This is a genomic window from Flavobacterium sp. KY-23415 (assembly GCF_055384985.1).
The window spans coordinates 1,960,830-2,018,500 of record NZ_AP044001.1; the positions used below are offsets into that span (position 1 = coordinate 1,960,830).

Genomic DNA, 57,671 nt, shown 5'->3' on the forward strand with positions numbered 1-57,671 from the left:
TATAATTTTGGTTCGACTATTGATCCTTCAACTAATGGAAGAGTTAGTTCTAATATTCAATATGATAACTTCTATTTGAACGCTCAAATGAATTTGCTAGATTTTAATAAAATAGCCAATATTCAAAGAGATAAAATAAATATCGAGATCGCAAAAGCAGAAAAAGAAGTAATAGAAAATGAATATAAACTTCAAATATTAGAAAGCTATTATCAAGCATTATTCACGCAAGAATTATTAGAAATTCAAAAACAACAAGTAGAAAACTCAAAAAACAATCTAGAAAGAATACGAAAGGAAGTAAGTTTAGGAAGTAAACCTAAAAGCGATTTATACGATATTCAGTTTCTTTTTGCAAAGGAAGAAAAACAAATGATAGAAACGGAACAATTATATACCATACAAAAAACCGAATTATTTCAGTTAATTAATTTCACCAATCTTTCAATGGAAAAAATAATTTTAGACAAGAATATTATAAAAACTGAATATGAAACTAATTTAGAGGACATCAATAACCCCAAAATAGCAGTTGCAAAGCTAAACTATGATAAAAACAACAGAGAAATTAAAGTGCAAAGAGGTTTAGCACTACCCACGCTTTCAGCATTTTATCAAATATCATCATTCTATTATAAACCATTAAACCAACAAGGCGTAATGGTAGAATCGTTTAATAATCAAATAGGAAACAATAAGAACCAACAAATTGGCCTACAATTAAACGTTCCTATCTTCAATGGGTTTAAAAATAATAAAAGAGTAAGCGTTGCTAAGTTAGAAAGTGAAAAATCGAATTTATTGATAACTCAAGAAACTCAAAAAGTGAAACAACAAATTGAAATAGAGAGGAATAATTTAAGCAATTTTTACCAACTGCAAGAAAAATTAAGTAAGGTTGAAGATTTTGCAAATCAATCTTTTAACACAACCCAAGCGAAATTTGCGTCAGGAAAAGCAGATGCATTCAGTTATGCATCTTCCAAAAATAATTTGCTTTCATCAGTATATGATGTCCTAAAAAACCAATTACAAATTCAATTTACTCAATTAAAAATGAATCTCATACAGTTCAATGAGCTCTAAAAACAAATAATAAGTTTTTTCTATTCCTTTATTTAAAAACTTTAAACCGAGAAACTTTTAAACTTTTAAACTTCTGCCTATCTTTGCAATTCATATTCAGTTTAAATAAAAGTTGTTCTTAATAGCTTTTAAACTTTAAACTTTAATTATAAAATATAATGAAGTTAGATAGAAAAGAAATACTTAGTGCTTTAGAAACAATTACAGTTGCAGGAGAAGGTAAAAATATGGTAGAAAGTGGTGCAATTAAAAATGTAATCACTTTTGGAGATGAAGTAGTTGTAGATGTGGTTTTAGCTACACCAGCCTTACATATTAAGAAAAGAGCTGAAGTAGATATTATGAAAGTAATACACGATAAGGTGTATGAAAAAGCGAAAATAAAAGTAAATATAAAAGTAGAAGCACCAGCAAAAGAAGATAATCCTAACCTTATTAAAGGGAAACAAATTCCAGGAATAAGCAATATTATTGCCGTTTCTTCTGGAAAAGGAGGTGTCGGAAAATCTACAATTACTGCAAATTTAGCAGTATCATTATCTAATATGGGCTTTAAGGTAGGAGTTCTAGATGCCGATATTTATGGACCTTCTATGCCAATAATGTTTGATGTTGAAAACGCCAAACCTACTTCGGTTGAGATTGAAGGTAAATCAAAAATGCAACCAGTACTAAGTTATGGTGTAGAAATTCTTTCAATTGGGTTTTTTACAAAACCAGATCAAGCAGTTATTTGGAGAGGACCGATGGCAGCAAAAGCATTAAATCAAATGATTTTTGATGCCAACTGGGGAGAAATTGATTTTATGTTGATCGATTTACCACCAGGAACTGGAGATATTCATTTGTCAATCATGCAATCTTTACCAATAACAGGAGCAGTTGTTGTGAGTACTCCTCAAGCAGTTGCATTAGCAGACGCTAAGAAAGGAGTTTCTATGTTTGCAAATGAAAGTATTAATGTGCCTGTTTTAGGGATCATTGAGAATATGTCTTATTTTACACCAGAAGAACTTCCTAACAATAAATATTATATCTTTGGTAAAGAAGGAGCAAAAAATCTAGCAGAAGATTTGAGTGTACCATTTTTAGGAGAAATACCTTTGGTTCAAAGCATCAGAGAAGCAGGAGATTATGGAAGACCAGCAGCAATGCAAACAGGTTCTCCTTTAGAAACAGCATTTGAAGAATTAGCTAGAAACGTAGTTAGGGAAACAGTTAGTCGCAACGAAACGTTACCTGCAACTGAAGCAATTAAAATAACTACAATGGCAGGTTGTGCTGCTGTTAAAGGAAAATAAGATGAACAAAGAAGAAATTTTAGTAAATATTGAAAAAGCCTTAGATGAAATAAGACCTTTTTTAAATTCTGACGGTGGAGATATTTCACTTGTTGAGGTAATAGATGATAAGCACGTAAAAGTTCGTTTAGAGGGAGCATGTACAAGTTGTAGTTTAAGTGTTAGCACAATGAAAGCGGGTGTAGAAACGACCATAAAAAAATATGTTCCACAAATTGAAACAGTTGAAAATATTGCCTAAAAAATCAATATGATAAAAGTCATGTGTAAAGCTAAAAAAACTTTGCAATTTTATGACCGTAATACTTCGAACTTATAAAAAATGATTGAAACTGATATATTAATAATTGGTGCAGGTCCTACTGGCCTTTTCACAGTTTTTGAAGCTGGATTGTTAAAATTAAAATGTCATATAATTGATGCGCTACCACAACCTGGTGGTCAATTGGCTGAATTATATCCAAAAAAACCTATTTTCGACATTCCAGGTTATCCTGAAGTGTTGGCAGGAGACTTAGTAACTAATTTAATGGAACAAATTAAACAATTTGAACCTGGTTTTACCCTTGGTGAAACAGCAGAAACCATTAATAAATTAGAAGACGGAACTTTTATTGTTACCACTAGAGAAGGAACCGAACATAAAGCAAAAGCTATTGCAATTGCAGGCGGATTGGGCACATTTGAACCTAGAAAACCTTTGTTAAAAGATATTGAGTTTTATGAAAAAGAAGATAGAGGTGTCGATTATTTCGTAAAAGATCCAGAAAAATATCGTGATAAAAACATTGTAATTGCTGGTGGTGGAGATTCTGCTTTAGATTGGAGTGTTTTCTTGGCAAATGTAGCAAAATCAGTTACATTAGTGCACAGAAGAAATGAGTTTAGAGGAGCACTAGATTCTGTAGAGAAAGTACAAGAGTTAAAATCGGAAGGAAAAATAAAATTAATTACTCCTGCAGAAGTAGTTGGTTTTAAAGGAAGTGAGCGTATAGAATCGTTAGATATTGAAATTAATGGTGCTCGAATGAATGTAGCAACCGATTATTTTATTCCGCTTTTCGGATTAACACCAAAATTAGGACCAATTGCAAATTGGGGACTTGAGATTGAAAAAAACGCAATTAAAGTTAATAATGCTTTAGATTATCAAACAAACATTGAAGGAATTTATGCTATTGGAGATGTTAATATCTATCCAGGTAAATTAAAATTAATCCTTTGTGGTTTTCACGAAGCTACTTTAATGTGTCAGAGTGTATATAATAAATTGAATCCTGGGAAAAGGTATGTTTTAAAATATACAACAGTTTCAGGTGTTGATGGTTTTGATGGAACACGAAAAGAAGCAGAAAAAGCAGTTGTTAAAGCAATAGATTAGTTTACTTAAAGATTTTATAGATTTGTCAACTTTTAAAAAGTTGACAAATCTAAATTAGAAATAATATGCCACAAGATATTACCATCAAAATAACAGATAGGAACGGAGTTTTACATGAGGTACAAGCTCCAACCGATATGAACATGAATGTAATGGAGCTTATTCGTTCCTATGAATTAGCAGAAGAAGGAACTATTGGTGTGTGTGGGGGAATGGCAATGTGTGCTTCTTGTCAATGTTACCTTTTAAACGATGTTTTAAAAACGGAACGCAATGATGACGAAGAAGCAATGCTTTCTGAGGCTTATCATGTCAAAGAGAATAGTAGGTTAGGTTGTCAAATTCATCTTACAGAAGATTTAGACGGACTAGAAATAGAAATAGCACCAGAGCAATAAAATTTTTGTAACTTTTTTAAGGAATGTACGTATAAGAAATATACAAACATGATAAATGCTACAAAAAGAGTCTGTTTTAGGGTTACATATTTTACAAACACTTCAATCTAGGAACGAAGAACGATTATTAAATTATACAGCTTGTATTCATTTTATTAATGGATTATTGTTAGAGTATAATCTTGAAAAGGTTGGCGAGTCTCACTTTGTTTTTGACAATAATAGTTATACTACGGCTATCTGTTTAAAAGAATCTCATATTTGTATTCATACTTGGCCAGAGATTAATAGGATAACTATGGATGTTTATCTTTGTAATTATTCTGGTGATAACACAGAAAAAGTACGTGCTATTTCAAAACAAATGGTAACTTTCTTTGAAGCTTCTATTGTTTCATCAAACGAAATTTTTAGATAGTATGGAAGTAGTTTGTACCAATTGTAATACTAAAGTAACCACTGATTTTAACCTTATTTATAAATACTATACTTGTTTTTCATGTCATAGTAATTATAAGTTCGATAATGGAGTAAATAGTTTCTTCGATAAGCAATCTAATACAGCGTTTCCTTTGCTTATAAAAATTGGTGCAAAAGGTGTTTTTAATGAAGAAGAGTTTACTGTTGTTAGCTATACGATAAGAAAAAATAAGAATAATGAGATTTGGTTTGAATATCACTTAATATCACCTTCAAATAAAAGACTTTTTCTAATTGAAGACAAAGGGCATTGGATTCTTGAAAAAGAGATAGATAGCAAAGAAATTACTAAAAGTGCTAGCTTGACTTATAAAGGTATTGAGTATAGAAAATATGAAACAGGACATTCTTTTGATTCCTATCGTTGTGGATTTTTCAATCATAGGTTTGAATCTAGAGCATGTACTTATCAAGAATATATAAACCCTCCTTTTTGTCTATCAATTGAACATGATGATAAAAAAACATATTATCATGGAGAGCATATAAGTAGAGACAGAGTTAAAAAAATATTTGATATAGATAATTTAAGAACAAGAGAAGGAATAGGAATGGTGCAACCTTTCTATTATAATTTAACTCATGTTTACACCCTTTTTATAATTGCTATTTTAATAATAACAGGATTGCATATTTTCTTTTATTCACAAAGCAAAGAACAGTTAGTTTATGAAGAAAATTTTAATCTAAATGAAGTTAATAACAAAGAGCTTTATACAGATGTTTTTCAATTAAAAGGACCAATAGCTCCTTTAAGTATCGATATCGTTTCGGAGGTAGATAATTCTTGGATAACAACCGATTTTGCATTAATAAATCAAGAAACAGAAGAAACAGTATATTTTACTAAAGATTTAGAATATTATCATGGTTATTCTGAAGGAGAGAATTGGACAGAAGGAAGTAATAATGATGAATTTAATATTTGTGGAGTTAGTGAAGGTTCCTACAAGATTATGATTTTACCAAATAAAGATGAAACAGATGGTAAAAATAGTTTTCTGCACCTAAGGATATACTGGGGAAAACCAGATAATTGGAATTTATATGTCACTATTTTTATTTTCTTTGCAATTGGAGCTTTGTTATATTTTATTAAAAATAGTTTTGAAAGCCGAAGATGGGAAGATAGTTACTATTCACCTTATAAAAAAGAGTAGATGGATACCTTAAAACAATATCTTTTTAATAATAAATTGCCCGTCGTTTTGGCAATGTTTGTAATTGCAATCTATTTATTTTCTACAATGTCAGGAAATAGGATATGCAATTGTGAAAAAACTGAAAAAGAGAAACGAACACGTTCAAGTAGAGTCTATAATTCAAATAGTTATAATCATAAATAATTTTAAAAATGGGAGAATTCTTTTTTAAACCAGTAATTGCTTCAGTCATATATTCTTTGCTTGGCTTCATTATTTTGTTATTGTGTTATTTTGTAATTGAAAAAATTACACCAGAAAAATCATGGAAAGAGATTGTAGAAAATAAAAACACAGCCTTAGCGATTGTTTTGGGAGCTTTTATTTTAGGGATTTCTTTTATCATTGGAATGGCAATTCATGGTTAAAATAAAATACGAATATCTTTTTCTTGTAACAATTTTTATAATATCTACTTGTGGATTAATCTATGAATTAATTGCAGGGACATTGGCTAGTTATTTGTTAGGCGATTCGGTCACACAGTTTTCATTGATAATAGGTATTTACTTATTTTCTATGGGAATTGGCTCCTATGTCTCAAAATTTTTTAATAGTAATAATCTCATCAGTCGATTTGTAGAAATAGAAATTCTAATTGGACTAATTGGTGGATTGAGTGCTCCGCTACTTTTTTTGATTTTTAATAAAGTAGATTTTTTTGAATTCTATTTGTACTTGATTGTTTTTATAATTGGATGTTTAGTAGGTTTAGAAATACCTATTTTAATGATTATTCTTAAAGATAAATTTAAGTTTAGCACATTAGTTTCTAATGTTTTTACATTCGATTATATTGGTGCTTTGTTAGCCTCAATTTTGTTTCCTGTATTTTTTATTCCTTATTTAGGACTTATTGAGACCTCCATTGTTTTTGGAATTGTAAACATTGGAACAGGTTTGTTAATGTGTTTTATTTTGCAAAAAGAAATAAAAAATGCTAGATTTCTTAAAGTAAAAGGTTTTTTTTCATTGAGTTTTTTAATAGTGACCTTGTTTTTTTCCTCCAAAATATTATCGTTTTCAGAGAAGAGTCTGTATGGTGAAAATATTGTTTTTTCAACAACAACAAAGCATCAAAGAATTGTGCTAACACATGAACGAAAAAATTTCAATCTCTACTTGAACAACAATCTTCAATTTAGCACATTCGATGAATATCGTTATCATGAAATGCTAGTGCATCCAGCAATGTCATTCGCAGAAAAAGTTGATAATGTATTAATTTTAGGAGGTGGAGACGGATTAGCTGCAAGAGAGATTTTAAAATACAGTGAAGTCAAAACAATAACATTAGTTGATTTAGATGCTGAAATGACTAACTTATTTAAAGAAAATAATTTGTTTACAAAGATGAATGCTAATGCTTTGCAAAACAAAAAAGTTGAAATTATTAACCAAGACGCATTTGTTTGGGTAAATAAAAATGAGAAGAAAAAATATGACGTAGTAATTGTTGATTTCCCAGATCCATCAAATTTTAGTCTGGGTAAATTATATACGACAAGTTTTTATAATAGTTTAAGAGCAATTTTAAGTCAGAAAGCAATTGTTGTTGTGCAATCTACGTCTCCCTTTTTTGCTCCAAAATCTTTTTGGTGTGTTAATAAAACCATTCAATCCGAATTTAAAAATGTTCATCCTTACCATGTTTATTTACCTTCATTTGGGGAATGGGGGTTTTGTTTAACAACCAATTTCAGCTTTGATAAAAAAGTGTATAGAAGAATAGAGAATTTAAAATTCTATGACTATTTGTTTGAGAAACATACACAGTTTTCAAAAGACATGATAACTACAGATGTTGAAGTGAATAAGTTGAATAATCAAAAGTTGGTTGCTTATTTTAATAAAGAATGGGGAAGTTATTAAGTATTATAATCCTCTAATGGGCAAGGTCCTTCTAAAAAATCTTTTACAATCTGAAGTGTTCCATCTTCTTTAGTATCAATAAACCATTTAATAAGTGCAATTGTACCATTAACAATTTCAATTCCCGTAATGCTTCTTGGGTGCACACAACTTCCATCGTTAAAATAATGTAAAGCATTTTCTATTGGGCTAGGAAAACGAGGTCTATGAGTATGGCCTGTAATGGTGATTTTATTATTGTTATTAGCAATCCATTCTTTTATGTTTTTTTCAACTTTTATTAGTTCAATATAATTCTTTGCAGGGCTTGTAGGGTCTTTTATGCCCCAGACTTGTAAAGGTTTCCAAAGTACTCTAACTAGAAAACGATTAATTTTCCAACCTACATAGTTCATAAAATCGGCTTGGTGTCCATGAGTTAAAAATAGTTCTTGGTCATGGTTGTTCTTGTTAATTAAAACTAAGGCTTCGTGGTATTTTATATTTGGAAATAACGACACCTTTTCTCCTTTTCTTTGATCGAAATAATGGGTTAAATTTTTCTTTATAATGTTTTCATTGCGATACACCATGTCATGATTGCCATATATCATATGTAATCGTTTGGAGTTGAAAAATTGTTGAAGCAGGAGGTAAACATTTTTATTAGCTTCAAAAATATCTTTAAAAAAAATGTTTTCCCATAATTCATCTCCATCACCAAGTTCAATATATGTAAAGCCTTCTTTATAATAGTGATTTAGTGCATGAAAATAAATGTTTCTATTATTGGCAAAATCATCTGCAAAACTACTGTCCCCGCGATGGCAATCGCTAAATAAAATGAACTTGTCTTCATTGGTGAAAGATATTCTTTTAGCTTCATTGTATGCTTTGGTTAATCGATTTTGAGAAGACATAATGGTCAAAATAGGTGTAATGATCTATTTTCAAAAATACATTATTTTCTTTATAAAAACTAAAAGCTCTAAATGGTAAATTTTATTCAGAGCTTTTAGTTTTTGTTAATTAATTATTTTTTAGCCACCTGTTGAGAGTAGTCATGATTTTTTCTTGGTCTTGTTTCGAAAAATGTTTGATTCGTGTGCTATGCGTTCCTGTTGGAAAAACCATCTTGAGGGCATCTACATTTTTCTTTGGAGTTGGAGCACAAGCCCCCCAAGTATCATAACCACCATAAATATAAAGAATTTTATCTCCTTTAGTTTCTACAAATTCTCTTACTTCTTTAATGTATTCAGGATTGTAAGTTAAATCGATTTCTTTTGGAGCAAATCGTGTGTTGGACGTGCTTTTTACTACTTGTAATAAATCTTTAACAGGTGTAAAATCAAAACCATAATAACCAAGTTCTCTTGTATGTTGATAATAAGATGGTAATAAATCATAATATGTTTTGTCACTATAAAAACTGATTCCTACAATCTTATTCATATAATCAAATAATTCTTTTGCTGAAGCATTTTTATTTGGAATTTCATCACACTTTCCAGACCATTGCCAAAAAGAAAAGGAGAACTCTAAAGCGGCATATTCTAGTGCTTCAGGAATCGGAACTTCATTGAAAGTCATTTTTTGTTCACTTGCATATTTTTCTATTTCTGAAATAATAGCCTCTCTATTTAATAATAATGCTCTTTGAAATTGCGTTACTTTTTTTCTGCATTTTTTTGTGCCAACAGAATTAATGTGATTTGTGGTTCTACTATCTTCTTGAGTGTTAATTAGCGGAGCTACATAAGGAATTGCTATAGCAACATCATTCGGATATTTAGATTTATAGATTAAAGTAGTTTCACCACCTTTGCTAATTCCAGTAGAAATCCATTTGCCTTTATATAGTTTTTTTAGCTGATTGGATATATAATGATAATCTTCCATAGCTTGGTCATTGGTCAAGAATTCCCAAGGAATAGGATTAGGTCTAGACTTTCCATAAAAACGATATTCAACAATAACTTGATTTGCATTTAAAAGAGTACTTACTTCATTTTTTACATAACGAGCTGCATAACCTTCGGTTTCAATAACCATGGGTTTGTTATAGTCTAAATGAGATAAAAAAATATGATGTTCAAATGTTCCATTATTAGGATTGGAATGATCTAGTAATTGGTTAATTGTAATTTCAAATGATGTAGTATAACCTTCGAGGTTGTCAATCGCGGTAATTGTTGCACTTGGAAATAACTGTTCAAGGCTAGATTTTAGCTTTTCATTTTCTGCGGTTTGTCCAAACGTAATTGTAGTAAATGCCAATAATAGGGCAATAAATAAGGATTGTAAAATTTTCATTTTGTTATTGAGTTAATTTATTCTTCATCGGGTACTTGTTCTTTTCTGTAGGACACTGGAGAAGCTCCTTTTATTTCTTTAAATTTTCTATTGAAGTTAGAGATATTATTAAAACCAGATAGTTCAGCAATTTCAATAACAGGTAGCTCTTTTTGTTTAACAAGTAGTTTTGCTGCTTTTTCAATTCTTAATTCTATCAAAAATTGAAAAAAAGTCTTGTTCGTTCGGGTTTTAAAATACCTGCAAAAAGCATTTTTAGACATATTTGCTAAACTAGATATTTCATCTAAAGAGATATTCTTTCCATAATTATTCATTACATATTCAAAGACTATTTGCATTCTTTTTCCTTCTATATCTGTCATGTTTTTGTTATATCTGAAATTAGATAATGGCTGTTTTCTAGATTTAGAAAGAAGTTTTATTATTTTAAAGAAAATAATAAATCGATTGTAATTGTCTTCTTTTGCAAATTTTAAAATGAGTTTTTTTATCTTGGTTGCATTAGTATTTATTTTACAACCGTTTTTCATTTCTTCAAACAATGGCTTAATTAATTTAAATTCAGATAAATTAAAGAAAGATTCTCCAAAAGATTCTGGTGTAAAAAAAATAGAATGTACTAAACTATAAGGGTTTTCATCAGGGTTTCGAGGTTCGCTTTTTAACACATGTGGTAAGTAGCTCCCCAATATTAATATATCACCGTCTTTATATTCGGAAATTGTATCCCCTACTATAATGGTACCTTCTCCACGTTCAATATAGCTAATTTGAATTTCTTCATGTTGGTGAAGTTTATCATATAGAATGATTTCTTCATCTCTTTGATAAATAAGAGTCTCTTCTTTTGTTTTAGGAATTTTAAATGGAAATACTTTCATATTGAAAAAAATCTATTCAAATATAAAAGAATAATTAAATATTCATCAATAAATATGCTTTATGAGCCAAAATAGGGTAATATAGTATCAGTTTGGGTTAATATAATCAAAGTGAGGCTGTTTTAATCAGGATATATTTGCATAAAACAAATCATATGAACGTTAAATGGAAAGGGGTAATGCCAGCAGTTACCACAAAATTTACAGAGAAAGATCAATTAGATTTTGAAATGTTTCAAGTAAATATTAATGCACAATTAGAAGCTGGAGTAGAAGGCATTATTCTTGGTGGAACACTTGGAGAAGCTAGTACACTTTTGGAAAATGAAAAAAGGGAACTTGTTAAAGAAACGGTTCGAATGGTAAATGGGAAAGTTCCTGTAATCATGAATATTGCAGAGCAAACCACTCGTGGAGCCATTGAAGCAGCTAACAAAGCAGAACAAGATGGTGCAAAAGGCTTGATGATGCTTCCTCCAATGAGATACAAGGCAACAGATTATGAAACAGTTGTTTATTTTTCTGAGGTAGCGAAAAACACATCATTACCAATTATGGTATATAACAACCCAGTTGATTATAAAATTGAGGTAACCTTAGATATGTTTGAAGAATTATTAAAATTTGATAACATTCAGGCAGTTAAAGAATCTACAAGGGACATATCAAACGTTACAAGAATAAAGAATCGTTTCGGAGATAGATTAAAAATCTTATCAGGTGTAGATACTTTAGCTTTGGAAAGTATTTTAATGGGTTCTGATGGATGGGTTGCAGGATTAGTTGATGCTTTTCCAGCAGAAACTGTTGCGATATATAAATTAGCTAAAGCAGGAAGAATAGAGGAAGCATTAAAAATATATAGATGGTTTTTGCCATTATTAGAATTAGATATTAATGCACAATTAGTACAAAATATAAAATTAGCAGAAGTAGCGACGGGTATTGGTACAGAATATGTTAGAGCTCCTAGATTACAGTTAATGGGTGCTGAAAGAGAGAGAGTTTTAAACATAATTAATGAAGGATTAAAAAATAGACCAAAACTACCTGATTATAAAAATTTGTAGGTTCACATTAAGTATTATAGTTTGTTTATTAAATAGCTTTCCTGCAGGACTTTTATACTTGTAGGTTTGCTATTTATGTTTTTAAAAAATAATAAAATGATTGTAGGAAAAAGTTATATAGGAAGTCAATTAATAGCTGAAGGAGATAAAAAAGTAAAATCATTTAACCCAGAATTAAATGAATACAATCCATGGGTATTTACAGAAGCAACCGAAGAAGAAATTGAAAAAGCAGTTGTTTTGGCAGAGGAAGCTTTCAAAATATACAGGGAATATTCAGGACAACAAAAGGCAACTTTTTTAAATGCGATAGCTGATGAAATAGTAGCTTTAGGAGATCAGTTATTAGAAGTTTATACAAAGGAATCTGGTTTGCCAAAAGGCAGAGCGGAAGGAGAGAGAGGAAGAACAATCGGGCAATTGAGAGCTTTTGCTACAATGCTAGAAGAGGGTAGCTGGGTTGAAGCAGTTATTGATACTGCACAACCAGAAAGACAACCTTTGCCAAGAGTAGATTTGAGAAAAATGAATGTGCCACTTGGTCCAGTTGTTGTTTTTGGATCAAGTAATTTTCCATTTGCATTTTCAACGGCTGGTGGAGATACAGCATCAGCATTAGCAGCAGGCTGTCCAGTAATTGTTAAAAGCCATTCAATGCATAATGGAACAGGAGAAATGGTTGCTTCTGCTGTTATTAAGGCAGCAAAAAAAACTAATATGCCAGAAGGTGTGTTTTCTAATTTAATAGGTAATGGTAGAACGCTAGGTACAGCTTTGGTAAAGCACCCAAAAGTGAAAGCTGTTGGTTTTACAGGTAGTATTAGTGGAGGAAGAGCTCTTTTTAATCTAGCGGCTCAAAGACCAGAACCAATTCCTGTTTTTGCAGAAATGGGTAGTATAAATCCTGTTGTAATTTTGCCAAAAGCAGCTGAATTGAGTAATGAAAAATGGGCTAAAGCTTATGCAAGTTCCATAACAATGGGTACAGGACAGTTTTGTACAAATCCTGGTTTGATTATTGGAATGAAAAGTGATGGGTTGAAACATTTTTCAGAAGAATTATCTCATGAGATAAAAAAAATTAACCCGACATGTATGTTACATAGTTCTATTAAAACAAATTTTGATGAAGGTAAAAAGTTATTATCGTCTCAACCAAATGTAGAAGTTGTAGCAGAATATAATAATGAAATAAGACCTAATTATGCTGCACAAACAGTTTTAACTGTATCAGGGAAAGTGTTTTTAGAAAATAAGACTTTAAGAGAAGAAGTGTTCGGCCCTTTCTCAATCATTGTTCAATGTGAAAATGAAGAAGAATTACTTTCAGTAATAAGAGGACTTGATGGGCAATTAACAGGAACAATTTTGAGTGAGAATAATGAAATTACTCAATATACAAATATAATATCAGAATTGCAGAATAGAGTAGGAAGGCTTATTTTTAATGGAGTTCCAACTGGAGTAGAAGTTTGCCCTGCGATGTTGCATGGTGGTCCTTATCCAGCTTCGTCAGATTCAAGATTTACAGCAGTGGGGATTAATGCTGTTAAACGTTGGGTACGCCCCGTAAGTTATCAAGACTGGCCTAATGAATTATTACCAAAAGAACTTCAAAACGAAAATCAATTAGGTATTTCTAGAATGGTTAACAATATAATTACAAATTCATCTATAGAATAATGGCTAAAAAAACATTTTTTTGCGTAGATGCTCACACATGTGGAAATCCGGTTCGTGTAGTGGCTGGAGGAGGTCCAAATTTAATTGGGGATAACATGAGTGAAAAAAGGCAGCATTTTTTGAAGGAGTATGATTGGATTAGAAAAGGATTAATGTTTGAACCGAGGGGGCACGACATGATGAGTGGAAGTATTTTATATCCGCCAAGTAATCCTGAAAATGACTTTGGTATTCTTTTTATAGAAACATCAGGATGTTTGCCAATGTGTGGTCATGGTACAATTGGTACAATTACGATTGCTATTGAAGAAGGATTAATTATTCCAAAGATTCCTGGTAAAATTAAGATGGAAGCACCAGCAGGTTTAGTTCAAATTGAATATAAACAAGAAGGAAATAAAGTGGAATGGGTAAAATTAACTAATGTTAAGTCCTACTTAGCAGCGGAAAATTTAACAATTGATTGTCCAGAATTAGGAGAAATAATTTTTGATGTAGCCTATGGAGGAAATTATTATGCTATCGTAGATCCACAGAAGAATTTTGCTGGCATTCAAGATTTTACAGCAAGTAAAATTATACAGTATAGTCAAGAAGTTCGTAAAAGAATCAATGAAAAATATCCTGATTTTTTTATACATCCCGAGAATGATACAATTAGAGATGTCAGTCATATGCTTTGGACAGGAACTCCTCTAGATGCAACTTCTTCTGGAAGAAATGCAGTTTTCTATGGAGATAAAGCAATAGATCGCTCTCCTTGTGGAACAGGGACTTCTGCAAGAATGGCTCAATTGTATGCAAAAGGAAAATTGAAACAAAATGAAAATTTCATACACGAAAGCTACATTGGAAGCAAATTTGTTGGGAAAGTAGAAGAAGTAACAAAACTAGGTGACTTTGATGCTATAATTCCAAGTATTCAAGGATGGGCAAAAGTCTATGGGTATAATACAATTATTATTGATGATAAGGATGATCCTTATGCATATGGATTTCAGGTAATATAAAAATGAAGAAAGTAAGTATTATTGGAGGAGGAATTATTGGACTATGTTCTGCTTATTATTTATCCAAAGAAGGTTTTTCTGTTACACTTTTTGATAGTTCCGATTTGACGGATGGTTGTTCTCATGGAAATGCAGGAATGATAGTCCCCTCTCATGTTATCCCTTTAGCACAACCGGGTATGATAAAGCAAGGAATAAAATGGATGTTCGACAATAAAAGTCCTTTTTATGTGAAACCAAGATTGGATAAAGATTTGATGCAATGGGGGTGGAAGTTTTATAAACATGCAAATAAAAGACATGTTGAAAATGCAATGCCTGCATTAAGAGACTTGTCTTTATTGAGTAAGGATTTGTATAGAGAACTAAATAAAATTAGTGATTCTTTTCTATATGAAGAAAAAGGGCTGTTAATGTTATACAAAAGTGAGAAGGTTGGCGAAGAAGTTGTTTATGAAGGGGAATTGGCAGAAAATCTAGGTCTTAAAGTCGATTTTTTGTCGAAAGCTGAATTGTCTCGTCTTGAAAAAGGAACAAAAGTTGACGCTATTGGTGCTGTTCATTATAAAAGTGACGCTCATTTGCAACCACAAAAATTAATAGCTTTTTTAATAGATGAAGTTATAAAGTTAGGTGGTGAAATCAAGAAAAATAGTAGCGTAAATGATTTGGTAATTACAAATGGGAAAGTTTCAGAAATAATTACATCTCAAGGAAATTTCATGACTGATGAGGTTGTGGTGGCTACAGGAGCTTGGAGTCCTGAAATAGCTAAAAAAATTGGGACTAATTTGTCATTATTGCCAGGAAAAGGATACAGTTTCACGCTTTTTAATGAAAAAGAAAAACCTTCTATCCCGTCTATTTTATGTGAAGGAAAAGTTGCGGTAACACCTATGGGAGATGCTATTCGGTATGGTGGAACAATGGAAATCACGCATACAAATGATATCAAGATAAAACAAAATCGATTACAAGGAATTGTAAATACAGTAAATCAATTCTATCCTAATTTAAATATAAAAAATCCAAAAGAAGAGGATGTTTGGTATGGTTTTAGACCTTGCACACCTTCAGGTATGCCAATTATAGCAAGAGATAAAAATATTAAAAATATAGTTTTTGCCACTGGGCATGCTATGATGGGGCTTAGTTTGGCTCCAGCAACTGGTAAAATAGTTGCAGAGATTATTTCTGAGAAACCTTTGTCGGTCTCGACAAAAATGTTTCAATTTGTTTAGTATGTAAAAACCGGTTGTGAAAACAGCCGGTTTTTCAATATTAAAATAAATTATACAAGTTCTTTTTTTAGTATGTTTTCCTCAATTGCATTCCAAAGACCAACTCTTTTTTGAAGTGCTAAAATAGAAACTTGTTCCACTTCTTGCCATTTTTTAGCATCATCTTCGCATAATTCTTCTATCATTTTCATGGCCATTGGCCCGTGTTCATCTGCATCAAGTTCAATATGACGCTCAAAATAATAAATTAATTTTGATAGATCTATTTCAGGAAGATTTTGTTCAAATTTATTTAAAATAGCAGTAAACATCTCAGGAATTAAATCTTCTCGCCCAAATGTAAACGCTGCTGCAATTTGATGAGGACGACCTTCCTCAATAATCCTAAATGTAAAATCTAAAAACTCTTTTATATTTTCATGGAGATTACTTTGTTTAATGCTTACAAAAATATTTCTTGTACTCACTACATCTTCTAAAAAGGTTTTCATTATAGAAGTATTAGCTCCGCAAGCGTCCATTGCTTCTAGGTAGAGTTCATAGTGGCTTTTTCTATTTCCTTCTTGGTCAATGTCAGTTTCTTCTGCCACCACAATCTCATTGATTAAATAGCGGATTTCTGGATTTCCAATAGGAAGCCATGGTGTAGTTGTGCAAGTTAATTTATTTTGTAATGCTTTTAGAAGTGACATAAAGTCCCATACTGCAAAAACATGACTTTCAAGAAAACTATGCAGGTCTTCAATGTTTTTTATTTTATTATATAAAGAATGTTTTAATAGTTGTTCTCTATACGGTTGAATGCTACGGTTAATAGTTTGGGTATCCATAATTTTACATTTTAATATATTATACAAATGCTATTTAAGTCATAGATTGCAAATAATGTTCCAAAATTAAAAATGCTTCACTAAAAAGCGAAGCATTTTATATAAAATTTATTTATTGTTTAATTACTTAAATGCAGGAAAACCAGTAATGTCCATTCCAGTTATTAATAAATGAATGTCATGCGTTCCTTCATAAGTAACAACAGATTCTAAATTCATCATATGTCTCATGATGGAATATTCTCCAGTAATCCCCATTCCTCCAAGCATTTGGCGAGCATCTCTAGCAATAGTTAATGCCATATCAACATTGTTTCTTTTTGCCATAGAAATTTGTGCTGAAGTAGCTCTACCTTCATTTCTTAGTACTCCTAATCTCCACGTTAATAATTGTGCTTTTGTGATTTCTGTGATCATTTCAGCTAATTTCTTTTGTTGCAATTGAGTAGCTCCAATTGGTTTGTCAAATTGAATGCGCTCTTTCGAGTATCTTAAAGCAGTATCATAGCAATCCATAGCTGCTCCAATTGCTCCCCAAGCAATACCATATCTTGCAGAATCTAAGCATCCTAGTGGAGCACCAAGACCAGATTTATTTGGTAATAAATTTTCCTTTGGTACTTTAACATTGTCGAAAATTAATTCACCAGTAGCAGAAGCACGGAGTGACCATTTATTATGTGTCTCTGGAGTAGAAAAACCTTCCATACCTCTTTCAACAATTAGGCCATGAATTCTTCCTTCTTCATTTTTAGCCCAAACAACTGCAATATCTGCAAAAGGAGCATTAGAAATCCACATTTTAGCACCATTTAAAAGATAGTGATCTCCCATGTCTTTATAATTGGTAGTCATTCCACCTGGATTTGAACCGTGATCTGGTTCTGTTAAACCAAAGCAACCAATAAATTCTCCAGTTGCAAGTTTTGGTAAATATTTCATACGTTGCTCTTCGTTTCCATATTTCCAAATAGGATACATTACTAATGAAGACTGTACAGAAGAAGTAGAGCGAACTCCAGAATCTCCTCTTTCTATTTCTTGCATGATTAAGCCATACGAAATTTGATCCAAACCAGCACCGCCATATTCTACAGGGATATATGGTCCAAAACCTCCAATTTCACCCAAACCTTTCACTATTTGTTTTGGGAATTCGGCTTTTTGAGCATATTCTTCAATAATTGGAGATACTTCTTTTTTAACCCATGCGCGTGCAGCGTCACGAACTAATTTATGTTCATCAGACAGTAAGTCGTCTAAAAGGTAATAATCAGGTGATTGAAATAAATCTGGTTTCATAATTATGTCGTTGGTAGCAAAGTTGTTGAACGATGCATTTGGTTATATATTTAAAACAAAAGTAATTAAAGATTTTTAACAAATCAATGAGCAAATGTTATAATTTTTGTAATTAAATAAAAAAAAGTGTTTTTTTAACTTTTAAAAGAAAAACACTTCTATTTGTTAAATATAGAGAGTAAATCTTTATTTCTATTATATTTTGTTTACATTTTTTATCTTGTTTGTGTTAAAAAAAATGTAATTTTTGTTTTTGCATTTGTTTTATTACTACATTAGTGAAACTATTTCAGATATAAAATATTGTGTCTGTGTTTGTAAATATTTTGATGTAGATTTTATTACTGCTAACCACAATTAATAATCTTTCCATTAGTTCAAAACCTTTAAAGGGCTTTATAAATACATTTATGAAGTCGGTATCGAGTTTTTATGAACTGTAATAAGATGTATATTGTTTATATTCTTGTTATTATATGTTTTAAATACTATAAATTAAACCCTATTTATTAGGGTAATGGGAATGAATATTTTTTTTAAGTTTAGTAGTAATTAAATTAAAATCAAACAATATGTTAAAAAAAATTTTAAAATTAGAGGGAGCTCAAGAATTAAATAAAAAAGAGCAAAAAAATATTAGTGGAGGGGTAAAAATTCCTTTTCCTCCATTTGAACCAAAAATTTGTGGAGGAGATGGTAGTTTTATCTATGTAGGAGGGAAAAAAGTATGTTGCTATATACCTGCAGATAATAATTATATTTGCTAATCGGTTGAATTTTAGAAATAAATTGAAAGACTGCCTCAGGGTAGTCTTTTTTTATGAAGTTTTTTTGATTAAAATGTAATGATGAATAAAATAATAAAAAATAGAAGAATTTATGACACAGTTTTAAAAATATAACAAACCAAGTTAAATGTAAAATTTATAATAAATTAACGTCTAAAACAGGTATTTGTACCTGTTTTTTTGTTTTTTTATTTAGGTAATTTTGAAAGGAATAAAACAAATAAAACCTGGGAATAGATCAAATAATTCAAATAAATCTATTAACTAGCAACTTAGATTAATTACTAAAACAACAAACAATATGCAAAAAAATGAAAATCATTACGAAGTTATTGTAATTGGTGGTGGAGCAATGGGGTTAGCGTCTGCTTATCAATTGAGTAAGCGAGAAGTAAAAACTCTCGTTTTAGAGCAATTTACTTTTAAAAATCAACTAGGAAGCTCAGCTGGTGTTTCTCGTCAATTTAGAATTCCTTATCCAGATGCCTATATGGTTCAAATGGCTTTAGATTCTAAGAAATATTGGGAAGAACTTCAATCTCACACACATAAAACTCTTTTAGATAAAGTGGGTACATTATGGTTTGGAGATCCCAGTGTGCAATCTACAGAAGGAAATATTGCCCAAGCTGAGAAGGCATTGCAAGAATTAAATGTGCCTTATGAATCGTTAACATCAAAAGAGATTGAAGAACGTTTTCATTTTAAAGCGCTTCCGGAAACTTATACAGGTTTGTTTCAAAAGGATGGAGCAAGTATCGACTTTAGAGCAACTATTGAAACTTTGTATGATTTGTGTAAAAAGAATCATTTTGTAAGATTGCAAGAGCAATCACCAGTAATAGCAATTGAAGAATTAGGCGAATTATTTAAGATAACCACACCAAATGGAGTAAATATTGCTAAAAAAATTATTATAACTCCGGGTCCTTATATGAATAGTGTTACTAATTTTCTAGGGTTTGATGTAGAAGCTACCTATTGGAACATGTCTTCTGCTTATTTTAAAAAAACTGACCCATACATTCAATATCCCACTTGGTTTGTGTTTCAAGAAGCAGAAGGGAAAAATGGAAACCAATTTTATGGTTTTCCAGAAGTAGATTGGGATAATCCTGATTATATTAGAGTTGCACCCGATTTTGTTATGAAAGCTTTAGATAACCCAAACGAAAGGACATTGATTCCAAATGAAGAAGAACTCGAATTTACTTCTCAATGGGTTGAAAAACACATGAAAGGATTAGATTCAAAACCTTATTATACTTCAACTTGTTTAGTAGCGCTAAGTACCATTCCCAATAAAGAATTAATTATAGATTTTGCTCCAGAGTATGTCCCTAATCACAAAAGTATTGTGATTTATGCTACAGGTTGGGCTGCAAAGTTTACTCCCTATTTAGGAAAAATACTTGCTGATTTAGCTATAGACGGAAAAACCGATTTTGATATTACACCTTTTAAATTAGGCGGAGATTATTTTAAAAAAAATATAAACTAACAAAAAAATATAATGGAAGATAAAAAAAACATACCCTTGAATAATGGAATGATGTCAGGTATGAAGATAGAAGTAGCAATAGTTGGTGCAGGAACATCAGGCTTGTATAGCGCTTTTCGTTTAGTACAGGATAAAAAATATTTAGCTAAAGACTTGCAAATTTTTGACATGAATTCTAAAATTGCAGGTAGATTGGAATCGGTTAAAATGCCAGGTATGGATTTTTGGGGAGAACTAGGAGGAATGAGATACCTTACTTCCCAAGAAATTGTTACTACGTTGATTGAAGGCTATCCATTAACAGAGCCTGATTTGGAAAAAAGAACAGCTGTTTTAAATTATCCAATGACGCCAATTCCTTTTCCAATGGGTGATCCATCAGAGTTATTGATGTATCTTAGAAAGGAAAGATTTAAGCAAGATGCTTGGGATGTTGCACAGCAAAAAGGGGAAAAACTCTTAACACGTTATTATTTAAATGATGACGATTACGGATTTAGTGCAGATCAATTGTTTAATAAAATTATTTATGATGTGTTAATGGCAGATTCTTGGTTTGTTGAAAATTTTGGACATAAAGTATTTAAATATACAACATATAGATATGAATTTCAATTAACAAGCAGAGATTGGGATGAAGTGAAACCAAAATTGAAATACTATTTTAAGAATTCACCCTATAATAATAGAAAAGTTAACGATATCGGTTTTTGGAATTTAATTAAAGATCAAGTTTCTCAAGAAGGATATGAGTTTTTAGCAAATGCAGGAGGTTATTATTCTAATACAATTAATTGGAATTCAGCAGAAGCCTTTCCTTATATGGTTGGCGACTTTTCTAGCAATCCAACATATAAAACGATAAAAGAAGGTTATGATAGTATTGCCTATGCTTTAGCAAGTCAGTATTTAGAAAATGATGGAGCTTGTATTTGGACAGAAAATAAATTACTCACATTTAATAGAGAGCATGCTAATAGTGCAACACATAAATATGAATTAGTTTTTTTAAATCTACCTACAAATCAAGTTTGGAATGTATATGCTAATACTATTATTTTGGGAATGCCTCGACAATCTTTAGAGTTGTTAGATCAAAATAATTTCTTTTTCAATTCTAATGAAAGAGAAAAATTAGATGAAAATATTCGCTCTGTAATTAAAGAGCCTGCATTTAAGATTCTTATGGGTTTTGAATATCCTTGGTGGAAAAAAGCATTAGATATAGATTCTGGACATTCTATTACCGATTTGCCAATGCGACAATGTTATTATTTTGGTACCGATGAAAATAATAATCATTCTATGCTTTTAGGAAGCTATGGAGATATGGAGACAGAAACTTTTTGGAAAGCATTATCAGATGATAAAGTTCTTTTTGAGGTGAGACCCACAAAATCTGCATCACTCTTGGAATTGGAAGAGCTAAATGATGTTCAAGCAACTGAAATGATGGTTAATGAATTAATGAATCAATTGAGGGAGTTGCATGGTCCAGATGTTGTTATCCCTGATCCATATGTTACTTGGTTCAAGGATTGGACAGATGCTCCTTTTGGAGCAGGTTATCATGCATGGAAAGCAGGTTTTTCGGTAAAACATGTAATGCCTTATATGAGAAAGCCTTTGGAAGATGAAACTATTCATATAATTGGAGAAGCATACTCGGATCAACAGGGTTGGGTTGAAGGAGCATTTTGTGAAGCAGAAAAAATGCTTCAAGAATATTTTGAAATGGAACGACCAACTTGGTTAAATCCGGATTATTATTTGGGGTGGTAGTTTTTTTGCATAAGGAGACAAAAAAAGGAAGCTGTTTTTATGACAGCCTCCTTTTTTATTGTATTTGCTTTTTTTGATTAATTTAATTTTTCAAAAATTCCTTTTTTGTTTTTTGTGTAAACTACACTTTTAAAATCAATTTTTTCAATATCATTTAATACATTCAAAGCTTCGTCTATATAGATGTCTTTTTGAAGCTCTTCATGCCAACGATCTCTTTTTTCTTTTAAAAGAGGGTCATTTTTGAATAACTCAACTTCAGAAGGAAGCGAATTAAAAACTAAATGATTGTTATAATCGGCTAAAGACTTAAATTTTCTCAATTTATTATCGATTATCTCCATCTTAATTTCGAATTTTTCTAAACTCAATTCAAAGTTGTTATCGTCTTTTCTTTCAAAAATCCATCTCGCATTTTCATCAATTAATTTGAAGTTTTCATTGTTCTTTATTCTTTCAATACTGTTTGAAATCACAGACTCAAATCCAGAAAAGATTGGTTTGTATGGTGCAGCATCAATTTTGTCCCATGGTAATGAATTTTCTTCATCTCTTTCTCCCATGTCTAAATAAGCAAAACGATCAGGGAAAACAATATCGCTCAAAACGCCTTCTCTTTGTGTAGATCCTCCGTTAATTCTATAAAACTTCTGAGTGGTCGTTTTTAAAGCTCCCAAATCTCCATAAGAATTACTTCTAACGAATTGATTTAAGTCTACAAGATTTTGAACAGTACCTTTTCCGTAGGTGTGTTTACTACCAACAACTAGACCTCTTTTATAATCTTGAATAGCTGCTGCAAAAATTTCTGAAGCAGAAGCAGAGAAATTATCTACCATTACAACAAGTGGACCTGTCCATTGAACGCTAGGGTCTTTGTCTGAAAGTATATCTTTTTTACTTCCTGAAGATTTTACTTGCACTATTGGACCTTGTTCAATAAATAAACCAGTCATGTTAACCACAGTTTCCAAAGAGCCACCACCATTACCTCTAAGATCCATGATGATGCCTTCTATGTTTTCTTTCTTCAATTTTTCAATTTCTATAGCAACATCTTTGTAAGCATCTCTTTTGTCTTTGTTGTCAAAACTGATATAGAATTTTGGTAAATAAATTACACCAAACTTTTTTCCATCTTTATCAACAACAGTAGATTTTGCAAAAGTTTCCTCTGTTTCTACTTCATCACGAATAATTGATATTACTTTTATTGAACCATCAACTTTTTTAACTGTTAAACGAACTTCAGTGCCTTTTGGTCCTTTAATTTTTTTAACGACATCATCAAGTCTCATTCCAGCTATATCTATTGGGTCTTCTTTAGCTTGTCCTACTTTTAAAATTACATCGCCAGATTCTAATTCTTTTCCTCTCCAAGCTGGACCACCTGAAATTAATTCAGAAATTTCAACTGCATCATTTTTCTTTTGTAAACGAGCACCAATTCCTTCAAATTTGCCACTCATGCTAATGTCGAACTTGTCTTTTTCTTCAGGAGAAAAATAGAATGTATGTGGGTCAAATTGTTCAACTACAGAGTTGATGAATATAGAGTACCAGTCATTGCTGTCTAATTCTTTTTCAATAAAATCAAAATAATCATCTAAAGATTTAAGAGAGCTTTCTCGTGCTTCTTTTTCAATTTCAGTAAAAGATCTCTCTTTGTATGAGCTGTCATTCTTTTTCTTGTCTTTCTCTAATTTTTCTTTGTCGATAATTGTAGAAAGTACAGATAATTTTAATTGACGTCTCCATCTATTCTTTAAATCCTTGTCATTTTTAGCATAAGGTTGGTTTTCATAATCTGTACTAATAGACTCGTCAATAGTAAAATCGAATGGTTTTGAGAGTATAGATTTGTATATAGATTTTGACTCGTTCACGCGTTTTATTAAACGGGTGTTTGTTAGATAGAAGAATGATAAATCTTTATTTTTTATCATATCATCAATTACAAATTTATATTGATCAAATTCTTTAATATCTGATTCTAGGAAAAATCTTTTTGTAGGATCAATCCCGTTAAGATATTTGTTGTAAACTCGTTTAGAGAAGTTGTCGTTAATTTCAACGGGACTATAATGTCCTTTTTCTAAGACGTAGGTCAGCAACTCTAATAGCAATTTGTCTTTTTCCGGATCTTCGGTTTTGGTAGTTGGAACAAAGCTCCATAGAACTGCAGATAAGGCAGTTACTAGCAAAATAACCTTATAATTTCTTCTCATAAAATCAACAATTTGGGTCATTAAAAAATTTTTTAACTAAGGTACATAAAATATCATGCCAATATTATGCAATGTACAATATATTTTTTTGAAATCATAATTTTTTTTATTTGATAAGGAAGATTTTTCGTTCCATTTAAATTATTTAAATTAGCAAAAAAAAATTCATGAATAAACCACTCATTTTGGTAACAAATGATGATAGTATTGTAGCTCCAGGAATTCGTTTTTTAATTAGTATTATGAAGGAAATTGGGGAGGTAGTTGTAGTTGCTCCGGATAGTCCACAAAGTGCTATGGGACATGCTATAACAATTAATAATACGTTGCATATTGACAGAGTAAATTTAGATAAAGATTTAGAGCATGAATACAGTTGTTCGGGGACTCCAGTAGATTGTGTGAAGATGGCAGTTCATGAAATTTTAGGACGTAAACCAGATTTATGTGTTTCGGGTATTAATCATGGTTCAAATTCTTCCATAAATGTAATCTATTCAGGTACTATGAGTGCGGCTGTTGAAGCCGGAATTGAAGGGATACCTGCTATTGGTTTTTCTCATTTAGATTATGGTTGGGGAACCGATTTTGAACCAATAAAAAAATATATTAAAAAAATAGCGTTAGAAGTTTTAGAACACGGACTCCCAGAAGGGGTTGTTTTAAATGTTAATTTTCCGAAAACAGATTCGGAGCCGATAAAGGGGATACAAGTCTGTCGTCAAGCGAAGGCTACCTGGGTTGAAAAATTTGATAAAAGAACAAATCCTCAAGGTAAAGAATATTACTGGTTATCGGGTGAATTTGTTAATTTAGATAAAGGGCAAGACACAGACGAATGGGCCTTGAAAAACAACTATGTTTCTGTTGTTCCAGTTCAATTTGACTTAACTGCGCATCATGCAATTCAAACACTTAATTCTTGGGATTTAAAATGAAAAAAACAGATTTGTTAATTGGTTTTCTAATAGGGTTATTAGGAGCTTTTTTGGGTACTTTTTTTGCTTTGCAATTTTTAACAGAACAAGGTTTTCTTGAGGGTTTTAAATTGATGAAGCAAGAAGGGACAATTGGGAAAGTAATTACTTTGGGAGCAATACCTAATTTGATTGTTTTTTTTATACTTTTAAAGAAGAACAAAGATTTAATGGCTCGAGGAATTGTTTTGTCTATGTTTCTTTTGACAATAATAACATTAGTTCTATAATATAAAATTGCAATTAAAAATACGTTTGAGAAGAACAAATTAAAGTTAATGAAATCAATACAAATAATGTGATAAATTGACTTAAAAATAACTTTTAAAAATATGAAAAAAACTGTTTTGTTTTTCTTTTTTTGCGTACTATTTTGTAGCGCACAAGAGACAACAAATAACAATAATAAAATAACAAAGATTGTTTTATTGCGTCATGCTGAAAAGGTAAAAGACGGAAGTAAAGATCCTGAATTGTCTGAAGAAGGCTTGATCAGAGCAGAAAGATTAAGTTTAATGTTGTCTGATTTTGCTATAGATAAATTATATGCCACAAATTATATAAGAACTAAAAAAACGTTAGGTATAATTTCTGAGAAAAAAAATATATCAATTACAAACTACAACCCAAAAGAAACGGATTTTGCAAAGAATTTAGTGAAAAATGAATTAGGTAAAACAGTTATAATTGTTGGTCATTCAAATACAATCCCAAAGCTTGTAAACGTATTAATAGGAAAAGATAAATATACTGATTTGCCTGAAAACGAATATGGAAAACTATGGGTTTTGACTTTTTTAAATGAAGAATTGGTGGACTGTAGTTTGTTTAATTTTTAGAATATAAAAATGAAGTATTATATAATAGCAGGAGAGGCTTCGGGCGATTTGCATGGTGCCAATTTAATGAAAGGTATTTTTAAAAATGATCCAAATGCCGATATAAGGTTTTGGGGTGGCGATTTAATGCAAAATGTGGGTGGTGTTTTGATTAAACATTATCGTGATTTAGCATTCATGGGCTTCTTAGAAGTTGCAATGAATTTGAAAACAATTTTAAATAATATTAAAATTTGTAAAAAGGACATTGAAGTTTTTCAACCTGATTTGATTGTTTTTATAGATTATCCAGGATTTAATATGAGAATTGCTACTTGGGCAAAAGAACGAGGAATTCCAACGCATTACTACATTTCTCCTCAAATTTGGGCTTGGAAAGAAAATAGGATTAAAGCAATTAAACGAGATGTTGACCATATGTATGTAATTCTTCCTTTTGAAAAGGATTTTTATGAGAAGAAGCATAATTTCCCTGTCAAATTTGTCGGACATCCATTAATTGATGCTATTCATGATAGAAAAAACGTCGATGAAACTGTTTTTAGAAAAGAATATCAATTAGACGAAAAACCAATTATTGCCCTTTTACCAGGAAGTAGGAAACAAGAAATTAATAAAATGCTTTCTGGAATGTTATCAGTTGTGGAATATTTTCCAGAATATCAATTTGTAATTGCAGGTGCGCCAAGTCAAGAATATTCTTTTTATGAACCTTTTTTGAGTAAAAAAAATGTACACTTTATTTCTAATAGAACCTATGATTTACTAAGTGTTTCTCATGCAGCATTAGTTACATCTGGAACAGCAACTCTTGAGACAGCCTTGTTCAAAGTCCCAGAAGTAGTTTGCTATAAAGGAAGTTGGCTTTCTTACCAAATTGCGAAACGAATCATTACCCTTAAATACATTTCTTTAGTTAATTTGATAATGGATAAAGAAGTAGTTACGGAACTTATTCAAGATAAATTTAATACAAAAAATATAAAAAATGAACTTCAAAAAATTCTTAATGGTGAAGATAGGAGCATAATGTTGCATCACTATGAAGCATTAGAACAAAAATTAGGAGGAAGTGGAGCGAGTGAGAAAACGGCACAATTAATTGTGTCATCATTAAAAAAATAATCTTATTTTCGCAATTAATCATTTTTGTTATGAGAAAAATTATATTTATCGTCTTAATAGCTTTCTTTTTTGTAAGTTGTAAAACGAGCGCAATTATGATTCAGAATAATGAAGAAATACAGGACGAAGCAGCTGGAGATTATGAAATTAATCTTGATGTTGCTTATAGAGATAGTATTTCTAAAGTGAAAAAAACACAACCCAAACAAGAAAAGACAGTTTTTTTAAAAAAACGATTGAAAGAAAAAGAGAAAGCACGCTTTAATGCTATTGTTGAGGATATTGACGAATTTTTAATACGTGCTAAAATTATTGATAGCGCTAAAACCTACGTGGGAACACCCTATCATTATGGTGGGATGAGTAAAAATGGAATTGATTGCTCTGCTTTAATATATAGAGTTTTTCAAAAAAATGATTTTTCAGTTCCTAGGACTTCAATTGCACAGAGCGAATTAGGAGAAAAAGTAAAACCTAAAAAAGCCGATATTGGAGATTTAATTTTTTTCAGAACAACCAGAAGAAAAAGAATATCTCATGTTGGAATAGTTGTAGAAAATCATAGTGGTGATATTAAGTTCATTCATGCATCATCGAGTAAGGGAGTAATGATTTCTTCGTTAGAGGAAGCTTATTTTAAGAAAAGATTCGTAAAAATTAAAAGATTAATATTATAATAGGTTTGAAAAAAATACTATTCTTTATAATTGTAATAAGTATTGTAAGTTGTAAAACTCAATCCAACATTGTAACTTCAAAAAAAGAAGCAAAAGCAAAGGGGATTTATAGTTACACTACAAATGACAAAGTTAAGGTTGTTAAGGCAGAAAGAATAAAAAAAACGAATAACACTGTTTCACTTGAAACAGAAAATAAAAGAGCAGAAAAAAAAATCTATCCAAATAGTTCTAATAATCTTGCGTTAGATATTGTTGATTCAGCTCGAGAAAATTTAGGTGTTAAATATAGAACTGGAGGAACTACAAGGAAAGGAATGGATTGTTCAGGTTTAGTTTTCAGTACTTTTGGGAATTATGATATTTCTTTGCCTAGAACTTCAATAGACATGTCAAGGCATGGAGAAGAAATTAAAAGAGATGAAGCACAACCAGGCGATTTGATATTTTTCAAGACAAACGGGCGTAGTGTCATAAACCATGTCGGAATAATTACTCAAATTAGAGAAGATGGCGAAATTGAATTTATCCATTCATCAACTAAACAAGGAGTGATAATTTCTTCAACAGCAGATCATTATTATTCTAAAACATTTGCTCAAGTTAATCGTGTTCTGACAAATTAATCTATCACTCTAACTACAATGAATGTTTTAAAATACCCTATAATCACAATTACAATAGGTTTTGTTTTGGGTATTTTAGCAAATTATTTCTTTAAACCATCATTTAGATATATTATAATCTCGATAGTACTCATTTTGAGTGTTTTTGTTTTTGCTTTTTTTAGGGCTAGAAAAAAACTTTTTCAGGATGTTTTTTTTGGTATAGTTGGGTATTTTTTAGTTATTACTTTAGGTATATTGACTCATTATTTTCATATTGATTTGAATTATGAAAATCATTATTCAAAAGTAATGATGAATGAGAAAAATGTATTTTTGGGAACAATATCATCAATTGTTAAGCCAAATGAAAAATACAATAAATATGTTCTCGATTTAGAAAAATGTGATGACAATGGTGTGATAGGGAAAATACTTTTATATTATTCTAAGGAAGATTCTATTGTTTTGCCTGTAGGTCAAAGGCTTTTTTTTTATAAAAAGTTGCATGCAATACCAAAAGCATTTAATCCCAATCAGTTTGATTATTCTAAATATTTAGAGAAACAGAATATCTATCATCAGGTTTTTTGTCACAAAGGAGATATTAAAAAAGTAGAAGTTAAAAATAACATAGGTCATTTCTTCTATGAATTAAGAAAAAAGTTAAAAACCAGTTTTTCAATCCATCAATTCACACCAAAAACAAGAGCAATTTTAGAAGCTTTATTACTAGGCAATAGAAGCGACATGGATAAAGAAACGATGAATAACTATGCTAAAGCTGGTGTTATTCATATTTTGGCTATTTCTGGGCTTCATATAGGTATTCTTTTTGTTATTTCATCGAGTTTATTAAATCCACTTGATAAAAAAAAGTATGGAAGTATCTTTAAATTAGTAATCATTATTACTTTTCTTTGGTTTTTTGCTATCATTACTGGTTTCTCAGCCTCAGTAGCTAGAGCTGTTACATTGTTTACCTTTATAAGTATTGGTAAATATTTTAATCAACAGCAAGATATTTATAACGGAGTTGCTGTTTCTGCTTTAATTTTATTAATGATTCAGCCTAATTTCATATTTGATATTGGTTTTCAGTTAAGCTATGCAGCAGTATTGTCAATTTTATTATTTCAACCTTTTTACGAGAGATTTTACTTCTCAAAAAATAAAATAGCAGTATATTTTGTAGATATTGTTTTAGTTTCTTTAGCGGCTCAAATTGGTGTGCTACCTTTAAGTTTGTACTATTTTAACCAATTGCCATTACTTTTTTTGTTTGCTAACCTACTTGTAATTCCGTTGTCTAGTTCTGTTTTAGTACTTGGTGTAATTACGCTGATTTTTAATTTTGTCTTTCAACCCGTAGCAATATTGATAGGGAAATTTTTAGTAGTTCTTGTTGGTTTAATGAACAATTATGTTGCCTATGTGTCTAAAATTGAAGGAGGTATTGTAACGAATATTGCCTTTACTGAGAGTTTGGTTCTTTTTCTGTATTTACTCATTGTTGCTTTTATCTTTTGGGTCTATAATAGAGAATGGTATGCTTTTCGTAATACTATTTTAAGTTTATTATTGTTTCAAATAGCATATGTAATTATCAAAAAAAATGAAAATGGTTATGATGAATTTTTGGTGTTTAACAGCAAAAAAAGTATTATCGTAATAAAACAAAAAAATGAGGTTATATTCTTAACAGATGAAGAACAGAAAAATAGGATTCTAATGGATGATTATATTCAAAACACTTTTATAGATTCTGTAAATATTGAACCTTTGCAAAACACCATTTTTTTTCATAAAAAAAGAATTCTAATAGTTGATAGTAGTGCTATATATAAAATTAGTAAAAAACCAGATATAATTGTTTTAACACAAAGTCCAAAGATTAATTTAGAACGACTTATTAAAGAAAATAATCCAGATATTATAGTAGCAGATAACAGTAATCCTTTTTATAAGATTAATGAGTGGAAAGCAACTTGTAGACAAGAAAAAATCCCTTTCCATGCAACAGCAGAAAAGGGATTTTATAGACTAAAATAATTTTACTTCTTTTTTGAAACAATTTGGTCTGCAACTGCTATCCATTTTTCAGAACCACCAGCTACATAACCAGTACTGCCTAATCCATTAAGATTCATTTTTCCTTCTTTTCCTTTTTCTGGAGAAACAAACCAAACTGTAGGATATCCTCTCACTTGAAACATATTTTGTAATTGTGCATTTTGCGCTTTTATATTGGGGTCTTGTGCTGTTCTTCTAGGGAAATCTAATTCAACAAGAATAACATTGTCATTTGCCCATTTCTCAAATTCAGTCGTTTTTAAAACTTCTTTTTGTAAACGAATACACCAGCCGCACCAGTCTGAGCCAGTAAAGAACAGTAACATAGGTTTTTTCTCTTTTATGGCTAGATCTGAAGCTTTACTCATGTCGGTGTGCCAAGTAAGTTCCTGAGCATTACTTATACCAAAACTGATTAGAAATAGAAATAAAAATAGTTTTTTCATTTTTCTTTAATAATTAAATGTTGTTACAAATTTAGGCAAAAAGAGTGCCATTATTTGTTTGTTATCTAACACCATGCATTAGTTTTTTAATAACTGGAGTCATTAAGATTGAGAATAGTCCAACAATAACAGAAACAATTGTTAACATCCAAAAGAAGTAACTTAGACCATGTTCGTTAGCAATTTTATCAATGTTTTCTCCAAATTTACCAGCTCCTTTCATTCCGATTGCAACAGCCAAGTACCAAACTCCAAACATAAAAGCAATCATTCTTGCAGGAACTAACTTACTCACATAGGATAATCCAACTGGAGAGATACATAATTCACCCATTGTGTGGAATAAATAAACAAGTACTAACCAAATCATACTCACAGAAGCTGTTTTTGCACCTGGTTCAATTCCTGTAGCTCCAATTGCAACGCAAGCCATTCCTAGAGCTAATAATCCCATTCCAATTCCATATTTCATGTTTGCATTTGGATTGTATTTACTTTCCCACCATTTAGAAAATAATGGAGCGAGTGCGATAATGAATAATGAATTTAAAGTAGAGAACCATGTTGCAGGTACTTCTGTTACACCTTCAGTAACTTTTTCAATTTTAAGCATTTCTAAAGTTGCGTCAGATAGATTAATAAATCCAGCAGTATAGAAATCTTTAAGTAACATCCAAATTGCAATACTCCAAATAATCACAAAACTAGTTGCCAAAATAAGGTTTGCTACTGCATAGTTTTTGAAAGTTTGTTTGAATAATAAATATAAAACCCAAGTAATTATTGCTAAAGGAACTACTGTTATAAGTGAATTTACAATTAAGAAAAAAGTACTCCAGCTACCTTCTAATACTCTATCGGTATAATCACTTGCAAATATTGTTAAAGAGTTTGGTGATTGTTCAAAAATAGCCCAAAAGAAGATTGTTAAAAATGCAAAGAATGTTACTGCAATCATTTTCTCTCTTGTTATTTGAGAATAACGAAACAAACGACTAACTAATAATACAACAAATAAAGCAAGTGCTGATAAAATGGCAATATTATTTCCGTTTTCACCTAAAAAGCTAAAAATATCAACTGTTCCTCCTGAAATTTTTGAAGCTGGATCATTAATAATCCATAACAAGCCTAAAAGTGAAGAAACACCAATTAAAACTAAATCAACAGTTGTAAACGGATTTCTTTTGTCGGTATCTCCACTTGCTGCTTTAGCTTTACTTTCTGCTGTTGGTTTTAGTCCAATATCTCCAAATATATTTTGAGATAACCAAAATTGTAACATTCCGAAGAACATGAAAATTCCTGCTAACCCAAAACCATAACTCCATCCTACTTTTTCACCTAAATAACCGCAAAGTAAAATCCCAAAGAATGCTCCAGCATTTACTCCCATATAAAAAAGTGTATAAGCCCCATCTTTTTTCTCAGGTCTGTCTTTGTACATTTCAGAAATTATCGATGTCATGTTTGGTTTAAAGAACCCATTACCAAAAACTAACAAAATTAACCCTAAGTAAATAGAAAACTCGGTTTCAACCGCCATGGATGCGTGCCCTAATGTCATTAATACAGCACCAACAACAACTGCCCATCTAAAACCAATTATTTTATCAGCAAAATATCCCCCTAGCATTGTAGATAAATATACTAAACCTACATAAGAACCGAAAAGAGCTGATGCATTTTCTCTTGTCCATTCCCAACCTCCATCGGTAAAAGAAGCGGTTAAGAATAAAATTAACAATGAACGCATTCCGTAAAATGAAAAACGTTCCCACATTTCAGTGAAAAACAATACAAACAACCCCGCTGGGTGACCTAAAACAGGATTTTTAAAAAATTGATCTGTTGAATTTTGACTCATAATAATTAATTGTTTAATTCTTTATCTACTCCGTGCATTAATTTCTTAATTACAGGTGACAATACTAATAAAATTGTTCCAAAGATAATTCCAGTATAAAATAAATATTCAAATAATTTCAAATAACTTGCCTTTGCAATGTTCAAATCAGGAGCTAATCCGTTTGATGTATCTATAGAAGCAATATTGGCTAAAACTGAAGCAATAAACTCTGAACTTGCTGTTGCTAGGAACCAAACTCCCATCATGAATCCGACTATTTTTTTCGGTGATAATTTGGTTACGGCAGATAAACCTACTGGAGATAAACATAATTCTCCACTTGAATGAAGTAAGTAGGCAAATATTAACCAAAAAGCAGCTACTTTACCTGTTCCAGAAATATTAATTCCATAAACTAAAGCTCCAAAGCCTAAACCTACTAATAGTAATGCTATGGAAAACTTTACAGCTGTATTAGGATTGTATTTTCCCATTTTTACCCATAACCAAGCAAAGACTGGTGCTAAAAGAATAATAAAAAGCGCATTAAAACTTAAGAATTGTCCTGCGGATAATTCAAAACCAAAAATAGATCTATCAAGTGCTCTGGCAGCAAATAAATTCATCGAAGTATAAGCTTGTTCAAAAAGAGCCCAAAAAACGATAGTGAAAATAATAAGTATTGTTAATGCGATTAATTGATCGCGTGATTTTCCATCTAACTTTGTTATAGCATAATAAGCAATATAGATAAAGGATGCTGCTCCTGCAATTTTAAGCGACCAAGAAACTGCTTCATGATTTTGAACCATTAACCAAAACAAAACAGTTGAAGTGATGCTAAAAAAATAAATGAGCCACTCATTTTTCAAACCAAATGATTTTTTTTCTAAAAACTCAGGATTTGAAGACTCACCTTTACCCATTAAAAGTTTTTTTCCGTAGATGAATGTAGAAAGTCCTAAAACCATACCAATTCCAGCAGCTCCAAAACCGTAGCTCCAACCATAAGTTTCTCCTAACCAAGCACACAAAATTGTTGAAATAAAGGATCCTAAATTAATTCCCATATAGAACAAGGTAAATCCAGAATCACGACGTTTATCTCCTACATTATAAAGTTCTCCTACTAATGATGATATGTTGGCTTTTAAAAATCCAACTCCTAATATTATTAATGCTAAAGAGAAATAAAATATTTGTAAAGCAAATTCATCACGAGTGATTTCTCCTGTCATTGATTTTGTTGCTGCATTTCCTTCAAAAGCCATTCCTAAATGGCCTAATACCAACATGATGCCTCCAAAAACAATTGCTTTTCTAAAGCCTAAATATTTATCGGCAATAAAGCCACCTATAACTGGTACTGCATATACTAATGCTGCATAACTCCCAATGGTTAAATTGCCAACACTATCAGTAAATAAGTGATATTGTGTTAAATAAAAAATTAATAAAGCTTTCATCCCATAAAACGAGAAGCGCTCCCACATTTCGGTAAAAAATAAAATGAATAGCCCTCTTGGGTGACCAAAAAAAGTTTTCTCTTCAATTAATTTGTTATTCATGTTTTTATAATTTTATTTTTAAATTAATGAACATTACCCATCAATTTTTTCATCAAGGGAGAAAAAATTAGCACAATTAGTCCAGCTCCGATTGCATATTTTGAGATTAAATCAAATCCGTTTGTATAAATTGATAATGTTTGAAGTCCACCAACGTTAGTATCTGTACTTTCGACAGCTAATTGTTCCGATATAAAACCAACAATTTGAAACGCATAGGCAGAGGAAAGAAACCAAATCCCCATCATAAAAGCTACAATACGTTTCGGAGATAAATCGGTTATTTTTGATAATCCAACAGGTGACATGAATAATTCTCCAATAGATATAATAAAATACATAACCAAAAGGTAAGTAAAAGGAACCATACCATTCTCGTCTGCACTTCCACCACTTAAAGAAAGGACATAAAAACTTAATCCAGCAAGAACCAATCCAAAACCAAATTTATAAGGAGTTCTTGGGTTTAATTTTTTCTTTGATAAATATGCCCAAAGTAAAGAAATAGGGATGGATAATATAATGATGACTAATGAGTTTAAAGCGTTCGTTTGACTCGCATTCATTATTCCATTTAAGTTAACATTTCTGTCTGCAAATAAGGTGATTACACTTCCAGATAATTCATGGAAACCCCAAAATAGAGTCATGAAAAAAGTGATTAGTATAGCCATTATTAGTTTTTTTCTTTCATCTGAAGTAGCGTTTTTAAGAATTGTGGCCAAGTAGATAAAAATTAGAACACCTATCACTTTGAACAAAACATTAACTATATTTTGGTTACCAAGGAATGAATCTTCTGAGCCAATAGATTTATAGCTAGCTAAAAGAAAGGCAATTACGGGAGCACATAAAAAAGCGACTATAGGGATGAACGTTTTTTGCGGAATTCCGATGATTTTCTTTTCATAAACAGCCAAGTTTGGAGGCAATCCTTTATCGCCAAACACATTTTTCTTTATTCCACTCCAAAAGAAAAGTAAACCAGCTAACATACCTATTCCAGCTAGTCCAAAACCATAATGCCAACCATAGCTTTGACCAAGCCAACCACAAAGTAAAGGTGCTGCAAACCCACCAATGTTAATTCCCATATAGAAAATGGTAAATCCAGAGTCTTTTCTTTTATCTCCGTTTTCGTAAAGAGACCCAACAAATGTTGAAATATTAGGTTTGAAAAAACCATTACCTACGACTATAAAAGCTAATGCAAGAAAAAAAGCAATTTCATTTTCAATAGCTAGTACGAAATGCCCTAATGACATTAATGCACCTCCTAAGAAAATGGAACTGCGCATTCCTAATATTTTATCTGAAATTCGACCTCCAATAACAGTAGAAGCATATACAAGAGATCCATAGGATGCATAGACAGCAGCAGCAGCCACGTCTTTTTCGGCTAGTGCTTTAAAAATTTCATTAACCATGTAAAGCATTAATAATGCTCTCATACCATAGAAACTAAATCGCTCCCATAATTCTGCAAAGAATAAATAAAACAATCCTTTAGGATGCCCAAAAAGTTCTTGTTGTTGTGTTGCTGTAGAATTCATATTATAGTTTTTCTAAAATGAAGTTTGTCATTTTTGTGTACAATTGAAGCCTTGTTTTTCCACCATAAATACCATGGTTTTTATCAGGATAAATAGCCCAGTCAAATTGTTTGTTTGCTTGAACAAGTGCTTCTACCATTTTCATTGTGTTTTGAACATGTACATTGTCATCGGCAGTTCCGTGAATTAAAAGATAGTTTCCTTTTAATTTTTCAACATGATTTATTGGTGAATTTTGGTCATAGCCGCTAGGGTTTTCTTGTGGTGTTTGCATATATCTTTCAGTATAAATACTGTCATAAAATCTCCAGCTAGTAACAGGAGCAACAGCAATAGCGGTTTTAAAAATATCTGCTCCTTGAAAAATGCAGTTAGAAGACATAAAACCACCATAGCTCCAACCAAAAATTCCAATTCTAGAAGCGTCAACATAAGGGTAGTTACCAATTACCTTTGCAGCGTCAATTTGATCTTCTACTTCATATTTACCTAATTCTTTGTAGGTGCATTTTTTAAATTTTGCCCCTTTAAATCCAGTACCTCTTCCGTCAACACAAACTACGATATAATCTTTTTGTGCTAACATGTAATACCAATAATCGTTGTATGAATTCCAATTGTTTGCGACAGATTGCGAACCTGGTCCAGAATATTGATACATGAAGACAGGATATTTTTTAGAAGGATCGAAATTTTTTGGTTTTATCATCCATGCGTTTAAATCGTGTCCTTTTTCAGTAGTGAGAGTGAAAAATTCTTTTGGAGCTACATTATATTTTGCTAATTTTTCTTCAGCAGCTTCGTTAGTAACAATTTCTTTAATAGTTTTTCCAGTACTTGATTCGTTTAAGGTGTAGTGTGGAGCATTTATAGCGCTAGAGAAATTATTGATAAAATATTGGAAATTCGGACTAAAAATTGCGTTGTTAGTTCCTGTTTTAGTAGATAGTCTCGTTTTTGATTTTCCATTAATTTTAATAGAATAAACATCTCTATTTATAGAACCATTTTCTGTAGATTGATAATAAATAGTTTTGTTTTTTTCATCAAAACCATAATAGTTTGTTACTTCCCAGTTTCCAGAAGTAATTTGTTTTTTTAGTTTACCTGTTTTTTCATAATGGTAGATATGGTTATAACCATCTTTTTCTGAAGTCCAAATGAAACTATTATCATCTAAGAATGTAAGGTTATCAGTAACATCAATATATGCATTGTCTTTTTCATTTAAAACAATTTGAGCTACTCCAGAATTTGCATCTATAAAATGTAAATCTAAATTGTTTTGATGACGATTCATTACTTGCGCACTAAGAACGTTTGCGTCATTAGTCCATTTGATTCTTGGGATATAGAAATCGTTGTAGTTCCCAAGATTAATTTTTTTAGTAACGTTTGTTTTTAAGTCATAAATATGTAACGATACAATAGCATTTTTTTCTCCAGCTTTGGGATATTTAAAAACATATTGAGAAGGATATAATCCTTCATTATACATGTCCATTGAAAATTCTGGAACTTCAGTTTCATCAAAACGAATGAAAGCAATTTTATCGCCAGTACTGTTCCAATCATAAGCTTTTACAAACGCAAATTCTTCTTCATAAACCCAATCAGTTATTCCGTTAATGATTGCATTTTTTCTGCCGTCATTAGTAATTTGTAAATGGGTTTTTGAAAGCACATCATATACATATAAATTGTTTTCAAAGGCATATGCTATTTTTGAGCCGTCAGCAGAAAATGTAGGCTCTTGAATTTGTTTGTCTGTAAATTTGTTTAACTCTTTTGATGTTATATCATATACAAAATAATCTGCAGTGAAAGAATGTCTAAAAATAGGTTTAGAATTGGTAGCAAGTAGTATTTTGTTTTCCGCTTTGTTAAAAGTATAACTGTCGATCGTTTGTAATTGAGGATGATTTTTTGTGTCAATTAAATTACTAACTTTTTCAAGGGTTTTGAAATCGAATAAATCAATTTGCATTGTTCTAGTTTGCCAATCTGAATTTAAGATTGTATATTGATTTGTGTTTTTCATGGCATGAAGTTCGTCCATTTCGGAGGTTCTAAAAGCTCCAGACCAAATCTCTTCAAGGGTGATTTTTTTTTGCGCAGTAACTGAAAAAGAAGTTACTAACAAGAAAAATGCGGTAAAATTCTTTAATAACATAGTTGGTTTTTTTAATTAAAAACCCCCAATAATATGAATTTTTTGCGACATATCCATCAACTTTAACTTATTTTGGTCGCTATATATTTTTTTTATACATTTATAGAATAAACTACCTGCTATTATCTTATATGGTTAAATTTTACAATTTAATTCTTTTTTTATTATTTCTGAGTACTTCCCTAATTCAAGGGCAGCAGTATAATTTTGAAATAATTAATCAAGAAAGAGGTTTTCCGTCATCATCTGTCAACAAGATTTTTAAGAATTTTGACGGGTTGCTTTGGTATGGAACAAATGGAGCAGGATTAGTTCGTTATGATGGTAATAGTTTCACCCATTATAATAGCTTTGGAAATTCTGAAAATCTTTTTATCACCGATATCATTGAAGATAAGAATCATAACCTTATTCTAACCACAAGATATAAAGGTATGTTTGTTTTTGATGGGAAGAAAATAATAAAAAGTATTCCTTATCAAACGTACAATAATCAATTTGATATTGTTCAAAAAATGGTGAAGGTTGGGGATAAGATTTATGGAGTGTCTCAGAATAGAATTTACGTTGTAAATGATAACATGACTATTACTCCAGTTCTTACTATTTTTAATAAGAATATCCAAAACATAAATTCAATCGCATCAGTTGGGACTGATAGTTTTATTGTTGCAACAGATGATGGGTTATTTCAATACTGGAAAGGTGAGTTTTTACAGATAGATTTTGCAGGTGATGAAATTTGTTTGTCTGATAATAATCAGAGTTTCTACTATGTTGGTGATAAAAAAGGTAATATTTATATAATTCAATTTAGTAAGAATAGATATGCCTATAAGAGGCTTGTTACTACACTTCGAAAGGATGGTAATGAGGCTTTCGATATTAATAACATTTATAGAGTAAGTTCGGGTGATATTTGGGTTACTAGTAGAGGTTTTGAGGGTATTGGTGTTGTCTATAAAAATGGTAATCACTTGGTTATTGATAAAAAAAATGGCTTTCCTAGAACAGAAATAAATACAATTTTTGTAGATAATAATAGGTTACTTATTGGTTCAAATTCTTTAGGGGTAATCCAATTTAACGACCAAAGTTTTGTTAATTATAATGAATCACCAGAGTTAAGTTCAAAATCAATTAGTGCTGTTTTAGAAAAGGATGAAGATTTATTTGTTTACAGTGTAGATTATGGATTGTCTCAATTTAGAAAAGAAGGTTTTTTTGCATTGAAGTTTGTAAAAAAAGTGCCTTTTAATGAAAGGATAAATACATTAAAAAAAACAAATAAAGGTGAAGTGTTAATAGGTTCAGATATAGGGCTTTATACTTTTGTTGATGATGTTTTAGAAAATGTAATTCCAAATATAAAGGTTGTAGATATAAAACAAGACGATCAACAGCGGTTCTGGATATGCACAAAAGAGAATGGACTTTTAATTACAAATTCTAGTTTTAAAATAGAATATCGTCTTTTTGCTAATGAAGGAACTAGACTTTGTTACAATTCAATGCAAGTTAATGATCATCTTTGGTATGTTGCCACTTCTTCTGGGCTTATTGAGGTTGAGGAAAAAGGAGGAGTTTTTATTGCAAGAGATAAATTAATTGATGATTTATTGTTTTTAGCGACAAAAGATAAATATAATACTATTTGGTATTCTGGAACAAACATGATTTATTCCATAAATGAAGGAAAAGTAAAGATTTTTGGAACTAAAGACGGTTTGTCTTCTACTTTGGTTTATACTTTAACTGGTATTGGGAATACAGTTTTAATTGGGTCAAATTTTGGACTAGAAAAGATAACTTCAGATAAAAGTGGAAATATTTTTAACATAGAGAGTTTGAATGCGACTAATATGTTCGATGGTGTAGAGACTAATTATAAATCGGATTTTATAGATAAAAGTGGTAATATTTATTTTGGAACAGTTAAAGGGCTCTATAAGTTTTATTTTAAAAATAAAAGTACAAAAAGAGAAGGACCTATTTTTATAACTAAGTTATTAGTAAATAATAAGGACTGGGAAACTAAAGGGAATAAATATTTTAATGTTCCAGAAGAGAACACTTCTTTTGGGCACAATGAGAATACTTTAACATTTCAAATTGGACAAATAAATAATTCTTTACTTCAAAATAATTATTATTCCTGTAAGTTAAAAGGATTAAATAATTTATGGACAAAACCCTCCAAAAATAAAGAGATAAGTTATCATAACCTTCCTCCTGGTAGTTATACTTTTTTGGTTAAAGAGGTGGATGTGTTAGGAAATGAATTGGGAAATTCGACGAGTTATTCATTTAGTATAAATCCACCTTTCTATGCTTCTTGGTGGTTCGTTTTTCTATTGTGTTCTTTGATTGTAATAGCATTTAATTATTTGGTTAGAGATTCGTCTAAATACAATAAGGATTTTGTAAAAAACATTTCAGAAAATGAAATGCAATCCGATTTAAAAAGTTATTTTCTCTACATAGGAATAATTATAATATTTACACAATTGGCTTACTTTATTTTTGAGATTTATAATGAAAATGAGTTGATTGTGAAAACGATATTAGGTTTTTGTTCTTTGTTTTTATATTTTCTATCCTATGTTAAACAAATAAGACTAAATCTAGAAAAAATATTTACAGTTTTCTTTGTTATAATTACTATTATCGTTTTTACCAATTTAATATATTCAGAAATAACCTTTATCAATTTTTCAGAATTTTTATTATTGATTTTTTTCTCCTACAATGTTTTTAAAAAATTTAGTAATTATATTATTTATACTTTAATTGTAATTGCTGCGTTACTTTATTTTTTCGTAATTCAAGCGGAAAATAAAGGGCTGTTTATACAATTAATAAGTGCAACGTTTGTTATTCTCATAATTAATTTTTCAAGAAGAATCAATTTTTTAAATACACATGACAGATTAGTTTTTACCAATAATATTATTAATCAATCGAACTCCATTACAATTGCTTGTGATAGATATGGAAATGTGGTTTTTTGTAGTGATTCTGTTCAAAGAGTACTAGGTTTTAATGTAGAAGAAGTTATGGGCGATGGCTTTTGGAAATTAACAGAAGACAGTGAGTTTGAGAAAATCGATTATAACAATAAGTTTAAACCTAACACAGTTCATGTAAGAAAACTAAAAACAAGCTCTGGAGATAATAAATTTGTGCAATGGAGTGATTTTAAATACTCAGACAATTTATTTATTGCTACAGGTCATGATGTAACACAAAAAATCATTGCAGAAAAAGAGTATCAAACTTTAATTCAAAATGCACCCGATATTATTTATGATGCAAATAGTGATGGGATTATAACATTAATAAACGATGCTGTTAAAAGAATTTTAGGGTATGAACAGCACGAAGTGATAGGGAAGCACTTCACAGACTTCTTAACAGCTGAGGAAAAAGAAAGAGCGACTGCCTTTTTTTATAAAAAAGGTGAAAATCCAATAGATTATTCTACATATATAGTTCCAATGAATCACAAGAACGGAGATTCATTATGGTTTTCTTTAAAAGTTAGGGTAAAATATGATTTGGAAAATAATGTTTCAGGCTTGTCTTGTATTTTAAGAGATATAACCAGTACTAAAAAACTGGAAGAGCAAATAATATATAAAAACAACATTTTGACACAATTGTCAAAATATACTAATATATTAATTCAGAAAGAAAATATTGATGATATATTTGATAGTACGTTGGGAAATTTAACCAAAGCTATTCAAGCAGATAGAGTTTCTTTTAATGATTTTGACGCTAAAAATAATGTAGTTAATCAAAAATTTGAATGGTTTGCCAAAGAAGAAAAGTTAATCGTGAATAATCCTAGTTTTCAAAACATAGATATTAATTCATGTCCAGAAATGTTTGAGGCAGTTTTAAAAAACGAGTCTTTTTGTATGGATATAGAAAATATTTTAGAGACAAATTTTAAAGAGTTAATCAAGGAAAGAGGCACTAGATCTATGCTTTTAGTTCCAGTCTATCATATAGATAAATTAATTGGATATCTAGAATTTGATAGTTTTAATAAGTTAAGAGAATGGGATAAAGAAGAAATAATAATTTTAGAAACATTAGCTAATAACATTGCAACATCAATAATAAGAATAAGAAACGAAAAAGCGCTACAAGAAAGCGAAGAGAAATTTAAGTTGTTGGCAAATAATATACCAGGAGCTGTTTATTTGGTAAAATATGATGAAAAAAGAACAAAAATATTTCTGAATAATGAGATAGAAAAACTTACGGGTTATTCAATGTCCGATTTTTTTGAAGGTCGTGTAGGGTTAGTCGATTTGTATCACCCTGAAGATAAGTTTAAAGCCATGCAGGAAGTTCAGGAAGCCATAAAAAATCAGAAACCATTTTTGTTAACCTCAAGGTTAGTTAAAAAAGATGGAACAATAATTTGGGTAGAAGAACACGGTGAAGGGATATTAGTAGACGGTAAAACGGAGTACTTGGAAGGTGTTTTAATAGATGTTACTGAAAAGAAAAAAGTAGAGGGGGCAATTTTAGCAAGAGAATTAGCAGAAACGTCAAACAAAGCAAAATCAGAATTTTTGGCAAATATGAGTCATGAAATTCGAACACCTTTAAATGGAATTATTGGTTTTAGTAAGTTGTTGTTAAACACAAGTATCACAGAAATTCAACAACAATATTTACAAACGGTAAATCAGTCTGCAGAATCGCTTTTAGATGTTGTAAACGATGTTTTAGACTTGTCTAAAATTGAAGCTGGAAAACTTTCTTTACATGAAAGTAAAACAAATTTACATAATATAATTAATCAATCTGTCGATATGGTTAAATATACTGCACATCAGAAGAATATCGAGATTATTGTAGATGTTCAAGACGGTATCGAATGTACTATATGGGCAGATGAAGTAAGATTGAAACAAATTTTGCAAAACCTATTGAGTAATGCAGTTAAATTTACTTTAAAAGGACAAATAGTATTTAATGTGTCTGCTAGAAAAACAGAGGAAGGAAGATCTGTAATCAATTTTCAAGTGAGAGATACAGGAATAGGAATAAAATCTGAAAATAGAGATAAGATTTTAGAAGCATTCTCGCAAGAAGATAGTTCAACAACTAGAAATTTCGGAGGAACAGGATTAGGGCTTTCTATAACGAATAGTTTGCTGAAGCTAATGAATAGTCAGTTAAAAATAGAAAGTGAAATCAAGAGAGGAAGTACTTTTGAATTTGAAATTGAAATGAAAACATCACCATGTGAGAGTCATGCAGTTTTATATAATAACAAATTTACAAAAGCATTAATTGTAGAAGATAATGAATTAGTGTGCGATGTTATAGAAAGAATGTTTTTAAGTTTAAAAGTGCCAAGTGTTAAAATAACATCTAAAAATAAAATAGTTGAGTTAATAAAAGAAGAAAAAGAATATGATTTAATTTTAGTTGACTATGAATTTTTATCTAAAAGAGTAGTTTTGGAAATTATCGAAATTGTTAGTGTTAGAAAAAAAACACATTTATTAATAATGCAAAATTCAACGTCAGACTTTATTGCAAATAAAAGTTTAGCAAATGTTCAAAATATTATAAAGCCATTAAAAATTCAGGTTCTTCAGAATTACTTAAACAAAATCAATAATCCAACAAAGAAAAACGTGAAAGAAACTCTTTTGCAACCAAATGATAAAACTCAAAAAGTAAAAATATTAATAGTTGAAGACAATAAAGTAAATATGTTGTTAACAAAAACTTTGGTTGCCAAAAACTTTCAAAACACAACAATCTATGAGGCTACAAATGGACTCGAAGCTGTTGAGATTTTTAAAAATGTGAATCCAGATATTATTCTAATGGATATTCAAATGCCAGTAATGAATGGTTATGAAGCAACAGAAGCGATTAGAAACATAAATTCAGAAATTATAATAATAGCTTTGACTGCTGGGGTTATAACTGGTGAAAAAGAAAAGTGTTTAGATTTAGGCATGAACGACTTTATTTTAAAACCCATAGATAAACAACATTTCGAAATTGCATTAATAAAATGGATTAATGCAGTTCGAAAAATATCTGTTTAGTATCTTTGCAAACTTATTAAGAAAGTAGAATTTATGATTCAAAACATTAAAGGTTTCTCTAAATTATCAAAAGAAGAGAAAGTAGAATGGATAACCAATGCCTATTTTTCTAATCCAATAGCTGCGAAGGAAATAGTAAATCAATATTGGAATACCAATGAAAGTTTGCAAAAACTACATGATGAGTTTATAGAAAACACAATAACAAATTTCTATTTGCCTTTTGGGGTGGCTCCAAACTTTTTAATTAATGATAAAAGTTATACAATCCCAATGGCAATAGAAGAGAGTTCTGTTGTTGCTGCCGCTTCAAAAGCTGCTAAATTTTGGAGTGAAAGAGGAGGGTTTAAAGCATCGGTAATTAACACCGAAAAAATAGGACAAGTGCATTTCTTTTTTAATGGTGAGCCAGAAAAATTGGAATCATTTTTTAAGAATATTAAATCAAAATTTTTCACAGAAACAGCAAGTTTCACAAAGAACATGCAACAAAGAGGTGGAGGAATTTTAGATATAGAATTAAAAAACAAAACCAAAGAACTAAAAAATTATTATCAACTACATGCTACTTTTAATACAAAAGATAGTATGGGTGCAAATTTCATTAATACTTGTTTAGAGCAATTTGCAAAAACATTAGAGAACGAAGCTCAAGACTACCAAGAATTTAATGAACAAGAAAAAAATATTCAAATAATAATGAGTATTTTGAGTAACTATGTGCCAAATTGTATAGTGAGAGCAGAAGTGTCATGTCCTGTTTCTCAAATGAGCGAAACACCATCAATCGATTCCAAAGAGTTTGCAGAAAAATTTGTAAACGCAGTTAAAATAGCAGAAATCGAGCCATATAGAGCTGTAACACATAATAAAGGAATCATGAATGGGATAGATGCTGTAGTACTAGCTACTGGAAACGATTTTAGAGCGGTGGAAGCAGGAATTCATGCCTATGCAAGCAAAACAGGTCAGTATAGTAGTCTTTCTCATGCCAAAATAGAAAATGACATATTCACTTTTTGGATAGAAATACCTTTAGCGCTGGGCACAATTGGAGGATTAACGTCTTTGCATCCGTTAGTTAAATTTTCTTTAGAAATGTTAGGGAATCCAAGTGCAGAAGAACTAATGAAAATAGTAGCAGTTACAGGATTGGCACAAAATTTTGCTGCAGTTCGTTCGTTAACAACAACAGGAATTCAGCAGGGACACATGAAAATGCATATTAATAATATTCTCAATCAGCATAAAGCCACTAAAGAAGAAAAAATACAAGTTTTAGACTATTTTAAAAATATTACAATTTCTCATAGCTTGGTAGTAGACTATTTAGAGAGTCTTAGAAAGTAATTTTTTTAATAAGGAGCTATTTCCTGCTGTCTGCTATATCTACCATTGCGAAAACAGAATACCATAATATAGGAAACTGTCTCGCGCAATGGTAGGATGTCGCTGCCATCAGGGCTAAAAAATATCAATATGCAAGAGCAAATTTTTTATAGTAACGGGAAGTTGTTATTAACAGGTGAATATGTAGTGCTTGATGGAGCGAAAGCTTTAGCGGTGCCTACAAAATTTGGTCAAAACTTAATTATCAAGAAAGGAGATAATAAACAAATCAACTGGATAAGTTATGATTCAGATAATGCAATTTGGTTTCAAGATGTGTTAACATTCGACGAAATTAAGTATAAAAAGATAGAAGAGACTAATTCAAAAATTAAAAACACACTTCTTGAAATTTTGCACCAAGCCTATACTCAAAATCCAGATTTCATAAACTTATATCAGGGGTATAATATAGAAACACATTTAACTTTTCCTAGATTATGGGGATTAGGAACCTCCTCAACACTGATAAATAACCTAGGGCAATGGCTTCAAATAGACGCTTTCGAATTGCTTCAGAAAAGTTTTGGAGGTAGTGGATATGATGTAGCCTGTGCGCAAAAAAATCAACCAATAATTTATTCTATAGAGAATAATCAACCCAAAATTGAAATTGTAAATTTTGATCCATTATTTAAAGAGAATGTTCATTTTGTTTACTTAAACAAGAAGCAAAGTAGTAAATCTGCAATTTCGAACTATATTACCAAAAGACATAGGGTTAATAAAATTGTGTCGGAAATAAATCAAATCACTAAAGAAGCATTAGCAGCTAAAGAAGGAAGGGGGTTTGCTTTATTAATGGAGAAACATCAAGTAATTATGAGTAATGTTCTAGAAACCGAAACCGTTAAGGAAATGCTTTTTCCAGATTTTAAAGGAGTGGTAAAAAGTTTAGGAGCTTGGGGAGGCGATTTTGTAATGGTGCTTTCTAAAGAGAATCCTAAAAAATATTTTATAGAAAAAGGATATACTACAATTCTAAGCTACGATGAAATGGTGTTGTAATGGTAGAAATTATAAATAAAAAAACCACTCAATGAGTGGTTTTTGTGGTACCTCCAGGAATCGAACCAGGGACACATGGATTTTCAGTCCATTGCTCTACCAACTGAGCTAAGGTACCTTTTTGTTTGAACAACAAAAAAAGTTGTAATTTTAATCATGAAAAAACCATTTTGTTAAGTGGTTTTTGTGGTACCTCCAGGAATCGAACCAGGGACACATGGATTTTCAGTCCATTGCTCTACCAACTGAGCTAAGGTACCATTGCTTTGTTTTAGCGAGTGCAAATATAGAACGCTTTTTTAAATATCCAAAGCATTTTTTTAAAAAAATCATTTTGTATATTTGCAAACTCAAAATATCAAAAATGCTTTTAACCATAGATGTTGGAAATACAAGAATTAAATGTGCTGTCTTTGAGTGTGATAAAATTTTATACAAAGCTAATTTTGAAAAAGAAGAAGCCGAAAAAAAGATAAAAGAAATTTTTGAAGAGTACCCAAAAATAGCAAATTCAATAGCTTCTTCAGTCGGAAATTTAGATTCAGAAGCACTTTTGTATATTAAATCAAAATCAAATTTAGTTATAGTTTCAAGTCAAACAAAAATGCCATTCGAAAATAAATATAGTACACCTAATACATTAGGCGTCGATAGAATGGTTTTGACAGCTGGTGCTGTAATGAAATATTCAAATAGTAATTGCTTAATTATAGACTTAGGAACCTGTATTACCTATGATTTTGTAGACTCAGAAAAAAACTATTGGGGAGGGGCAATCTCTCCAGGAATTAAACTTCGATATGGTAGTTTGCACAATTACACGGCAAAATTACCGTTACTAGAAAAAACAATCCCAAATGATTTTGTTGGGAATTCAACAAATGAGTCAATTCATTCGGGAATAATTAATGGAATAATTAATGAAATAGAAGGTTTTGTTTCACAATATTCTCATAAATATAAAGATTTAACAGTAATTTTAACAGGTGGAGATGCGGATTTTTTGGCTAAAAGATTAAAAAGCACCATATTTGCCAATTCAAATTTTTTACTAGAGAGTTTGAATTTATTATTTACATATGTACAAAGAAAAAATGACTAAAAAAATTATTGTTTTCGTAACACTTTTATTTTGTGTTATTGGTTATTCGCAGGAAGGAACTTCTTCTCCGTATTCATATTATGGGTTAGGCGAAGTGAGGTTTAGAGGAACGCAGAGCTCTAGAGCAATGGGCGGTTTAGGAATTCAAGGAGATAGTATTTCTTTAAATTTATTAAATCCAGCGTCTTATTCTCATTTAAGATTAACAACATTGGCAGTTGGGGGAACATCAACTTTTACCAACTTAAAAAATGAATCGGAAACAGGAAAAGCCAAAAGGACAGGATTAGATTACTTGGCTGTCGGAATTCCAATGGGTAAGTTTGGTGCCGCTTTAGGGGTTTTGCCATATAGTTCTGTAGGTTATAAATTGAAAACTACTTCTATTAATAATGACAATCAGTTAGTAGAAAAGAGTTTTTTAGGAGAAGGAAATATTAATAAAGTATTTTTTGGTTTGGCATATAATGTAAATAAAAATTTTAGTTTCGGATTCGATTTTCAATACAATTTTGGGAACATTCAAAATGAAAGTGTAAAATATATGCCAGGAATTACTTTGTCAGCTAGAGAAAGAAATACATCTAGATTATCAGGGGGGTCTTTTAATGTTGGGGCACTCTATAATAGGAAATGGAATGATAAATATGATATTTATTCAAGCTTTGTGTTTTCACCAGAAGCAAAATTAAAATCTACAAATGAACGTAATTTAGCAACAGTTACTTTTACAAGTAATGGAGCGGAAATTGTAAACGATAGTGAGAATGTTTCGGTTCCTAATTCTAATTTGTCAATTCCCACTAAATTAACATTTGGACTTGGGTTAGGGGAGAAGAACAAATGGTTAATAGGGACAGAAGTTTCACTCCAATCGTCAAGTCAAATAACAAATAGATTTAATGATGAATCTTCAGAGGTAAGCTATAAAAATGGACAGAGATATGTGATTGGAGGATATTATATTCCTAAGTTTGACTCTTTTACAAGTTATTTAAGTAGAGTGGTTTATAGGGCAGGATTTAGATATGAAAATACTGGATTGGTGCTCAAAAACAAAGGTATTAATGATTATGGCATGAATTTTGGATTAGGATTACCACTAGGATATTCAAAAATAGATGTAGGTTTCGAATTCGGTGTTAGAGGAACTACATATTATAACTTAGTAAGAGAAAACTATTTTAACTTGAGTGTTGGATTGTCATTGAGTGATAAATGGTTTAAAAAACGTAAAATAGATTAATAAATTTTATAATTAGGATATATGAAAACTAAATTATCTTTATTATTTGTATCAGCTTTAGGATTTTTTGCAAATGCGCAAGGAAATGATGCTTGTACAGAAACTTTAAGTTTAATGGGATCTTCTGTTAGAGCTAATGATCCATCAGGATATGATTACTTGACAACATTAAGAAAGGATTGTCCTTCTTATGACAGAAGAGTTTATTCTTATGGAGAATTTGCTATTAAACAAAAAATAGAAAAGGTTACAACAAAAGAAGAAAAAGAAAAATATGTTCGTGACTTAATAAGTTTTTATGATGAAAACTTAAAATATTTTCCAGAAACAGCTGGTAATGTTAATATGAAAAAAGGTTTGGCATTATTTAATTATGAAGTGGGAACGAATGATGAAATGTATGCTTTTTTTGACAAAGCTTTTAAAACGGATCTTCAAAATTTTGATTCTACAAGAGCGTTGTACAAATATTTTGAGCTTTTTGTAAATGATTATAAAGCAGAAAAAAAAGGAATAACATTGCAACAAGTTTTTGATAAGTATGATGATATAAACGAAAAATTAGTCATTTTACAAAAAGAAGACTCAGATGCAAATGATCTTTTAATTCAAAAAGAAGAAGCAGGTCAAGAACTAGATGCTAAAGAGGCGAAAGCTAAAAGTAAATATGAGGCAAATTTAGAGGATATTGCAACCGTAACTTCAAGTATGGATGCTGTAATTGTTCAATTATCTACTTGTGATAAATTAATACCTTTTTACCAAAAATCATTCGAAGAAAATAAAACAAACAAACAATGGTTGTTAAGGGCTGCGGATCGTTTAGAAGCTAAAGAATGTGATGGAGATCCATTGTTTTCTAAAATATCAGAAGCGCTTTATAAGTTAGATCCAAGTGCAGATGCAGCCTATAAATTAGGTGTTGTTGAGCATCAAAAGAAAAATATTACCAAAGCAATGGAATATTTCAATCAAGCAGCAAATTTATATACAGATAGTGGTAAAAAATCTGGAGTTTATTTGAAAATGGCTTACATTTATAAAAATTCTAGTAGAAGTCAATCAAGAACTTATGCTAGAAAAGCATTAGAGGTTAAGCCGTCAAACGGAAGGGCTTATATGTTGATTGGAGATTTATATGCTAACAGTATGAACGAATGTGGCTCAGATCCATTTAAGAAAAGAGCGATATATTGGTTAGTGGCACAATATTATGATAAAGCAGCTTCTGTAGATTCTTCTGTAAGAGGGACGGCATCAAGTACTGCTGCGAAATATAGAGCTTCTGCACCATCAAAAGCAGAGATCTTTGGTTATAAAGAAGGGAATATGTCTGGAAAAAGAATTTCTTTTGACTGTTGGGTTGGAGAAAGTGTAACGGTTCCTTCTCTTTAATATGAGAAAAAAGAATAAAAATATAATATTTAATATAGTCACAGTTATTATTACTGTGGCTATATTTTTTTCATGCGAAGGGTCTTTAAAAGATGTTCAGAAGTTTAATAAATCTTCTTTTTTGCCAGCAGGTGAAGCAGATTCTGTTAATTTGAAATATACAGACTCTGGAAGGGTGAAGTCTATCCTTAAAAGTCAAAAAATGTTGGATTATAGTAATATTCCAAATGCATTTACAGAATTTCCAAAAGGGGTAGTTGTAACAATGTTCGATGAGAACGAAAAAACAACAATAATAAAATCTGATTATGCGATTTCATACAAACGCACAGATATTATAGATTTGCAAGGAAATGTAACAATAACGTCTAGTGATGGGAAAAAATTAGAAACATCTCAGTTGTATTTTGATCAAAAGAACGAATGGTTTTTTACCGAGAAGTTTTTCAAATATACAGACAATGCCGGAGGTTTTCTTCAAGGACCTGGTGTAGATTTTAGTAAAGACTTTAAAATCTTCAATATGCAAACTAGCAATGGAGAAATCAATAGTGTTGAGTAAACAATTTCTTTTTTGTCAATTAATTTCCTTATTTTTGATGAAAATTTGAAAAATGAACTATTTAAGATTTATACAATATTTTTATTTACTTTTTGGAGTTTTCTTTCTGTATGAGGCTTTTAGAAGGTATCAAAATAACGAAAGTTATATTTTAAATATTGCAATTGCAGTAGTTGCAATAGGAATGTTTTTCTTTAGAAGACATTTTTTTAATAAATACAAAAGAGGTCAGAAGTAATTTATGGAAATAGCCATTATTGTTATTTGTTTATTACTTTCAGCCTTTTTTTCGGGTATGGAAATTGCTTATGTTTCTTCTAATAAAGTATATCTTTCCATAGAAAAAAAACAGCAAAATTTTAATGCGAGAATTTTATCAAAACTAACAGAGAAACCTTCTCAGTTTATTACCGCTATGTTGGTTGGGAATAACGTTGTTTTGGTAATTTATGGTATTTGTTCAGGAGATTTATTGAATGAATTGATAAGGTCTTTTGGGTATGTTTTTTCTCCTTTTGTAGAACTACTCATTCAAACATTGCTTTCAACAGCAATAATTTTAATGACAGCAGAATTCTTACCCAAAGTTTTTTTTCAAATCTATGCTAACTCGTTTGTTAAATTATTTGCTGCACCTGCTTATATTTTTTATCAACTATTTTTCTGGGTTTCTAAATTTATAATTTGGATTTCAGATTTAATATTGAAAAAGTTTTTCAAAACAGATGGAGATCAAGTTCAAGATTATTTTAGTAAAGTAGAATTAGGAAACTATATTACAGAACAAATGAGTGCGATTTCTGAAGATCATGAAATCGATTCAGAAATTCAGATTTTTCAAAATGCTTTAGAGTTTTCAGACTTAAAAGCAAGAGATATAATGACACCTAGAACGGAGATTTCAGGGGTAGAAATATTAGACAGCGTTTCAGAATTACGCAATTTGTTTATTAATACAGGTTATTCAAAGATAATTGTATATCAAAATTCAATAGACGATATTCTTGGCTATGTTCATTCGTTTGAATTGTTCAAGAAACCTGAAACGATCAAATCGGTAATGATGCCAATTGAATATGTTCCAGAAACAATTTTTGTAAAAGATTTGTTAGATATCTTGACTAAGAAAAGAAAAAGTATGGCAGTTATATTAGATGAATATGGTGGAACATCTGGAATAATAACTGTTGAAGATATAATAGAAGAATTGTTTGGAGAAATTGAAGATGAACACGATTTGGACGAAGAGTTAATTGATGAAAAAATTGAAGATAATGTTTTTCTTTTCTCAGCTAGGCTAGATGTTGAGTTTATCAATCAAAAATATAATTTAGCAATTCCAGAAAATGATTCGTATAGTACTTTAGGAGGATTTATTGTTCATAATACAAAAGAAATTCCTCAAAATGAAAAGAAAATTAGAATCGAAAATTTTGAAATAACCATACATTCAGCATCAAATAAAAAGATAGAATTGGTTAGACTTTCAATCTTAGAAGAGAAACAATAAGAAAAAGACAAAAAATTAATAGAAATTATAACTTTTCTGTTTTATTATTAAATAGATAATTGTATTTTCGCCCACTGAATAAAATTAAATTAATACAAAATGGCAGTTTTATCTAAAATTAGACAACGTTCATTCTTTCTAATTGTAATTATCGCTTTAGCATTGTTTTCATTTGTTTTGGCCGATGTTATTAAATCTGGAAGCTTTGGTTCAAACTCAAACAATATTGGATCTGTAGATGGGACTAATATCGTATCACAGGATTTCATGAAGAAAGTAGCTCAGGTTGAGCAGCAAGCACAACAAGGGCAAAACATGAGTTCTACACAAGCAATGAATACGGTTTGGGAACAAGAAGTGAGAAGTATTTTGATTGGAGCAGAAATTGAGAAAATTGGTTTAGGTATCGGAAATGAGCAAATTATTAACGTAATCAAAGCAAATCCATATTTTTCTCAAAATCCACAGTTTTTAAATGAAGCTGGAAAATTTGACGAAAGTAAATTTAAAGAATTTGTGAAGTCAATTAAAAATGATCAAAATCAAGATCGTTGGATACAATGGAAGCAATTTGAAGCTGATGTTGAAAAATCTGCTGTAGAACAACTATATTATAATATGGTTAAAGGCGGTGTGTATACTACTAAAGCTGAAGCGAAATTCAAAAATGAAATAGATACTAAAAAAGCTGACTTTGATTATGTAACAGTTGGTTTTTCTACAATTAATGATGATAAAATTAAAGTTTCAGACGATGAAGTAATGGCATATATGAAAAAGAATGCTAAGAAATATAAATCAGATGAAACAAGAAGTATTGATTTTATATTTTTAGAAAAAAAGCCTTCAGCTAAAGATGAAAAAGAGTTAGAAACTGAGTTTTATAACTATATCAACGGAAGTGAAGCGTCTCCAGCATTTAAAGATATTGAAAAAGATAAATTAGTAGCTTTTATTAATAAAAATTCTCAAATACCTTACGATTCTACTTATGTTTTAAAGCAAAATTTACCTGTTGAGTTTCAAGAACAGTTGTTTAATTTATCGGAAGGAGAAGTTTTTGGACCATATATGAATGCTGGGAATCAGTCTCTATCAAGGTTAGTTGGAAGAAAATCTAACGCAGGAGCAAAAGCAAGTCATATTTTATTATCTTATAGTGGAGCGCAAAGCTCAAGTTCTGACAGAACAAAAGAAGAAGCGAAAGCTTTAGCGAATTCGTTGTTAGCTCAAGCGAAATCTAATCCGGAAGGTTTCTCAGCTTTAGCTATGGCTAATTCTGATGATCCTGGATCAAAAAATAATGGTGGTGAATATGATAATATTACACCTGGTCAAATGGTTCCTACTTTTAACGATTTCGTATTCAATAATCCAGTTGGATCAATTGGAGTGGTTGAGACAGATTACGGTTTCCACGTAATTAAAGTTTCTGGTAAATATGATGCTATTCGTTTAGCTACTATTGCTAAGAAAGTAGAGCCTTCAAATACAACTATTGATGAGCTTTATAGAAAGGCAAGTAATTTTGAAGCAAGTGTAAAAGGTAAAGATTTTAATGAAGTAGCAAAGACATCTAATTTTACAGTGATGCCAGCTTCAAATATTAAATCTTCTGATGAATATATTCAAAGTTTAGGAGCACAAAGAGAAATTGTACGTTGGACTTTTAATGATGATACAGAGTTAGGAGATGTGAGACGTTTTGAAACACCAACTGGTTTTGTTGTAGCGAAGTTAAAAGATAAAAATGATACAGGTTTATTATCTATGGATGTCGCTAGAGAGTCAATAGGTGTTATTTTAAGAAATGAGAAAAAAGCAGAAGAAATTAAAAAGAAAATGTCTGGAGCTACTTTAGAAGATGTTGCAAAAGCATCTGGAGGTTCTGTTTTAAATGCTACAGGAGTTTCTGTTGGTAGTCCATTAGTGCCTAATATTGGTTTAGAGCCAAAAGTAGTAGGTACGGCATTTAGTTTAGCAGAGGGTAAAACTTCTAAGTTAATTGTTGGAAATTCAGGCGTGTTTATGATTAAATCGAAGAAGATTAATCCAGCAACTAGTCTTAAGGATTATTCAGCATTAATCACTCAAGAAAAATCGCAACAAGCATCTTCTTCTCAATCTAGAGCTTACCAAGCAATTAAAGAGAAAGCAGAGATAAAAGATAATAGAGCTAAATTTTAATTTAAAGAGTTCTTTACTAATACTAAAAAATCCGTTGAAAACTATCAACGGATTTTTTTAATTATAAATTTTTAATGTTGTGGCATTTACTTGCTGTACCCTATATTGTTTCATTGGGTATTCTTTCCCTGGTGCTAAACCTGTAAATAAGCTATATTCTGTCTCATCGCAAGGGCATTTAGCTTTTATTCCGTTTAGAGTCATAGTAGAGCAAGTTGACAACGCTTGGTTAGGACAGGCCGCATCATAGGCTCTGTAGTTTCCACTTCCAGCGTTAAACACAAAGACGCCCCGAATTCCAGCAGCTCCAATATTTACATATACCGCATTGGTATCATAAAGTAATTGGTTATATTGAGGTAAATTTAGGTTTAGCGTAATGTCAACAGGGTAATTAGGTAAATAGGGGTTGCTGTTATTTATTTTATCATCTTTAGAGCAGCTTAGTGAAAAGCCAACTAGAATAAAAAATAATATACTTTTTCTTATTTTCATGCTATAAATTTTAAATATCAAATTTAATTTATTTAAATTTGACTAGCTAAAAATCAGTCATAAATTAAAATTAAAAAATAATTATTACCTTTGTAGAAAGGAATCCCATTTCGGTGGGATTTTTTCTATTTATATAAAGAATGAACTTATGAGTACAGTATCTTATTACACAGCAGAAGGTTTGAAAAAACTAAGAGATGAAGTTGAGCATTTAAAGAGCATAGAGAGGCCAAAAGCATCGCAAGCTATTGCTGAAGCAAGGGATAAAGGTGATTTATCTGAAAATGCAGAATATGATGCGGCAAAAGAAGCGCAAGGGTTACTTGAAATGAAGATTTCTAAAATGGAAGAAATTCTGGCAAATGCTCGTTTAATTGATGAATCTCAGTTAGATTTATCAAAAGTATTAGTGTTGTCTACTGTTAAAATAAAAAACCAAACTAATGGTATGGAAATGCGATATACCTTAGTTGCTGAAAGTGAAGCAGATTTGAAATCTGGAAAAATTTCGGTTACATCTCCTATTGGTAAAGGTTTATTAGGTAAAAAAGTAGGTGAAGTTGCTGAAATAAATGTTCCTAATGGAATTTTAAAGTTTGAAATTATTGAAATAACTAGAGAGTAATATGGCTTCTATCTTTACTAAAATAGTCAACGGTGAAATTCCGTGCTATAAAATCGCTGAAGATGATAACTTTTTAGCTTTTCTAGATGTTAATCCAAATGCTAAAGGTCATACGTTGTGTATTCCTAAAAAAGAAATAAACAAAATTTTCGATATGGAAGATGATTTGTATCTAGGTCTAATGTCGTTTTCAAAAAAAATTGCTAAAGCTTTAGAGAGAACTATTGAATGTAAGAGAGTAGGGGTAGCTGTTGTTGGATTGGAAGTTCCTCATGTTCATGTGCATTTAATTCCGTTACAAGATATGGATGATATGCGTTTTCAAAGAAAAGTTAATTTAGAAAAAGAAGAATTTGAGGCCTTGGCTAAACAAATAACAAAAAATATATAAATATAAAGCCTACTTCTAGTAGGTTTTTTTTATAAATATAGTCATAAATATTTTAGTTTAGTGTCATAAAAAAAGTTCCGCATTTGCAGAACTTTTAATCTTTCTAGGTAATCAAAAAATAATAATGATGTAAAATATATATTAGTCTTCGATAACTACTACTTGAGCAGCTACTTTACCTTTTCTTCCTTCTTCTTCTTCGTAATGTACTCTTTCTCCTTGAGTTAATGACTCAACTCTCATTCCGCTTGCGTGTACGAAAATGTCTTTTCCTGTTTCTTCATCAGTGATGAAACCGTAACCTTTTTCTTCATTGAAGAATTTAACTGTGCCTGTTCGCATGTTGTAATATAAAATAATTAATAATATTCAAAGATATACTTATTTGTGAAACAAACACGTTTTTATGTGAAAAAATTATTGATTTTCAGACTTTTCCTTTTCTAAAGTGTCTTTTTTTAAAACATAATCCTTAATGTTTTTCTTTCTGTAACGATGAAAAATAAATAAAGGCATTAAAACTAAGGATAGTAGTAAAACACCAAGTCCAATCCATTTATCTCCTTCAGGATTTATCTCACTTTTAAGAAAGTAACCATAAGTAATTAATCCAAAAAAAGTTAATAGTAAAAGTCTTAAAACGTGTTTCATCTGAATATAATGTTATTTTAGTTAAGAAGTATAAATCTTTTTTGTTCTGAAAAAAAAGAAAACAGGGATTTAATTCCCTGTTTGTTTCAATTTTATATGTAATTCGTCTAGTTGCTTATTGTCAATTTTGGCAGGTGCATCAATCATTACGTCTCTACCTGAGTTGTTTTTTGGGAAAGCAATAAAATCGCGTATTGTTTCTTGGCCACCTAAAATAGAAACTAGTCTGTCTAGTCCAAAAGCCAATCCACCGTGAGGAGGTGCTCCAAATTCAAAGGCATTCATTAAGAAGCCAAATTGAGCTTCTGCTTCTTCTTTGCTAAAACCTAATAGATCAAACATTCTAGATTGTAGGTTTTTGTCATGAATACGAATTGATCCACCACCAATTTCATTTCCATTCAAGACCATGTCATAGGCATTGGCTCTCACTTTTCCTGGCTCTGTTTCTATTAGTTTAATATCTTCTGGTTTTGGAGAAGTAAAAGGATGGTGCATGGCATGATAGCGCTCGCTTTCTTCATCCCATTCTAAAAGTGGAAAATCTACAACCCAAAGTGGAGCAAATTCATTTGATTTACGTAGTCCTAAACGAGTTGCTAATTCCATGCGTAAAGCTGAAAGTTGTGATCTAGTTTTGTCTGCATTACCAGAAAGTACTAAAATTAAATCTCCAGCTTTTGCGTTAGTAGCTTCAGCCCACTTTTTTAAATCTTCTTGGTCGTAAAATTTATCAACAGAAGATTTAAATGTTCCGTCAGCTTCACATTTTACATAAACCATTCCTAATGCTCCAATTTGA

General features: G+C 30.6%; 51 protein-coding genes and 2 tRNA genes (2 of these 53 cut by a window edge). 36 read left to right on the forward strand and 17 right to left on the reverse strand.

The window, feature by feature from the left end:
• The 10 genes from ACZ49Z_RS08630 to ACZ49Z_RS08675 all read left to right on the forward strand — a co-directional run.
• Positions 1 to 1,086, forward strand: the 3' portion of a protein-coding gene (locus ACZ49Z_RS08630) for a TolC family protein (RefSeq protein WP_464307767.1). The gene continues 216 nt to the left of window position 1, outside the view; only the last 1,086 of its 1,302 coding nucleotides appear in the window; the start codon falls outside the window, past its left edge; the stop codon is at positions 1,084 to 1,086.
• A 158-nt stretch (positions 1,087 to 1,244) separates the two neighbouring features.
• On the forward strand, positions 1,245 to 2,387 hold the full coding sequence (locus ACZ49Z_RS08635) for an Mrp/NBP35 family ATP-binding protein (protein ID WP_464307768.1): 1,143 nt from the start codon (positions 1,245 to 1,247) through the stop codon (positions 2,385 to 2,387).
• 1 nt (position 2,388) lies between these two features.
• A complete protein-coding gene (locus tag ACZ49Z_RS08640) occupies positions 2,389 to 2,628 on the forward strand; it encodes a NifU family protein (RefSeq protein ID WP_464307769.1) in 240 nt (79 codons plus the stop codon).
• Between the two features lie 81 nt (positions 2,629 to 2,709).
• Positions 2,710 to 3,768: an NAD(P)/FAD-dependent oxidoreductase gene (locus ACZ49Z_RS08645; protein WP_464307770.1), complete on the forward strand. Its 1,059-nt coding sequence runs from the start codon at positions 2,710 to 2,712 to the stop codon at positions 3,766 to 3,768.
• A gap of 65 nt (positions 3,769 to 3,833) precedes the next feature.
• On the forward strand, positions 3,834 to 4,166 hold the full coding sequence (locus ACZ49Z_RS08650; RefSeq protein ID WP_464307771.1) for a 2Fe-2S iron-sulfur cluster-binding family protein: 333 nt from the start codon (positions 3,834 to 3,836) through the stop codon (positions 4,164 to 4,166).
• Positions 4,167 to 4,221: 55 nt separating this feature from the next.
• On the forward strand, positions 4,222 to 4,584 hold the full coding sequence (locus ACZ49Z_RS08655) for an S-adenosylmethionine decarboxylase family protein (protein ID WP_464307772.1): 363 nt from the start codon (positions 4,222 to 4,224) through the stop codon (positions 4,582 to 4,584).
• Position 4,585: 1 nt separating this feature from the next.
• On the forward strand, positions 4,586 to 5,806 hold the full coding sequence (locus ACZ49Z_RS08660) for a DUF4178 domain-containing protein (protein WP_464307773.1): 1,221 nt from the start codon (positions 4,586 to 4,588) through the stop codon (positions 5,804 to 5,806).
• Positions 5,807 to 5,992 carry a hypothetical protein gene (locus ACZ49Z_RS08665; protein ID WP_464307774.1) on the forward strand — a complete coding sequence of 62 codons (186 nt, stop codon included), beginning with the start codon at positions 5,807 to 5,809 and terminating at the stop codon, positions 5,990 to 5,992. It abuts the gene before it with no gap.
• 8 nt (positions 5,993 to 6,000) lie between these two features.
• Positions 6,001 to 6,216, forward strand: coding sequence for a DUF350 domain-containing protein (locus tag ACZ49Z_RS08670; RefSeq protein ID WP_464307775.1), 216 nt, complete (start codon positions 6,001 to 6,003; stop codon positions 6,214 to 6,216).
• Positions 6,209 to 7,720, forward strand: coding sequence for a polyamine aminopropyltransferase (locus ACZ49Z_RS08675; RefSeq protein WP_464307776.1), 1,512 nt, complete (start codon positions 6,209 to 6,211; stop codon positions 7,718 to 7,720). The genes ACZ49Z_RS08670 and ACZ49Z_RS08675 overlap by 8 nt, the downstream gene beginning before the upstream one ends.
• Here ACZ49Z_RS08675 and ACZ49Z_RS08680 read toward each other — a convergent pair.
• From ACZ49Z_RS08680 to ACZ49Z_RS08690, 3 genes are all read right to left on the reverse strand, one after another.
• Entirely contained in the window at positions 7,717 to 8,619 is a 903-nt protein-coding gene (locus tag ACZ49Z_RS08680) for a metallophosphoesterase (RefSeq protein ID WP_464307777.1), read from the reverse strand. The two genes, ACZ49Z_RS08675 and ACZ49Z_RS08680, sit on opposite strands and share 4 nt — an antisense overlap.
• Positions 8,620 to 8,728: 109 nt before the next feature.
• Positions 8,729 to 10,015, reverse strand: coding sequence for a S28 family serine protease (locus tag ACZ49Z_RS08685; protein WP_464307778.1), 1,287 nt, complete (start codon positions 10,013 to 10,015; stop codon positions 8,729 to 8,731).
• A 17-nt stretch (positions 10,016 to 10,032) separates the two neighbouring features.
• Positions 10,033 to 10,899: an AraC family transcriptional regulator gene (locus ACZ49Z_RS08690; RefSeq protein ID WP_464307779.1), complete on the reverse strand. Its 867-nt coding sequence runs from the start codon at positions 10,897 to 10,899 to the stop codon at positions 10,033 to 10,035.
• Positions 10,900 to 11,054: 155 nt separating this feature from the next.
• On the opposite strand from ACZ49Z_RS08690, the gene ACZ49Z_RS08695 reads away from it, so the two are divergent.
• From ACZ49Z_RS08695 to ACZ49Z_RS08710, 4 genes are all read left to right on the forward strand, one after another.
• Positions 11,055 to 11,969: a dihydrodipicolinate synthase family protein gene (locus ACZ49Z_RS08695; RefSeq protein ID WP_464307780.1), complete on the forward strand. Its 915-nt coding sequence runs from the start codon at positions 11,055 to 11,057 to the stop codon at positions 11,967 to 11,969.
• Positions 11,970 to 12,065: 96 nt separating this feature from the next.
• A complete protein-coding gene (locus tag ACZ49Z_RS08700) occupies positions 12,066 to 13,652 on the forward strand; it encodes an aldehyde dehydrogenase (NADP(+)) (protein WP_464307781.1) in 1,587 nt (528 codons plus the stop codon).
• Complete coding sequence (locus tag ACZ49Z_RS08705; RefSeq protein WP_464307782.1) at positions 13,652 to 14,662, forward strand: 4-hydroxyproline epimerase; 1,011 nt, start codon at positions 13,652 to 13,654, stop codon at positions 14,660 to 14,662. The genes ACZ49Z_RS08700 and ACZ49Z_RS08705 overlap by 1 nt, the downstream gene beginning before the upstream one ends.
• Positions 14,663 to 14,664: 2 nt before the next feature.
• Entirely contained in the window at positions 14,665 to 15,903 is a 1,239-nt protein-coding gene (locus ACZ49Z_RS08710) for an NAD(P)/FAD-dependent oxidoreductase (protein WP_464307783.1), read from the forward strand.
• A gap of 50 nt (positions 15,904 to 15,953) precedes the next feature.
• Here ACZ49Z_RS08710 and ACZ49Z_RS08715 read toward each other — a convergent pair whose 3' ends face one another.
• Complete coding sequence (locus ACZ49Z_RS08715; RefSeq protein WP_464307784.1) at positions 15,954 to 16,733, reverse strand: DUF3050 domain-containing protein; 780 nt, start codon at positions 16,731 to 16,733, stop codon at positions 15,954 to 15,956.
• Positions 16,734 to 16,856: 123 nt separating this feature from the next.
• Complete coding sequence (locus ACZ49Z_RS08720) at positions 16,857 to 18,035, reverse strand: acyl-CoA dehydrogenase family protein (RefSeq protein WP_464307785.1); 1,179 nt, start codon at positions 18,033 to 18,035, stop codon at positions 16,857 to 16,859.
• 572 nt (positions 18,036 to 18,607) lie between these two features.
• Between ACZ49Z_RS08720 and ACZ49Z_RS08725 the strand changes: the two genes are divergently transcribed.
• The 3 genes from ACZ49Z_RS08725 to ACZ49Z_RS08735 all read left to right on the forward strand — a co-directional run bounded on the left by ACZ49Z_RS08725 (position 18,608) and on the right by ACZ49Z_RS08735 (position 22,106).
• A complete protein-coding gene (locus tag ACZ49Z_RS08725; protein ID WP_464307786.1) occupies positions 18,608 to 18,802 on the forward strand; it encodes a hypothetical protein in 195 nt (64 codons plus the stop codon).
• 322 nt (positions 18,803 to 19,124) lie between these two features.
• Positions 19,125 to 20,324, forward strand: coding sequence for an FAD-dependent oxidoreductase (locus ACZ49Z_RS08730; protein ID WP_464307787.1), 1,200 nt, complete (start codon positions 19,125 to 19,127; stop codon positions 20,322 to 20,324).
• Positions 20,325 to 20,336: 12 nt separating this feature from the next.
• The gene (locus tag ACZ49Z_RS08735; protein ID WP_464307788.1) at positions 20,337 to 22,106 is read left to right on the forward strand and encodes a flavin monoamine oxidase family protein; all 1,770 of its coding nucleotides are present in this window, start codon (positions 20,337 to 20,339) and stop codon (positions 22,104 to 22,106) included.
• 77 nt (positions 22,107 to 22,183) lie between these two features.
• Here ACZ49Z_RS08735 and ACZ49Z_RS08740 read toward each other — a convergent pair whose 3' ends face one another.
• Positions 22,184 to 24,355: a carboxy terminal-processing peptidase gene (locus ACZ49Z_RS08740; RefSeq protein ID WP_464307789.1), complete on the reverse strand. Its 2,172-nt coding sequence runs from the start codon at positions 24,353 to 24,355 to the stop codon at positions 22,184 to 22,186.
• A 146-nt stretch (positions 24,356 to 24,501) separates the two neighbouring features.
• Between ACZ49Z_RS08740 and surE the strand changes: the two genes are divergently transcribed.
• The 7 genes from surE (at position 24,502) to ACZ49Z_RS08775 (ending at position 30,609) form a co-directional block, all read left to right on the forward strand.
• Positions 24,502 to 25,272, forward strand: coding sequence for a 5'/3'-nucleotidase SurE (surE, locus tag ACZ49Z_RS08745; RefSeq protein WP_464307790.1), 771 nt, complete (start codon positions 24,502 to 24,504; stop codon positions 25,270 to 25,272).
• Complete coding sequence (locus tag ACZ49Z_RS08750) at positions 25,269 to 25,541, forward strand: hypothetical protein (RefSeq protein ID WP_464307791.1); 273 nt, start codon at positions 25,269 to 25,271, stop codon at positions 25,539 to 25,541. Before surE ends, ACZ49Z_RS08750 begins: the two co-directional genes overlap by 4 nt.
• Positions 25,542 to 25,643: 102 nt before the next feature.
• Positions 25,644 to 26,150, forward strand: a complete 507-nt coding sequence (locus ACZ49Z_RS08755) for a SixA phosphatase family protein (RefSeq protein ID WP_464307792.1) — start codon at positions 25,644 to 25,646, stop codon at positions 26,148 to 26,150.
• A gap of 9 nt (positions 26,151 to 26,159) precedes the next feature.
• The gene (gene lpxB / locus ACZ49Z_RS08760) at positions 26,160 to 27,275 is read left to right on the forward strand and encodes a lipid-A-disaccharide synthase (RefSeq protein ID WP_464307793.1); all 1,116 of its coding nucleotides are present in this window, start codon (positions 26,160 to 26,162) and stop codon (positions 27,273 to 27,275) included.
• Between the two features lie 29 nt (positions 27,276 to 27,304).
• Positions 27,305 to 27,952, forward strand: a complete 648-nt coding sequence (locus ACZ49Z_RS08765) for a C40 family peptidase (protein ID WP_464307794.1) — start codon at positions 27,305 to 27,307, stop codon at positions 27,950 to 27,952.
• 5 nt (positions 27,953 to 27,957) lie between these two features.
• Positions 27,958 to 28,578, forward strand: a complete 621-nt coding sequence (locus ACZ49Z_RS08770; RefSeq protein ID WP_464307795.1) for a C40 family peptidase — start codon at positions 27,958 to 27,960, stop codon at positions 28,576 to 28,578.
• 18 nt (positions 28,579 to 28,596) lie between these two features.
• On the forward strand, positions 28,597 to 30,609 hold the full coding sequence (locus ACZ49Z_RS08775; protein WP_464307796.1) for a ComEC/Rec2 family competence protein: 2,013 nt from the start codon (positions 28,597 to 28,599) through the stop codon (positions 30,607 to 30,609).
• A 2-nt stretch (positions 30,610 to 30,611) separates the two neighbouring features.
• Here ACZ49Z_RS08775 and ACZ49Z_RS08780 read toward each other — a convergent pair whose 3' ends face one another.
• The 5 genes from ACZ49Z_RS08780 to ACZ49Z_RS08800 form a co-directional block, all read right to left on the reverse strand.
• A complete protein-coding gene (locus ACZ49Z_RS08780) occupies positions 30,612 to 31,076 on the reverse strand; it encodes a thioredoxin family protein (RefSeq protein ID WP_464307797.1) in 465 nt (154 codons plus the stop codon).
• A 61-nt stretch (positions 31,077 to 31,137) separates the two neighbouring features.
• The gene (locus ACZ49Z_RS08785) at positions 31,138 to 32,943 is read right to left on the reverse strand and encodes a peptide MFS transporter (RefSeq protein WP_464307798.1); all 1,806 of its coding nucleotides are present in this window, start codon (positions 32,941 to 32,943) and stop codon (positions 31,138 to 31,140) included.
• A gap of 5 nt (positions 32,944 to 32,948) precedes the next feature.
• The gene (locus ACZ49Z_RS08790) at positions 32,949 to 34,493 is read right to left on the reverse strand and encodes a peptide MFS transporter (protein WP_464307799.1); all 1,545 of its coding nucleotides are present in this window, start codon (positions 34,491 to 34,493) and stop codon (positions 32,949 to 32,951) included.
• A 23-nt stretch (positions 34,494 to 34,516) separates the two neighbouring features.
• Complete coding sequence (locus ACZ49Z_RS08795) at positions 34,517 to 36,046, reverse strand: peptide MFS transporter (protein WP_464307800.1); 1,530 nt, start codon at positions 36,044 to 36,046, stop codon at positions 34,517 to 34,519.
• A 1-nt stretch (position 36,047) separates the two neighbouring features.
• Positions 36,048 to 38,219 carry a S9 family peptidase gene (locus ACZ49Z_RS08800; protein ID WP_464307801.1) on the reverse strand — a complete coding sequence of 724 codons (2,172 nt, stop codon included), beginning with the start codon at positions 38,217 to 38,219 and terminating at the stop codon, positions 36,048 to 36,050.
• A 131-nt stretch (positions 38,220 to 38,350) separates the two neighbouring features.
• Here ACZ49Z_RS08800 and ACZ49Z_RS08805 point away from each other — a divergent pair, with 131 nt between their 5' ends.
• The 3 genes from ACZ49Z_RS08805 to ACZ49Z_RS08815 all read left to right on the forward strand — a co-directional run bounded on the left by ACZ49Z_RS08805 (position 38,351) and on the right by ACZ49Z_RS08815 (position 46,705).
• A complete protein-coding gene (locus tag ACZ49Z_RS08805; RefSeq protein WP_464307802.1) occupies positions 38,351 to 44,308 on the forward strand; it encodes a PAS domain S-box protein in 5,958 nt (1,985 codons plus the stop codon).
• Between the two features lie 33 nt (positions 44,309 to 44,341).
• Positions 44,342 to 45,658 (forward strand): hydroxymethylglutaryl-CoA reductase, degradative, encoded by a 1,317-nt coding sequence (locus ACZ49Z_RS08810; protein ID WP_464307803.1) that lies wholly within the window; start codon positions 44,342 to 44,344, stop codon positions 45,656 to 45,658.
• Positions 45,659 to 45,787: 129 nt separating this feature from the next.
• Positions 45,788 to 46,705 carry a GYDIA family GHMP kinase gene (locus ACZ49Z_RS08815; RefSeq protein ID WP_464307804.1) on the forward strand — a complete coding sequence of 306 codons (918 nt, stop codon included), beginning with the start codon at positions 45,788 to 45,790 and terminating at the stop codon, positions 46,703 to 46,705.
• 45 nt (positions 46,706 to 46,750) lie between these two features.
• On the opposite strand, the gene ACZ49Z_RS08820 is transcribed toward ACZ49Z_RS08815, so the two are convergent.
• Together ACZ49Z_RS08820 and ACZ49Z_RS08825 are read right to left on the reverse strand one after the other, a co-directional pair.
• Positions 46,751 to 46,823 (reverse strand) — tRNA-Phe (locus ACZ49Z_RS08820).
• Positions 46,824 to 46,892: 69 nt separating this feature from the next.
• A tRNA-Phe gene (locus tag ACZ49Z_RS08825) sits at positions 46,893 to 46,965 on the reverse strand.
• Positions 46,966 to 47,069: 104 nt separating this feature from the next.
• Between ACZ49Z_RS08825 and ACZ49Z_RS08830 the strand changes: the two genes are divergently transcribed.
• The 7 genes from ACZ49Z_RS08830 to ACZ49Z_RS08860 all read left to right on the forward strand — a co-directional run bounded on the left by ACZ49Z_RS08830 (position 47,070) and on the right by ACZ49Z_RS08860 (position 54,707).
• Positions 47,070 to 47,807: a type III pantothenate kinase gene (locus tag ACZ49Z_RS08830; protein WP_464307805.1), complete on the forward strand. Its 738-nt coding sequence runs from the start codon at positions 47,070 to 47,072 to the stop codon at positions 47,805 to 47,807.
• Positions 47,800 to 49,053, forward strand: a complete 1,254-nt coding sequence (locus ACZ49Z_RS08835) for a hypothetical protein (protein WP_464307806.1) — start codon at positions 47,800 to 47,802, stop codon at positions 49,051 to 49,053. Before ACZ49Z_RS08830 ends, ACZ49Z_RS08835 begins: the two co-directional genes overlap by 8 nt.
• A gap of 21 nt (positions 49,054 to 49,074) precedes the next feature.
• Positions 49,075 to 50,448 carry a tetratricopeptide repeat protein gene (locus tag ACZ49Z_RS08840; protein WP_464307807.1) on the forward strand — a complete coding sequence of 458 codons (1,374 nt, stop codon included), beginning with the start codon at positions 49,075 to 49,077 and terminating at the stop codon, positions 50,446 to 50,448.
• 1 nt (position 50,449) lies between these two features.
• Positions 50,450 to 51,010, forward strand: coding sequence for an LPS export ABC transporter periplasmic protein LptC (lptC, locus tag ACZ49Z_RS08845; RefSeq protein WP_464307808.1), 561 nt, complete (start codon positions 50,450 to 50,452; stop codon positions 51,008 to 51,010).
• Between the two features lie 52 nt (positions 51,011 to 51,062).
• Positions 51,063 to 51,248, forward strand: coding sequence for a hypothetical protein (locus tag ACZ49Z_RS08850; protein ID WP_464307809.1), 186 nt, complete (start codon positions 51,063 to 51,065; stop codon positions 51,246 to 51,248).
• A gap of 3 nt (positions 51,249 to 51,251) precedes the next feature.
• The gene (locus tag ACZ49Z_RS08855; protein ID WP_464307810.1) at positions 51,252 to 52,520 is read left to right on the forward strand and encodes a hemolysin family protein; all 1,269 of its coding nucleotides are present in this window, start codon (positions 51,252 to 51,254) and stop codon (positions 52,518 to 52,520) included.
• 99 nt (positions 52,521 to 52,619) lie between these two features.
• Complete coding sequence (locus tag ACZ49Z_RS08860) at positions 52,620 to 54,707, forward strand: peptidylprolyl isomerase (protein WP_464307811.1); 2,088 nt, start codon at positions 52,620 to 52,622, stop codon at positions 54,705 to 54,707.
• Between the two features lie 57 nt (positions 54,708 to 54,764).
• On the opposite strand, the gene ACZ49Z_RS08865 is transcribed toward ACZ49Z_RS08860, so the two are convergent.
• Entirely contained in the window at positions 54,765 to 55,202 is a 438-nt protein-coding gene (locus ACZ49Z_RS08865; RefSeq protein ID WP_464307812.1) for a Rieske (2Fe-2S) protein, read from the reverse strand.
• A 148-nt stretch (positions 55,203 to 55,350) separates the two neighbouring features.
• On the opposite strand from ACZ49Z_RS08865, the gene greA reads away from it, so the two are divergent.
• Positions 55,351 to 55,827: a transcription elongation factor GreA gene (gene greA, locus ACZ49Z_RS08870; protein WP_464307813.1), complete on the forward strand. Its 477-nt coding sequence runs from the start codon at positions 55,351 to 55,353 to the stop codon at positions 55,825 to 55,827.
• A gap of 1 nt (position 55,828) precedes the next feature.
• Entirely contained in the window at positions 55,829 to 56,218 is a 390-nt protein-coding gene (locus ACZ49Z_RS08875; protein ID WP_464307814.1) for an HIT family protein, read from the forward strand.
• 141 nt (positions 56,219 to 56,359) lie between these two features.
• Here ACZ49Z_RS08875 and ACZ49Z_RS08880 read toward each other — a convergent pair whose 3' ends face one another.
• From ACZ49Z_RS08880 to aspS, 3 genes are all read right to left on the reverse strand, one after another.
• The gene (locus ACZ49Z_RS08880) at positions 56,360 to 56,560 is read right to left on the reverse strand and encodes a cold-shock protein (protein WP_464307815.1); all 201 of its coding nucleotides are present in this window, start codon (positions 56,558 to 56,560) and stop codon (positions 56,360 to 56,362) included.
• 75 nt (positions 56,561 to 56,635) lie between these two features.
• The gene (locus ACZ49Z_RS08885) at positions 56,636 to 56,869 is read right to left on the reverse strand and encodes a hypothetical protein (protein ID WP_464307816.1); all 234 of its coding nucleotides are present in this window, start codon (positions 56,867 to 56,869) and stop codon (positions 56,636 to 56,638) included.
• A 69-nt stretch (positions 56,870 to 56,938) separates the two neighbouring features.
• Positions 56,939 to 57,671: the final stretch of an aspartate--tRNA ligase gene (aspS, locus tag ACZ49Z_RS08890; protein WP_464307817.1), read on the reverse strand. 1,025 nt of this gene lie beyond the right edge of the window; only the last 733 of its 1,758 coding nucleotides appear in the window; its start codon lies off the right edge, out of view; its stop codon occupies positions 56,939 to 56,941.

What these genes read in the sequence shown, in the direction of transcription:
- ACZ49Z_RS08635 (WP_464307768.1), top strand. Translation starts at nt 1,245, where the DNA reads ATGAAGTTAGATAGAAAAGAAATACTTAGTGCTTTAGAAACAATTACA.
- ACZ49Z_RS08640 (WP_464307769.1), top strand. Translation starts at nt 2,389, where the DNA reads ATGAACAAAGAAGAAATTTTAGTAAATATTGAAAAAGCCTTAGATGAA.
- ACZ49Z_RS08645 (WP_464307770.1), top strand. Translation starts at nt 2,710, where the DNA reads ATGATTGAAACTGATATATTAATAATTGGTGCAGGTCCTACTGGCCTT.
- ACZ49Z_RS08650 (WP_464307771.1), top strand. Translation starts at nt 3,834, where the DNA reads ATGCCACAAGATATTACCATCAAAATAACAGATAGGAACGGAGTTTTA.
- ACZ49Z_RS08655 (WP_464307772.1), top strand. Translation starts at nt 4,222, where the DNA reads ATGCTACAAAAAGAGTCTGTTTTAGGGTTACATATTTTACAAACACTT.
- ACZ49Z_RS08660 (WP_464307773.1), top strand. Translation starts at nt 4,586, where the DNA reads ATGGAAGTAGTTTGTACCAATTGTAATACTAAAGTAACCACTGATTTT.
- ACZ49Z_RS08665 (WP_464307774.1), top strand. Translation starts at nt 5,807, where the DNA reads ATGGATACCTTAAAACAATATCTTTTTAATAATAAATTGCCCGTCGTT.
- ACZ49Z_RS08670 (WP_464307775.1), top strand. Translation starts at nt 6,001, where the DNA reads ATGGGAGAATTCTTTTTTAAACCAGTAATTGCTTCAGTCATATATTCT.
- ACZ49Z_RS08675 (WP_464307776.1), top strand. Translation starts at nt 6,209, where the DNA reads ATGGTTAAAATAAAATACGAATATCTTTTTCTTGTAACAATTTTTATA.
- ACZ49Z_RS08680 (WP_464307777.1), bottom strand. Translation starts at nt 8,619, where the DNA reads ATGTCTTCTCAAAATCGATTAACCAAAGCATACAATGAAGCTAAAAGA.
- ACZ49Z_RS08685 (WP_464307778.1), bottom strand. Translation starts at nt 10,015, where the DNA reads ATGAAAATTTTACAATCCTTATTTATTGCCCTATTATTGGCATTTACT.
- ACZ49Z_RS08690 (WP_464307779.1), bottom strand. Translation starts at nt 10,899, where the DNA reads ATGAAAGTATTTCCATTTAAAATTCCTAAAACAAAAGAAGAGACTCTT.
- ACZ49Z_RS08695 (WP_464307780.1), top strand. Translation starts at nt 11,055, where the DNA reads ATGAACGTTAAATGGAAAGGGGTAATGCCAGCAGTTACCACAAAATTT.
- ACZ49Z_RS08700 (WP_464307781.1), top strand. Translation starts at nt 12,066, where the DNA reads ATGATTGTAGGAAAAAGTTATATAGGAAGTCAATTAATAGCTGAAGGA.
- ACZ49Z_RS08705 (WP_464307782.1), top strand. Translation starts at nt 13,652, where the DNA reads ATGGCTAAAAAAACATTTTTTTGCGTAGATGCTCACACATGTGGAAAT.
- ACZ49Z_RS08710 (WP_464307783.1), top strand. Translation starts at nt 14,665, where the DNA reads ATGAAGAAAGTAAGTATTATTGGAGGAGGAATTATTGGACTATGTTCT.
- ACZ49Z_RS08715 (WP_464307784.1), bottom strand. Translation starts at nt 16,733, where the DNA reads ATGGATACCCAAACTATTAACCGTAGCATTCAACCGTATAGAGAACAA.
- ACZ49Z_RS08720 (WP_464307785.1), bottom strand. Translation starts at nt 18,035, where the DNA reads ATGAAACCAGATTTATTTCAATCACCTGATTATTACCTTTTAGACGAC.
- ACZ49Z_RS08725 (WP_464307786.1), top strand. Translation starts at nt 18,608, where the DNA reads ATGTTAAAAAAAATTTTAAAATTAGAGGGAGCTCAAGAATTAAATAAA.
- ACZ49Z_RS08730 (WP_464307787.1), top strand. Translation starts at nt 19,125, where the DNA reads ATGCAAAAAAATGAAAATCATTACGAAGTTATTGTAATTGGTGGTGGA.
- ACZ49Z_RS08735 (WP_464307788.1), top strand. Translation starts at nt 20,337, where the DNA reads ATGGAAGATAAAAAAAACATACCCTTGAATAATGGAATGATGTCAGGT.
- ACZ49Z_RS08740 (WP_464307789.1), bottom strand. Translation starts at nt 24,355, where the DNA reads ATGACCCAAATTGTTGATTTTATGAGAAGAAATTATAAGGTTATTTTG.
- surE (WP_464307790.1), top strand. Translation starts at nt 24,502, where the DNA reads ATGAATAAACCACTCATTTTGGTAACAAATGATGATAGTATTGTAGCT.
- ACZ49Z_RS08750 (WP_464307791.1), top strand. Translation starts at nt 25,269, where the DNA reads ATGAAAAAAACAGATTTGTTAATTGGTTTTCTAATAGGGTTATTAGGA.
- ACZ49Z_RS08755 (WP_464307792.1), top strand. Translation starts at nt 25,644, where the DNA reads ATGAAAAAAACTGTTTTGTTTTTCTTTTTTTGCGTACTATTTTGTAGC.
- lpxB (WP_464307793.1), top strand. Translation starts at nt 26,160, where the DNA reads ATGAAGTATTATATAATAGCAGGAGAGGCTTCGGGCGATTTGCATGGT.
- ACZ49Z_RS08765 (WP_464307794.1), top strand. Translation starts at nt 27,305, where the DNA reads ATGAGAAAAATTATATTTATCGTCTTAATAGCTTTCTTTTTTGTAAGT.
- ACZ49Z_RS08775 (WP_464307796.1), top strand. Translation starts at nt 28,597, where the DNA reads ATGAATGTTTTAAAATACCCTATAATCACAATTACAATAGGTTTTGTT.
- ACZ49Z_RS08780 (WP_464307797.1), bottom strand. Translation starts at nt 31,076, where the DNA reads ATGAAAAAACTATTTTTATTTCTATTTCTAATCAGTTTTGGTATAAGT.
- ACZ49Z_RS08785 (WP_464307798.1), bottom strand. Translation starts at nt 32,943, where the DNA reads ATGAGTCAAAATTCAACAGATCAATTTTTTAAAAATCCTGTTTTAGGT.
- ACZ49Z_RS08790 (WP_464307799.1), bottom strand. Translation starts at nt 34,493, where the DNA reads ATGAATAACAAATTAATTGAAGAGAAAACTTTTTTTGGTCACCCAAGA.
- ACZ49Z_RS08795 (WP_464307800.1), bottom strand. Translation starts at nt 36,046, where the DNA reads ATGAATTCTACAGCAACACAACAACAAGAACTTTTTGGGCATCCTAAA.
- ACZ49Z_RS08800 (WP_464307801.1), bottom strand. Translation starts at nt 38,219, where the DNA reads ATGTTATTAAAGAATTTTACCGCATTTTTCTTGTTAGTAACTTCTTTT.
- ACZ49Z_RS08805 (WP_464307802.1), top strand. Translation starts at nt 38,351, where the DNA reads ATGGTTAAATTTTACAATTTAATTCTTTTTTTATTATTTCTGAGTACT.
- ACZ49Z_RS08810 (WP_464307803.1), top strand. Translation starts at nt 44,342, where the DNA reads ATGATTCAAAACATTAAAGGTTTCTCTAAATTATCAAAAGAAGAGAAA.
- ACZ49Z_RS08815 (WP_464307804.1), top strand. Translation starts at nt 45,788, where the DNA reads ATGCAAGAGCAAATTTTTTATAGTAACGGGAAGTTGTTATTAACAGGT.
- ACZ49Z_RS08830 (WP_464307805.1), top strand. Translation starts at nt 47,070, where the DNA reads ATGCTTTTAACCATAGATGTTGGAAATACAAGAATTAAATGTGCTGTC.
- ACZ49Z_RS08835 (WP_464307806.1), top strand. Translation starts at nt 47,800, where the DNA reads ATGACTAAAAAAATTATTGTTTTCGTAACACTTTTATTTTGTGTTATT.
- ACZ49Z_RS08840 (WP_464307807.1), top strand. Translation starts at nt 49,075, where the DNA reads ATGAAAACTAAATTATCTTTATTATTTGTATCAGCTTTAGGATTTTTT.
- lptC (WP_464307808.1), top strand. Translation starts at nt 50,450, where the DNA reads ATGAGAAAAAAGAATAAAAATATAATATTTAATATAGTCACAGTTATT.
- ACZ49Z_RS08850 (WP_464307809.1), top strand. Translation starts at nt 51,063, where the DNA reads ATGAACTATTTAAGATTTATACAATATTTTTATTTACTTTTTGGAGTT.
- ACZ49Z_RS08855 (WP_464307810.1), top strand. Translation starts at nt 51,252, where the DNA reads ATGGAAATAGCCATTATTGTTATTTGTTTATTACTTTCAGCCTTTTTT.
- ACZ49Z_RS08860 (WP_464307811.1), top strand. Translation starts at nt 52,620, where the DNA reads ATGGCAGTTTTATCTAAAATTAGACAACGTTCATTCTTTCTAATTGTA.
- ACZ49Z_RS08865 (WP_464307812.1), bottom strand. Translation starts at nt 55,202, where the DNA reads ATGAAAATAAGAAAAAGTATATTATTTTTTATTCTAGTTGGCTTTTCA.
- greA (WP_464307813.1), top strand. Translation starts at nt 55,351, where the DNA reads ATGAGTACAGTATCTTATTACACAGCAGAAGGTTTGAAAAAACTAAGA.
- ACZ49Z_RS08875 (WP_464307814.1), top strand. Translation starts at nt 55,829, where the DNA reads ATGGCTTCTATCTTTACTAAAATAGTCAACGGTGAAATTCCGTGCTAT.
- ACZ49Z_RS08880 (WP_464307815.1), bottom strand. Translation starts at nt 56,560, where the DNA reads ATGCGAACAGGCACAGTTAAATTCTTCAATGAAGAAAAAGGTTACGGT.
- ACZ49Z_RS08885 (WP_464307816.1), bottom strand. Translation starts at nt 56,869, where the DNA reads ATGAAACACGTTTTAAGACTTTTACTATTAACTTTTTTTGGATTAATT.